Genomic DNA, 41,782 nt, shown 5'->3' on the forward strand with positions numbered 1-41,782 from the left:
CCAGCCGGTCGCGCTCGGCGGCCGCCGCCGCAGCGTCCGCGCGGGCGCGCGCGGCGTCCTCGGCCGCCTCGGCGGCGGCCGCCGCCCGCTCCTCGGCGCGGCGGCGCAGGGCGTCGTGCTCCGCGGCGGCCTCGGCGCGGGCCGCGTCGAGAGCGGCGCGGGTGCGTTCGGCCTCCTCCTCCGCCCGTTCCGCGCGTTCGCGGGCCGCGTCGAGTTCGGCGAGGGCGGTCTCGCGGCGGTGCAGGGCCGCGTCGGCCATGCGTTCGGCGGCGCCGGTCGCGGCGACGGCCGAGGCCGCCGCCTCGTCGGCGTGCGCCCGCGCCCGCTCGGCGTCGCGGCGCCGGTTCTCGGCCTCCAGGCGGGCGGCGTCGGCCTCGGCGACGCGCCGGGCGGCGTCGAGCCGGGCGGCCTCGACCTGGGCCTCGGCGCTCGCGGGGTCGGTCATGGTGGCGAACGCGTCGGTCGCCGCGCTCAGCGTGGCCGTGAGCTGCTCGGCCTGCACGGCGAACCGGGTCAGCAGGTCGTCGGCGCGCAGCCGGGCGGTGGTGACGGGCGCGGCGTCGGCGGGGGAGGGGGCGGCGGCCGGGGCCGACCCCGCGGCGCGCGGCGCGGCCGGGTCCGCGGCGGCGTCCTCGACGGCGCGCTGGCGGTCGTCGGCCTCCTGCTGGAGCCGCTGGCGCTCCCGCCACGCCCGCCAGCGCGTGTGCTCGGGGAGGTCGCAGTACTCCGGCGGGCGGCCCGGCGACGACGCCCGTGGAACGGGTCGGGCGCAGCCGGGGAAGTTGCAGGTGTTGGCGTCGCGGTCGGGCACGGCACGAGCGTAGCCACTCCGGCCTCCGCCCGGAGCCACCCCGCCCCGCCTGCCCCGCGCCCGGGCGGCGGCCGCGCCCGCCCGTACGTGCGGCGGCCGGGCCCGGGCGGCGCGTCCGCGCGATGGCGCGCCGCCGGTCGCCCGCCCGGAGGGGGAGGGGCGCGGGCGCGCCGGGCGCCTGGCCTGCGGTGGTCCGCGTGCCGGCGGGCCTCCGGCCGTGGGCCGGGCCCCCGCCGTCCCTCCCTGGTCGGGGCGGCAGGGCGGATTTAGTTGAACGATGGTTCTATTTGTACTAACGTTCAAGAAATCCGACGAAGGGAACGCGATGGAGAACGCGGATGCCCGGCGCGCCGGAGGGCGCGCCTGGGCGGGGCTGGGGCTGCTGGCCCTGCCGACGCTGCTGCTGGGGCTCGACGTGACGGTGATGTACCTGGTGCTGCCGAGCATGGCCGCCGACCTCGCGCCCTCGGCGGTGCAGACGCTGTGGATCATGGACGCCTACGGCTTCCTGATCGCCGGGTTCCTCGTCACCATGGGCACGCTGGGCGACCGGATCGGGCGCCGCCGGCTGCTGATGATCGGCATGGCCGCCTTCGCCGCCGCGTCGGTCCTCGCGGCCTACGCGCCCACCGCCGGGCTGCTCCTCCTCGCCCGCGCGCTGCTGGGCGTCGCCGGGGCCACGCTCATGCCCTCGACGCTGTCGCTCATCTCCACCATGTTCACCGACGCGCGGCAGCGCGCCCTCGCCATCGGGGTGTGGGCGACGATGTTCGCCCTCGGCATGGCCGTGGGGCCGGTGGTGGGCGGCGCGCTGGTCGGCGCCTTGTGGTGGGGCGCGGCCTTCCTGCTCGCCGTCCCCATCGCGGCCGTCGTCCTGGTCGGCGCGCCGCTGCTGCTCCCCGAGCACGCCGACCCGCGCGCCGGCCGGCTCGACCCGGCCAGCATCGCCCTGTCCCTCCTGGCGATCCTGCCGGTGGTCTACGCGGTCAAGGACGCCGCCACCCACGGGCCCGGCGCCGCAACAGCGGCCCTGCTGGCGGTCGGCGCGGCCGCGGGCACGGTGTTCGTGCGGCGCCAGGGCCGCATCCCCGCCCCGCTGCTCGACGTGCGCCTGTTCGCCGACCGGGCCTTCTCCGCAGCGCTGGCCGTCCTGCTCGTCGGCCTGGTCGGGGTGGGCGGGACGATGTACCTGGTCACCCAGTACCTCCAGCTGGTCGAGCGGATGTCGCCCGCGGAGGCCGGGCTGTGGATGGGACCGGCCGCGCTGGCCATGCTCGTCGCCGCCGTCGGCGCCCCGTTCGTCGCCGCACGGGTGCGCCCCGGCCTGGTCATGGCCGCCGCGCTGGGCCTGTCCGTCCTCGGCTACGCCCTGCTGGCGGTCAGCGGCACGGACGCCACAGCGGCCGTCGTGTCGGGGTTCGCGCTGGTCTACCTCGGCCTGGGGGTGCTGGCCGCCCTGGGCACCGACATGGTGGTCGGCGCGGCCCCGCCGGGGCGGTCGGGCTCCGCGGCCGCCCTGTCCGAGACCGTGCAGGAACTCGGCCTCGCCGTGGGGGTCGCCGTCCTGGGCAGTGTGGCCGCCGCCGTCTACCGCGCCCGGACGCCCGTGGTGGAGGGGGTGCCCCCGGAGGCGGCGGCCGGCCTCGCCGACAGCCTCAACGGGGCCGTCGCGGTCGCCGACCGCCTGCCGCCGCACGCCGTCGAGGCGGCCGAGGCCGCCTTCACCGCGGGCGTGAACGCCGCCGCGGTCGTCGCGGGCACCGCCACCGCGGCCGCCGTCCTGGTCTGCCTGGTCGCCCTGCGCCACGTGCGCCCGCTCGGCGCTGAGGAGGAGCCGACCGCGCCCGCACCGGAGGCCGCTCCACTACCCTGAGGGGGCGAAGGGGGAGCCATGGGCGACGAGGACGGCCGGGTCGACGGGCGCACGGAGCGGGGGCGCCGGCGCCGCGCCGAGATCATCGAGGCCACGCTCGCCGTCGTCACGCGCGACGGGGCCGGCGGCGTCACCCACCGCACGGTCGCCAAGGAGGCCGGCATCCCCACCAGCTTGAGCGTCTACTACTTCGCCACCCTGGACGACCTGCTCGTGGCCGCCCTCTCCAGCGTCGCCGACGTCTACACCGCCCGCGTCCGCGAGATCATCGACCACCGCGACGACAAGCTCCGGGGCCTGGCCGAACTCCTCCACGAGTCGGCCGGGCCCGGCCGCGAGCGCGCCCTGGCCGAACGCGAGCTGTCCACCCTCGCCGCCCGCAGGCCCGCGCTGCGGCCGGTGGCGCGCGGCTGGCGCGAGAGCGTGGCCGAACTCGCCGCCGCCGTCACCGACGAACCCGAGGCCGTCGCCGCCGTCGTCGCCGCCTCCGAGGGCCTGTGCACGGCCCTGCTCCTCGACGCCGAGCCCGCGCCGGTCGAGCACGTGCACGGTGTCCTCGCGCGGGCGGCCGGCCTGCGCGCGGCCCCGACCGAGGGGGCCGGGCGGGGCCGCTAGGCCGCGTTGCGGACCGTTCCGGCCCGCGTCCCCGCCGTCCGCTCCACGGGCCGGCGCGGCGGGGCCGGCCCGTGGGCCCCGGGCTCAGGGGGCCGTGAGATAGGGCGGCAGCGGGGCGGCCGGGTCCTGGTCGGCGGCGGGGACCGGGGTGCCGAGGGAGCGGGTCATCGGGATGACGCCGGCCCAGTGGGGGAGCCCCACGTCGCCCGGCTCGTCGATGACGCCGCCATCCCGGACCTTGGCCGCGACCTCGTCCAGGTCGAGCCGGACGATGGCCGTCTGCGCCAGCTCCTTGGCGTCCGGCGGGCGGCAGTCGCCGGACCGGCCCGGCACCGCCGCGTCGAGCAGGGCGTCCATGGCCAGCGCGCGCTCCCCGGGGTCGGTGACCAGGCGGGCGGTCCCGTGGGCCGCCACCGAGCGGTAGTTGACCGAGTGGTTGACCGCCGACCGGGCGAGCACGATGCCCTCGGCGCGGGTGACGGTGACGCAGACCCGCAGGCCGTCCGCCGCCGCCCGCATCGGCCGGCTCCCCGTCGACCCGTGCAGGTACAGGCGCTCGCCCACGCGGGCGTACATGGTGGGCAGGACCACCGGGGCGCCGTCGACCACGAACCCCAGGTGGCAGATCCACTCGGAGTCCAGGATCGCGTGGACCGTCGCGCGGTCGTAGCGGGCCCGGTCGCGCTTGCGCGCCGGGGTGGTGCGGGGCGTCGCGGTGTAGGCCGCGCCGGGGCTGCTCTGCATGCTCGCCACCTTTGTACTAGTTGGAAAAAGACTTTGTCTTCATCCAATGGTACGACGCGCGGTGCCGGGCAGCCGGACGCGGGCGGACCCCGCGGAGCCGTGCTCCGCGGGGCCCGCCCCCACCGTCCGCCCCCACCGCCCGCCCCGGGGCGGGCGGCCCGTCCGCGGCGCCTACGGGCGGCGGTCGCCGTAGCGGGCGCCCACCGCCTCCGGCAGCGCGTCCAGCTCGGCCAGCTCGGCCGCGCCCAGCTTGATGTCGGCCGCGCCGGCGTTGGCGTCGAGGTAGCGCGGCGTCTTGGTGCCCGGGATCGGGATGACGTAGCGCCCCTGCGCCCGCAGCCACGCCAGCGACACCTGCGCGGCCGTGCCGCCCACGCGCTCGCCGATGCGGGTGATGGCCTCGGTGATGGCCTGGTTGGCGTCGATCGCGTCCGCCTGGAAGCGCGGGGTGGTGGAGCGCCAGTCGTCCGCCGGCAGGTCGTCGGCGCTGCGGAACCGGCCCGCCAGGAAGCCCCGCCCCAGCGGCGAGAACGGCAGGAACGCGATGCCGTTGGCCTCGCAGAACGGCACCACGTCGGCCAGCGCCTCGCGGCTCCACAGCGACAGCTCCGACTGCACGCTGGCGACCGGGTGGACCGCCATGGCGCGCTCGATGTCGCCGATCCCGGCCTCCGACAGGCCGAGCGCCCGCGCCTTGCCCGCCGCGACGGCCTCGGCCATGGCGCCCCAGGTCTCCTCCAGCGGCACGTCCGGGTCGACCCGGTGCAGCTGGTAGAGGTCGACGTGGTCGGTGCGGAGCCGCCGCAGGCTGGCGTCGATGCTCGCGCGCACGTGCTCGGGCCGCCCGTTGCGGACCATGCCGCCGGACCCGTCCTGCTCCAGGCCGACCTTGGTGGCCAGCACCGCGCGCTCGCGGCGGTCGGCCAGCGCCCGGCCGACCAGCTCCTCGTTGGTGTAGGGCCCGTACACGTCCGCGGTGTCGAGCAGGTTCACCCCGATGTCCAGGGCCCGGTGGATGACGGACACCGACACGTCGTCGTCGCGGCCGTGCGGGTCGTACCCGTGGGTCATGCCCATGCAGCCCAGGCCGATGACGCCGACCTCGGGTCCGGAATCCCCCAGCGTGGTGGTGAGCATGGTGCGTCCTTCCCGTGGCGTTCCGGCGGCCCCCTGGCCGCCCGCACCGACTCTGCACCCTGGAGTGGACTCAAAGGCAAGTCCGGCACCGGCGTACATTCGGCGTATGACAGCTACGAACCGCCGCGGTCTGACCATCGCCGCGGCCGCCGAACGCACCGGCCTGTCGCCCGACACGCTGCGCTACTACGAGCGCATCGGCCTCATCTCCCCGGTGCCGCGCACGGCCGCCGGTCACCGCGTCTACCAGGACGAGGACATCGCCCGGGTGGAGTTCGTGCTGCTCCTGCGCGCCACCGGCATGCCGGTCCGCGAGATGCGCACCTACTTCCGGCTGCTCCGTGATGGAGATCACACGATCCTGCGGCGCCGGGAGATGCTCGCCGCCCAGCGCCACCGCCTGGGGGAGCAGGAGCGGCGGCTGCGGGCCACCATCGACCACCTGGACCGCAAGATCAGGGTGTACGACGCGCGCCTGGTCGCCGCCGCGGAGCGGCCCGCGCCCGCGCCCGCCCCCGCGTGACGCGCGGCGGCCCGGCACCCCCGTGGGTGCCGGGCCGCCGTGCGCGGTGGGGGCGGCGCGCCGCGGGAGGAGGAGGGCGCCGCCGGACCGCGCGGCCGTGCCGCCGCGTAGGCCGCTAGTCGTGCGCGCCGACCCCGCCGATGCGGCACACCATCGTCGTGACGAAGGGCCGGAAGCCCTCCTGCTCGAAGAAGCGGATGTCGTCGGAGCTGCCCGCCAGCGCGGTCAGCTCGATGTCGCGGACGCCCAGCGCGCCCACCTGCCGGCGGACCTCCTCCAGCAGGCCCGAGCCCACGCCGGCGCCCGTGTGCTCGCGGCGGACGGCGAGGGTCTGCACCACGGCCACCCGGTCGCCGCGGTCCCACGACCCGTGCTGGTTCTCGCGGACGGTCACCATGGCGTAGCCCACGGGCTCGCCGTTGCGCTCGGCCAGGACGGCCAGGGTCTCGGGGTCGGCGAGCCACGCCAGGTACTGGCCGCGGCGGCGGCGCCAGGACTCGGCGCCGTCAACGGACGTGATGACGTCCTCCAGGTGCGGGGCCGTGGCCGTGTGCTGCTCGTGGAGCTCCCCCCACAGCTCGGCCAGCTCCTCGACCTCGTGCGCGCCGAGGTAGCGGAAGCGCAGCACGTCCGGTTTGGTCGCCAACGAAGTTTCCATGTTCTTCCCACCCGTTCCACCCGCGTCGATACGGCTCACATCGGCTTCGGTACACACCAGGCAAAGGTGTGAGCTGTGCTTCCGACAGTACGTGCGGCTCTCCGGTGCGCGTCGGGAATCACGGAGAAAAGGAGAGATCGACGTACCGGTACGGAAATTTCTTTGGTTTTTATGGAAGATGGGTCTCCGGTGCGCGCCCCCGCCGCCCCGCGCGCCACCCCCGCCCCGTCCGCCCCCGGACGCACGGGGGCAGGATGGGAGGCGCACCTCCGCCGCGCCCCGACGCCGTCCCCGAAGGAGCCCGCCGATGCCCGCCCACCCCGACGCCGCCCCCGCACCCGACCCCCGGGACCCCGGCCGGATCACCGTCCTGGCCCCCGGCGGCGTCGGCGGACTGCTCGCCGGCCTGCTCGCGCGGGCCGGGCGCACCGTCGACGTCGTGGCCACCCCGGACACCGCGGCCCGGATCGCGGCCGACGGCCTGCGCGTCGACTCCGCCGCCTACGGCGACTTCACCGCCGCCGTCGAGGCCGCCCCGCGGGCCCGCCACCGCCCCGGCGTGCTCGTCGTCGCCCCCAAGGCCACCGCCCTGGACGCGGCGCTGGACCGGGTGCCCGCCGACCTCGTCGGCGACGCCCTCGTGGTCCCGCTGCTCAACGGCTTCGAGCACATGGCGGCGCTGCGCGCCCGCTACCCCGACGCCCACGTGCTCTCCGCCGCCATCCGCGTGGAGTCGACCCGCGTCGCCCCCGGCCACATCGTGCACTCCAGTCCCTTCGCCGGCCTCGACGTCGCCTACTCCGGCGCACCCGCCGCCCGCGTGGAGGCGTTCGCCGCCGCCGTGCGCGCCGCCGGGCTCCCGGTCGAACTGCGCACCGACGAGGACGCGGTGCTCTGGCGCAAGCTGCACTTCCTGCTGCCCATGGCGCTGGTGTGCACACATGCCGAAGCCGATGTCGGCGCCACCCGCGCCGGCCGGCGCGCCGACCTCCTCGCCGTGGCCGGCGAGGTCGCCGCCGTCGCCGCCGCCCGGGGCGTGCGCCTGGACGCCGACCGGTTCGCGGCCGCGATCGACTCCGTCCCCGCCGCCACCAAGCCGTCGATGCTGCGCGACCGCGAGGCCGGCCGCCCCATGGAGGTCGACGCGCTCGGCGGCGCCCTGCTGCGGGCCGGCCGCGCCGCCGGGGTGCCCACCCCCGCCACGGCGCGCATCGTCGCCGACCTGGAGCGCGTGCGCCCCGCCGGGTGACCCGGGCCGTCCGGCCCGGCCCCGCCCGGCGGCCGGGCCGGACGGCCGCGACCGCCCCCCCGGCACAAACCCCCGCACGGCCCCGGACGTGCAGCGGATCACGTCCGGCACGCGGCCGCCGACGGCGCGTGCGCCCGCGCGCCTCCCCTACATTGGCACCATGATCGATGTGCGGCGGCTGCAGCTCCTGCAGGCGCTCGACCAGCACCACACGGTGGCCGGCACCGCGGAGGCCCTCAACGTCACCCCGTCGGCGGTCTCCCAGCAACTCGCGGCGCTCGCCCGCGAGACCGGGGTCACCCTCGTGGAGCGCAGCGGGCGCCGGTTCCTCCTCACCGGGGCGGCGCGCGTCCTGCTGGAGCACGCCGGGGTCATCTTCGCCGAGATGGAGCGCGCCGAGGCCGACCTCGCCCACTACGCCGAGGGCGGCGTGGGCGTGGTGCGCGTCGGCTCGTTCGCCACCGGCATCTCCGACCTGCTCGCCCCGGCCGTCGCCGCGCTGCGCGCCAGCCACCCCGGGTGGCGGTTCGAGATCGTGCAGGCCGAACCCGAGGAGAGCACCGAGATGCTGCGCACCGGTGCCATCGACCTCGCCGTCACCATGTCCTCGCCGCACCTGCCGCCCAGCGGCACCCGCGAGTTCCGGTTCGACCCCGTCATGGTCGAGCCGTTCGACGCGGTGCTGCCCTACCACCACCCGCTGGCCGCCTGCACCGACCTCGAACTGGGCGCCGACCTCGCCGACGCCGACTGGATCATGTCCGGCCCCGGGTCGGCCTGGTACGACTGCGTCACCGCCGCCTGCAACCAGGCCGGGTTCCAGCCGCGCATCGTGCACACCGTCGACGAGTTCAGCGCCGTGTTCGCGCTCGTCCAGGCCGGCCTGGGCGTGGCGCTGATGCCGCGCCTGGGCTGGACCGGGCTGCCCGCCCCGCACGTGGTCATCCGCACCGTCCGCAACACCGCCCGGCGGCACATCATCGCGCTCAGCCGGGCCGGCGCCGACCCCGAACCCCTGCTCACCGCGGTGCGCGAGGCGGCCGGCAAGGTCCCCGTGCCGTCGGTGGCCCCGCTGCTGGTCCCCGGCTCCGCCGGCACCGGCTGATCCCGCCGCCGGGGCGCCGCCTCACCCCTCGGGCAGCGGCGGCACGTCCCCGGTGCCGTCGAGCACGTCGCGCGCCGCGTCGCGCAGGTAGGCCGCCACCAGGCGGATCGGCCGCCACGCCCACCCGCCCCGGCGCCCCGCCAGCGACACCCGGCGCACCCCGCCCAGGTCGCCCAGCGGGGAGTGCACGACGCCGCGCCGGGTGGCCGCCGCCAGCTTCGGCATGACCCCCACCCCCAGCCCGGCCGCCACCACCTGCTCCACCACGTCCAGGTTGTCGATGCGGTGCCGGATGCGCGGCGCGAACCCGGCGCTGGCGCACAGCCGCCGTACCAGCTCGTCCTCGTCGCTGCCCCGCGAGTTGGCGATCCACGACGCGTCGGCCAGCGCCCGCAGCCGGCGCCGCGTCATCGGCCGGCTGCCGCCGGAGGAGGACCCCGAGGGCTGCGACAGCAGCAGCGGCTCGGTGCCCACCGGGTGCAGCGCCAGCGTGTCGGGGAACCGGCGCGGCACCAGGCTGTACTCGTACACCAGGCCCACGTCCGCGCCGCCCGTCTGCAGCAGCTCCAGCGCCTCGTCCGGCTCGTGCTCGATCAGCCGCACCTCGATGCCGGGGTGGTCGGCGCGCAGCCGGCGCAGCGCGGGCAGCACGATCGGCGGGCCCACGCTGATGAACGTCACCAGGTCGACCCGGCCCGCCGCCTCGCCCCCGCCCGCCAGCTCGTACTCGGCCGCCTCGACCCGGGCGAGGATGTCCACCGCCAGCTCCGCCAGCCGGTGCCCGGCCGGGGTCAGCCGCACCCTGCGGCCGTCGGGCGCCAGCAGCGGGACGCCCACCTCGCGCTCCAGCACCGCGAAGTGCTTGGACACCGCCGAGGTGCCCATGCCCGCGACCTCGCCGACCGCCGCCATCGTGCCCAGCCGGTCCAGCTCCACCAGCAGGCGCAACCGAGTCAGGTCCATCCACCGAAACTACACGGTCCGTCCACCAACGCTCCGTGGACAGAAACAAACGTCGCGGCTGCAATGGGCGGGTGATCATCTCCCTTCCCTTCAGCCCCCTGCGGCGTGTCCGCGTCCCGGCCCCGCTGCTGCTGCTCGCCGGGATGTTCGCCCTGCACGCCGGCAGCGCCCTGGCCGTGCGCGCGTTCGGCGACGTCGGCTCGTTCGGCGTCACCTGGCTCCGCCTGACGTGGGCCGCGCTGCTCCTGCTCGCCCTCAGCGGCCGGTCGCTGTGGACGGCGGTCCGCCGCGCCACCCGCCGTGAGCTGGGCGCCGTGGTGATCCTGGGCACAGTGAGCGCGGGGATGATGGCCCTCTACTCCGAGGCGACGGCGCGCATCGACCTCGGCACCGCCACCGCCCTGGAGTTCCTCGGCCCGCTCGCGGTCGCCGTCATCGCCATGCGCCGCCGCCGCGAACTGGTGTGGATCGGCGCGGCCCTCGCCGGGGTGCTGCTGCTGACCCGCCCGTGGGCGGGGCTGGTCGACCCGGTCGGCATCGCCCTGGGCGCCGCCGGTGCGGTGTGCGTCGCGCTCTACATCGTGCTCACCCAGCGGGTCGGCACGAGCTTCCGCGCCGTCCACGGGCTGGCCCTCGCGCTCACCGTGTCGGCCGTCCTCATGGCCCCGCTGGGCGCCCCGCGCGTGGCCGCCGACGGCGACGCCCGCCTGCTGCTGGTCACCCTCGGCATCGCGCTGCTCTACCCGCTGGTGCCGTTCCTGCTGGAGATGATGGTCCTCCAGCACATGAGCCGGACCGCCTACAGCACCTTCGTCAGCATGGAGCCCGCGATCAGCCTGGTCATGGGCCTGCTCCTCATCGGCCAGACCCCCGCCGCCGTCCAGGTCGCCGGGATGGCGCTGGTGGTGGTGGCCGGCCTCGGCGCGGCGCGCGGCGACCGCGGCGCCTACCCGCAGACGGCCGCCCCGCCCGCCCCGCCCGAGGCGGAGCCCCGGGCGGCAGCCGGGCCCGCCGACCCCGGCCCCGGACCGGCGGCCGCGCGCGAACCGGAGCCGGTGTGCTGAAGAACACGCGGGGGCCGGGGCGCCGCCCCGCCCCCGCTGTTCACCGCTCTCCCCGCCGCCCCCCGTACTTCTTGTGCACCGCCTGCTTGCTGATGCCGAGCACGGTCGCGATCTCACTCCAGGTGAACCCCTGCAGGCGGGCGCGCCGGACGTGCACCGCCTCCAGCCGCTCGACCTCGGCCTTCAGCCGCACGGTGGCGGCGAGCGCCTCGATCGGCGCGGCGTCGTCACGCACCGACGCGGCCAGCGGGGTGATCCGGTCGTCCTCCATACCCCGCAACCTATGCCGTGGACGGCACGCGCGCCACGGCGCCGCCCCGCCCGCCGGGCGCGGCGCGGTGGGACGGGCGGCCCCGCGCCATCCACTAGGGTCGGCTCAGACATGAGCGAGCACACAGATCTGGACCTGCTCCGCGCTTACGAGCCCGTTCTCGCCTACACCCGCGGAGAGCTGTTCTTCCCCTCAGATGTCGAGGCCTACATCCGCTGCTGCAGCCTGTGGGTGGAGGAGGCCGGCGGGGAACGCGAGGCCGTACCGGCGGGGGAGCTGACCGTCGAGCGCCTGGGGCGCGCCGAGGCGGAGTGGCCCGACCGGCACAAGCACCTGCGGTTCGTCCAGGAGTCCTCGCTGCGCGCCGAGGCCCGCCGGTTCCGCCGCACCGCCCGCCCGGTCATCCCCAAGAGCGGCCGGCTGGCCGCGGTCGGCGTGCTCGGCCGGGTCGTCGACGTGCTGGTCAAGCTCTCCCTGCTCATCCGCGGCGCCGTGCCCGGCGGGGTCGCGGCGGCCGCCGCCACCCGCTACCGCGACCGGGTCGCCGCAGCGGGCGCCACCTACTACGGGCGGGTCATCCGCGAGGGCGGCTACGTCGCGCTCCAGTACTGGTTCTTCTACGCCATGAACGACTGGCGCTCCACCTACGGCGGCGTCAACGACCACGAGGCCGACTGGGAGAAGGTCACCGTCTACCTGGCCGAGGACGCCGACGGCGGCCTGCGGCCCGTGTGGGTGGGCGCGTCCTCCCACGAGTACCGGGGGGACGACCTGCGCCGCCACTGGGACGACCCCGCCCTGGTGCGCGAGGGCGACCACCCCGTGGTGTTCGTCGGCGCCGGGTCGCACTCCCACCAGATGCTGCCCGGCGACTACCTCATCCAGGTCGACCCGGCCGTGCTGCGCGGCGTGGTGCGGTTCTGGCGCCGGCTGTCCAAGCGGCTGCTGCCCCGCGACAGCGCCATCGTCCGGCACGGCATCGGCGTGCCGTTCGTCGACTACGCCCGCGGCGACGGCACCCGGGTCGGCCCCGGCGCCGAGCACGCGTGGACGCCCGTCCTCATCGACGACACCACCCCGTGGGTGCGCGGGTTCCGCGGCCTGTGGGGCCGCGACACCCGCGACTGGTTCGACGGCGAGCGCGCCCCCAGCGGCCCCCGCTACGAGCGCGACGGCACCGTGCGCCGCTCCTGGGCCGACCCGCTGGCCTGGGTCGGCCTGCAGAAGGAGCCGCCCACCGAGGAGGCGGCCCGCGCCGGCCTCGCCGAGCACCTGCGCACCCTGGAGGAGGAGATCTCCGCCGCGGACGCCGAGATCGCCGCCGGCCGCGCCGAACTCCGCCGGCTGGCGTCGGCCCGCTCCGTGCTCTCGCGCGAGGCGGGCACCGGCCGCCAGGCCCGCGAGTACGGCGAGAAGGTCGACCGCGCCGAGGCCGACCTTGCCGCCGCCTACCGCACCCGGTCGCTGCTCGCCGACGAGTGCGACGTGCTGCGCGCCGCCCTCGCCGGCGACGCCCCGGTCCTCGCCGGACCCACCGCGCACCTCAAGTCCCCGCACCTGCCCTACGCCTCCGGCGAGCAGCGGCCCACCCGGTTCCTGCACGTGTGGGCCACCCTGAGCACCCCGCTGCTCATCATCGCCCTGGGTGCCATGCTCTTCCTGCACGGCCCGTTCACCGTCCCCGCGATGATCGGCGTGGTCCTGGTGTTCGCGATGGTGGACGCGTTCGCCCGCAGCAAGCTGATGTCCTTCCTCACCGGCCTGGCCGTGCTCATCGTGGTGGTGGCCGTCATCGCGGCGATCATCGCGGCGTTCCTCGCCAACTGGCGGGTCGCCCTGCTGGTGCCGCTGGCGGCCGTCGTCGTGGTGCTGCTCGTCGTCAACGTCCGCGACCTGCTGCGCCGCTGACCCGGCGCCGCCGCCCGGCCGCCCCCGTGTCAACGCCCCGGTGAACGGCCGCGTCCCAGCGGGCGGCCGGTCGCGGCCCCCGCACCGCCGCCGCGACGGTCCCGTCGCGTCCGGCCAGACTTTCCGCTCTGTCCGGAGAGTGGGAGGCCACCCCCCGCGCGGGGTATCAATAGGGCTCCACATCCGCGCGCGAGGGGCCGCCACATGACCGAACCCGGAACCGCCGGCCGTGCGGGGGCGCACGGACCGGCACCGCGCCCCGGCGGCACCGCGGGCACCGCGGCCGCCTCCGGGCCCGGCACGGTCCCCGCCCCCACCGTCGGCGCCGAGGAGGAGTTCTTCGTCGTCGACCCGGGCACCCGGGTGGCCACCGCCCGCGCCCCCGAGGTCCTCGCGGCCGCCGCCCGGCCCGGCGGGGCCGCCGGGCGCACCCGCGCCGAGCTGTGCGCCGAGATGACCCGCTACCAGGTCGAGGCCGCCGGGCCGGTCAGCCGCAACGCCGCCGAACTGCGCGGCCACCTCCTCACCGGGCGGGCGGCGCTGGTCGAGGCCGCCGCCCAGCGCGGCCTGGCGATCGCCGCCACCGGCACCGCCGTCCTCGGCGACGTCGCGTGCGCCCCGCTCAGCACCGGCGACCGCTACCGGGCCATCGCCGACGCCTTCGGGGCGCTGCGCGACGCCCACGCGGTCTGCGGCCAGCACGTGCACGTCGGCGTCGCCGACCCCGACACCGCCGTCGCGGCGGCCAACCACCTGCGCCCCTGGCTGCCGACGCTGCTCGCGCTGACCGCCAACTCCCCGTTCCACCGCGGCCGCGACACCGGCCACGCCAGTTGGCGGTGGTCCACCTGGTCCCGGCTGCCGTCGGCGGGCCCGCCCCCGCTGCTCGCGTCGGCGGCCGCCCACGACGAGGCGGTCGAGGACCTGCTGCGGTCCGGCGCCGCGCTCGACCGGCGGATGGTCTACTGGGACGTCCGCCCCTCGGCCCACCTGCCGACCCTGGAGATCCGCGTCGGCGACACCGCCGCCACCGTCGAAGAGGCGCTGCTGGTGGCGGTGGTCGTGCGCGGCCTGGTCGCCACCGCGCTCGCCGCGGTCGCCGACGGCCACCCGCCGCCCGCCCCCGACGACCGCGTCCTGCGGCTGGCGATGTGGCGGGCCGCCCGCGACGGCCTCGAAGGGTGCGCGCTCGACCCCGTCACCCGCGCCGTGCTGCCCGCCCGGCGGCAGGCCGAGGCGATGCTCGCGGCCGCGGCGCCCGGGCTGCGCGCGTGCGGCGAGGAGGACACCGCCCACGCCCTGCTGGGGCGGGTCGTCGCCGCCGGGTCGGGCGCCCGCCGCCAGCGCGCCGCCTACGAGCGGCGCGGCCGCATGGCCGACGTCGTCGACCTGCTCGTCCGCCAGACCCGGTTCGGCCTGGCCGCCGCCGACCGGTGAGCCCCGCCCGTGCGGGCCGGCCGCGGCTCAGTCGAGCCCGGTCGCCCGCACGGTGATGTTCAGCCGCCCGGCGTCCAGCCCGATCCCGGCGGGCCCGGTGCCCGGGCGCACGCGCGGCACCCCGTGGTAGGCGGCGCGCGCCGGGCCGCCGAACACGAACAGGTCGCCGCTGCGCAGCTCCACGTCGGTGTAGGGGCGGGTGCGGGTCTCGGTGTTGCCGAACCGGAACACGCAGGTGTCGCCGAGGCTGAGCGAGACCACCGGGACGTCGGCGCGCTCGTCGGCGTCGCGGTGCATGCCCATGCGCGCCTCGGCGTCGTAGAAGTTGACCAGCGCCACGTCGTAGGGCGGGTCGGCGGGGTCCGGCGGCGCCCCGTACGCGGCCTCGACGGCGCGCCGGGCCAGGCGCCCCAGCTCCGCCGGGAACGGGGTGACCGGGGTGCCGTCGGGCAGCGTCCGGGTATAGCGGTAGGGCTCCCAGTACCGGCCCAGCGCGGCCATCCGCACGCTCATCGTCCCGCCGCGCGGCATCCGGTGGCGGCGCATCCCGGCCGGGCCCGACGCCCACTCCCGGCACCGCCGCACGAGATCGCGCTGGGCGGCGGTGTCCAGCCACCCCGGCACGTGCACCGCGCCGGGGGCGACGGCGACCGGCCGGGCCGGGAACAGCGGTTCCTCCTCCATGCCCCCAGTCTCCCCGCAGCGGGGCGCGGCCGCACACGCGAGGGGCGGGACGCGCGTGCGCGCCCCGCCCCGGGCCGGCCGCGGCACGCCGCGGCCGGGGTGCTACGCGTCGGCCTCGACCGCTCCGGTGAAGCACAGGAGCAGGCTCAGGTAACTGGCCGAGTACGCGTTCTCGGCGCTCTCCTCGGCGGCCGGGGTCTCCAGCCCTTGCAGGTCCAGGATGAACGTCATGGCGCTTCCTTCGTTCGGGGGATGGCGGCCGGACGGGTCGCCGGCCGCGGCGGGCACGGGCCGCCCGGGGGGCGCGGGCCGCCCCGGGCGGCCGGGCGGCCTAGGACTCGTCGGCCTCGGCGATGCCGGTGAAGCAGAGCAGGGCGCTGAGGTAGCTCGCGCCGAGCTCGGCGCTCTCGGCGGCGGGGGTGTCCAGCGACTGCAGGTCCAGGATGAACGACATGGTGCTCTCTCTTTCTGTCGGGGTCTCCGACGGCGCGGAGATGATGCCCGGGCGGAACGTCCGCGGTCCGGGCGGAGATGGACGTCTGTCGTCTGCCAAAAGGCGCAGTGAGGAGTTGCGGGGTCCTTTCTGTCGGGCGGGACGGTGCGGGCCGGTCCGCCGGTCAGCCGCCGCTCGGGGGCGGCGGGGGCGGGGTCAGGAAGGGCAGCAGCGGGGGTCCGCCGCCGCGCGCGGCGGCGAGGGCGAGCAGCACCCCGGCGCCGCCGGTGGCGAGGTCCATGGAGACGCGCATCAGCTGGTCGCCGGGCAGCGCGACCTCGCCGCGCACGCCGACCATGTACCAGCGCAGCCGGTCGCGGGTGTGCGCGATGGCGTCCTCCAGCCGGTCGTCGGGGGCGGCCGGGTCGCGCAGGTGCGCGAGGGTGCCCATCAGCCCGGCCGTGCCCTGGAAGAGCATCGGGAAGACGCCGAACGCGGGCTCGGCGGCGCGGCGGATGCGCGCGAGGGCGGCGGCGAAGGCGTCGTCGTCGCGGTGGCGCAGGTACTCGCGCAGCACCAGGCCGATGCCGGCCGAACCGTCGGCCACGTAGGGCAGGGTGCGGCGGCCGTCGTCGACGTGCAGGGTGTCGTCGTCGGCGCGGTGGGCGCACCGCCCCAGGTCGTCGGTGAGTTCGCGGCGGGCGGTGTCGAGGTGGGCGGGGTCGCCGGTGGCCTCGTAGAGCCGCACGGCCAGCAGCGCCACCCCGCTGCGCCCGTGCAGCAGCCCGGTACGCGGCCGGCCGGCGGCGCCCGCGGCGGGCCGCGGCCGGGCGTGGAGGCGTTCGGCGGTGCGCAGGGCGGCGTCGCGCAGCCCGCTGTCGCCGAGCAGGTCGGCGAAGTGCAGCCGGTTGAGCGCGATGCCGCTGAGGCCGGCGAACAGGTCGTCGCCGAGGGCGGTGTCGTCGTCGCCGGCGGCGCGGTCGAGCACCTCCAGGGCGTCGTCGCGGCGGCCGGCCTGCTCCAGGGCGTGGGCGATGCCGTGCAGCCCGTCGTAGAACCCGAGCCGGTGCGGTGACGCCTGGGTGCGCACCCGGTGCAGCAGCCAGTCGATCCACCCGTCCTCGACGCCGTGCCCGGCGGCGGACAGGGCGTGTACGACGCCCGCCGCGCCGTGCGCCAGGCCCAGGGCGGAGATGCGGAACTGGTCGACGTCGCCGGGGAACAGCCGGTCGGTGCGCTCGGGGGTGGCGCTGAGGGCGATCGCGCGGGCGATCGACGCCTCGATGGCGGGCCAGTCGGGGGTGCGCCGGGTGCCGCCCGCGATCAGCGCGGCGGAGCGGGCCATCTCGGCGTCGGTGCCGGCCCAGGGGGAGCCGTCCAGGGCGAGGTCGGCCAGCACGGACTCGGCCCAGCCGTCGGGGACGGGGAAGACGTCGCGCACCGCGTCGACCAGGGTTCGGGCGGTCCCGGTGTCGAGGGTGAACAGCACGGTCAGCGGGAGGAACACCGACACCCGCAGGCACGCCAGCGCGTAGCGGTCGGCGGCCAGGGGGCCGCGCCGGTCGGGCGGGACGAACCCGGGCGCGCCCATGCCGGAGCGCGTCGTGTCGTCGGCGTCGGCGGCGATCTCGAAGTCGACCAGGGCGACCCGGCCGTCGGGCCGGACGAGCACGTTGTTGGGGTGCAGGTCGCCGAACGCCACGCCGCGGGCGTGCAGCCGGTCGAGGACCCGGGCGACGGCGTCGGTGGTGTCGAGCGCCCAGCGGGTGAACTCGGCGACGGCCGCGGGGTCGGGCTCGGGGTGGACCAGCGGGTGGCGGGCGACGGTCTCGGCGCTGAGCGTGGCGCCCTCGACGTACTCCTCGACCAGGAAGTGGTGCTCCCACGCCTCCAGGTGGCCGCGCAGCCCGACGACCCCCTCGACGCCGGACAGCCGGGTGAGGATGTCGCGCTCGTGCAGCAGGCGGGTGACCGCGTCGCGCCCGGTGTGCTCCAGGCCGGCGTGGGGGCGGGCCTCCTTGAGGACCACGGTCGCGCCGGTGCGGAGCTCCTCGGCGAGGTAGATGCCGCCGCCGTTGGAGAAGTGCAGGGCGGAGCGGATGCGGTAGGGGAAGTCGGCCGGGGTCTCGGCCGCGCGCCGGCGTTCCAGGTGCGGCCGGAGGAACTCGGGCGGCGTCACCCATTCGGGGTGGCGGAACACGGGTTCGCGGCGGTCGGGGACGAGGCGGCCCTCGGGGTCGGCCATGGCGGGTACCGGTACCCCGTATTCGTCGCGGACGTAGCGCATGGCGAAGGCGCCGTAGCGAATGTAGAGGGGGCCGTCGCCCCACCGCAGATCGCTGAGGATGTAGGGGCCGCCGAGTCCGCGCAGGCTCTCGGAGAGATCGTCGAGTGTGGCGCGCAACACATCGTCGTCGGTCGGGTAAACGGTGATGAATTTGCCGCTTCCGGAGCGGTCGGCGTACTTGAGATTGCGCGAAATCAACGCGGACTCGCTCAGCAGGAACTTGAATGCGATCCCGTGGGCGACGCAATACGCCGATGTGATGTCGAGGACCTTCTGGGCGGTTTCCCTATTGGCCGATACGTGGACCTTCCAGCCCTGCGCGGGAAGGCGCGCCCCCTGCGGGACGCAGTGGAACCACGTGCCGTCCTCCCTGGTCACCCAGTTCTCATGCGGCGGGTCGTCGGCCTGCCGGTAGCGCTCGCGGGTGGCCGTCCACTGCTGCGGATCATCGTAGAAGAGTCGGTCTGCCAGGCAATAGGGAAAGTAATTGAGCTTCATGCCCACTTCGCCGGGTCGTCGCTGTTCCTCGTCGTGCCGTCACTTAGGAGTATTCGGTGGGGATGCGGCGTGTCAAGCTCGGGTGACCCGGTTTGGTCGGGTGCGGACGGGTGGTTACCGAAGAGTATGCGGAAATGATCTTCCGGCATATTCCAGATGTATCGCGTGCTGAGCTGGTGAATTGCCTACTAAAGGAATTCGTATCCCCGATCCGGGTGCCGCGCGCGGAGTCGCCCGGAAGTCGGGGGAACGGTTATGTGGCCTTCGGGATGTAGACCCCGATTTCATGTCTGATTTCGCCCGTTATACGCATGTGATGGTCCATTGCGGACGCGGGATTGCAGAAGGGCGTGCATGCGGAGGTGCATCCGGGGGCGCATCCGGTCGCGCGCGGCGCCCACCGCCGCCCCGCACGCGGCGCGGGAGGCGGCGCAGCGCTCCCGGGGACCGGTATCGTGGAGCCGCGTCGAGAGCCGTTGCGGACGAACCGGGGAGGTGGGGCCGATCATGAGCCAACCTCCCAGTACCGGATAGCGCACGCGCCCCGCCCGCCGCGCGCGTGCCCTCAGGCCGTCCTCCGCAACGACCACGCCCAGGGGTTCCCCATGCCGCAGCGCCGCACCCTCGCCTGGCTGCCCGGCCTCCGCGCCGCCCAGCAGGTACGCCGCACCACCGACCGCCGCCGCCCCGCCACCGACGGCGCGCCGGCCCCCGAACTCTCCCTGGACCCGCGCCGCGAGACCCACCCCTCGCGCCCGGTCGAGGACAGCGTCATCGACGCCGCCGTGTACGTCGACGGCCACCGCCGCACCGCACCCGACGACCTCGGCGAACTGCACCGCTCCACCCCCGACGACCCCGGCGCCCTGGCCTGGATCGGTCTGCTCAAGCCCTCCAGCACCCAGCTCCTCGCCGCCGCCGACGAGTTCGGCCTGCACGAACTCGCGGTCGAGGACGCCATCGTCGCCCACCAGCGCCCCAAGCTCGAACGCTACGACGACACCCTCTTCGTCGTCCTCAAGGCGGCCCGCTACGTCGACGCCGACGAGACCGTGGAGTTCGGCGAGATCCACGTCTTCACCGGCCCCAACTTCGTGCTCACCGTCCGGCACGGCGACGCCCCCGACCTGTCCACCGTCCGCCGCCGCCTGGAGGGCGACCCCCGCCTCCTCGCCCTCGGCCCCGAGGCGGTCCTCTACGCCATCCTCGACGCGGTCGTCGACGGCTACGCCCCCGTCGTCGCCGGCCTGCAGAACGACATCGACGAGATCGAGACCCAGGTCTTCGACGGCGACCCCAAGGTCTCCCGGCGCATCTACGAACTGTCGCGCGAGGTCATCGAGTTCCAGCGCGCCACCCACCCGCTGCTGGGCGTCCTGCGCTCCCTCACCGGCGACGTCGAGCGGGCCGACTCCCACGACGAACTCCGCCGCCACCTGCGCGACGTCCACGACCACGCCACCACCGTCGCCGAGCGCGTCGACGGCTTCCGGCAGATGCTCCAGGACATCCTCGCGGTCAACGCCACCCTGGTCACCCAGGCCCAGAACGAGGAGATGCGCCACCTCACCGAGGCCAGCTACCAGCAGGGCGAGGTCACCAAGAAGATCTCGGCGTGGGCGGCCATCCTCTTCGCCCCCACCCTGGTCGCGGGCGTGTACGGGATGAACTTCACGCACATGCCCGAGACCCACTGGGCGTTCGGGTACCCCTTCGCCATCAGCCTCATGGTCATCGGCTGCCTCGTCCTCTACGCCGCCTTCAAACGCCGCAACTGGATGTAGGACCCGCGCGGGCGCCCGTCCGCACGGGCGCCCGGGTGCCGGTTCATCCCCGATGAGCCATAGCGCCTCCGGCCGCGCACCCACGCGCCGGGGCACCGGGGGTCAGCGCGCCGACCGCTCGCCCTCGGTCCACGCCGTCAGCGACCGCCCCTCCAGCGCGGCCGCCATCAGCTCGGGGAACCGGTCGGGCGTACACGCGAACGCCGGCACCCCCAGCGCGGCCAGCGCCGCCGCCCCGCTCCGGTCGTAGGACGGCGCCCCGTCGTCGGACAGCGCCAGCAGCACCACCACCCGCACCCCCGCTGCGGTCATCGCGGCGATCCGGCGCAGCGCGTCGTCGCGCACACCCCCGTCGTGCAGGTCGCTGACCAGCACGAACACCGAGTCACGCGGGCGCGTGATCAGGCCCTGGCAGTAGGCCACCGCGCGCGCCACGTCGGTCCCCCCGCCCAACCGGGTGCCGAACAGCACCTCCACCGGATCGGCGAGCCGGCCGGTCAGGTCCACCACCGAGGTGTCGAACACGACCAGCGACGTGCGCAGCGCCGGCATCGACGCCAGCACCGACCCGAACACCCCGGCGTAGACCACGGACGACGCCATCGACCCGCTCTGGTCCACGGCCAGCACCACGTCGCGGCGCACCCCGCGCGACCGCCGACCGTACCCCACCAGCGTCTCCGGCACGACCGTGCCCCGCTCCGGCAGGTAGTGGCGCAGGTTGCGGCGCAGGGTGCGGTCCCAGTCGACGTCGGCGGCCCGTCGCGGCCGCCGGGTGCGCGCCGACCGGTCCAGCGCGCCGCGCACCACCGAACGGGTCCGCCCCGCGAGCCGCCGCTCGACGTCGGCCACCACCCGGCGCACCACGGCGCGCGCCGACTCCCGGGTCTGCTCCGGCAGCACGCGGCTCAACTCCACCAGCGTGCCCACCAGGCGCACATCGGGCTCCACGGCCTCCATCAGCTCCGGCTCCAGCAGCAGCCGCTCCAGGCGCAGCCGCTCCACGGCGTCGGCCTGGAGCACGCGCACCACCTCGGCCGGGAAGAACGACCGGATGTCGCCCAGCCACCGCGCCACCGCCGGCGCCGACGCCCCCAACCCGCCGCGTCGGGGCCCGCCGCCGTCGCCGCGGTCGTACAGCGCCGCCAGTGCGCCGTCCATCCGCGCGTCGGCGCCCGACGGCTCCCCGCACGCGTCACCGGCCGCCGCCCCGAGGACCAGCCGCCACCGCCGCAGCCGCTCGGCCGCCGTCCCGCCGTCGCCGTCCACGGCACTCGCGTCGTCCACTCCGCCACCGCCCTTCGTCCCACACCGCTTCCCGCCATCCCCGCCCGCGATCCCGCCGGGACGGGTCACGCGTCTCCCTGCGCCGTTCCCCCCTTCCTGGAAGGCGGCACCTCCCGGCGCCGCCCGCCCGAGAACCCGCCCGCGCACCTCGGCACCCCCGCCGACCTCAAGGCCTCGGAGGCGGACACGCGTCCGTCCCGCCTCCCGCGCCGACCCGTGTACCACCCGCACCCGCGGTCTTGCCCGTGCGGGAGGACGCCCTCGTCCGCCCGCCGCCTCTTCCGCCGATGTCGGCGGGCCTGCGGTCGCTCCGTACCGGCGGGTTCGCGTCGCCCCGGCGCCCGCTCGGGGGAGCGGCGCGCCATCGTGCGCCGTGGAGGGGTGCCGGGCGCGGGGCGCTCGGGCTCTGGGGGCGTCGCTGAGCGTCCGCCCGCTGTGCGGTGGTCTCCCCTCCTTCTTCATCCCGGCGCGGGCGGTGCTCGTCGCCATCGCGCGGCCGCCTCACGGCGTCGCCTCCGGGCGCGGGTGCGGGCGGCCGTCCGGCCCCGCGACACTGTTCGGCGGGGGTGCGCCCAGCAGGGCCGCCGCCGCGGCCAGGGCCGGGGCGGCCCGGTCCGCGTCGAACGCGGTGGCAGTCCCCGTCCGCTCCGGCGCGGCACCGGACCGCCGCACCCGCTCCCCGATGGCCCGCCGCTCCGGGGCGGCGAAGCCGCCGAACGCCCGGCGCAGCAGCGGCAGCACCGAGGTGAACGCCTCGGGCGCCAACCCCGCCAGCCAGCCGTCGACCAGCGACAGCAGCGTCTCGTCGTGCACGAGCAGCAGGCCGCTGCCCGACAGGAACCCCTCGATCCACGCCGCCGCCCGCTCCGGCGGCACCGCCCGCGAGGTGGCGCGGCCCATCCGCGCGGCCGCCGCCCCCGCCGCCGTCCGCCCGCAGTCGAGCAGGATGCGCTCGGCCCGCCCGGCCACCCGGCCCGGCACGTCCGCCCGGTCGGCCACCGCCGCCAGCGCCGCCAACCAGTCCGCCACCGCGTCGCCGCCCAGCAGCACCGCCGCCCCGTGCACGCCGTCGACGGCCCGCACCATCGGGGCGGCCGCGTCGTCGCCCAGCCCCGACAGCGCCGGACCCAGCCCCGCGCACACCCGCGCCAGCAGGTCGACCGCGACCCGCCGCAGCGCACCCGCGTCCAGGCCCCGCACGTCGCCGTAGCGCGCCGACCGCGCCAGCGGCGGCAGCGCCGCCATCAGGTGCTCGATGTCGCCGTCCTCGGCCGCCCGGGCGGCCAGTTCCGCCAGCGCCGCGGCGACCGCGTCGGGCAGGTCGGCCTTCAGGCACTCCTCGGTCAACCGGGTCAACCGGGGCAGGCCGGACCGGCGGGCGAGGTCGGCGGCGCGCGCGCCCGCCGCGGCGGCCACGGTGCCGCCCCAGCGGCTCGCCTCGATCAGCGCCAGGTCCAGCTCCGGCGCCCACACCAGCGTCCACGCCTCGCGGAACGTCCCCCGCGCCCGCGCCCCGCCGTCGCGCGGCACCCCCCACTCGACGCCGAGCAGCCGCAACCGGTGCAGCAGCGCGCTGCGCCGGCGCGCGGTCTCCTCGCGCAGGTCGAGATCGAGGTCGCGCGGCACCGCCTCGGGCCGCAGCCGCAGCCGCCGCCGCTCCGCCGCGAGATCCCGCTGCAGCGGCACCATGGGCGTGTCGGCGGGCACCGACCCCAGCCGCTCGCCGACCGCCATCGCGTCGTGCACCAGGCCGGCGCGCAGCTCCGACCCCTCGCACAGCACCGCCGACACCGCCTCGGACAGCTCCGCCAGCCCCGCAAGCGGCCGGCCGCGCAGTGCCGCCAGCGCCTCGCACAGCCGCACCGCCTCGATCACGTGCGCCGACGACACCGGCTGGTCCTCCGCGCGCAGCCGGCGGGCGGCCTCGGTCAGCCACCGCTCGACCGGGCGGTCGGGCACCGTGAACAGGTGGTGGTACCAGCCGGGGGAGCGCACCCCCGCCAGATAACCCGACGCCGCCGCCAGCCGGCCGTGCGTCCACGGCACCCACGTCGCGGCGGTCCGCGCCCTCGGCAGGCCGCGCAGCAGCGCGTCGTCGTCGGCCACGCGCGGGTGCTCCAGCAGAGCGGGGACATGCCAGGCGCCGCACACCACCGCGATCCGGCGGCGGCCCGCCCGCAGCGCCGCCCGCAGCACCCGGCGCATGTGCGCCTCGCGCCGCGCCTCCCGGGCGTCCTCGGGCTCCGGCGCCAACTCGGCGCGCACCGCCGACATGGCCTCGGCGATCGCCGGGAACGGCGACGGCTGCCCCGGGGCGGGGTCGCCCCGCTGCTCCACGACGTCGTCCCACCAGCGCTCCGGGTCGTCGTAGCCGGCGGCCTCGGCGAGCACGCCCAGCGGGTCGACGCGGGTGCGCTCGCGCGCGGCGCCGTCGGCGTCGGGATCGGGAGCGGGTGCAGCGGGCTCGGCGGCCGCGGCCAGGCCGACCGCGGCGGGCAGGTCGCAGAACCGCACCTCGACACCGTGCTCGACGGCGTAGCGCAGCGCCTGCCACTCCGGGGAGAACACCGCGTACGGCCAGAACGACGCGCGGCCCGGGTCGCCCGGCACGTAGGCCAGCAGCGCCACCGGTGGCTCCAGCCCCGGCACCAGGTGCACGAGCCCGTCCGCCTCGGGCGGCCCCTCGATCAGGACCGCGTCGGGCCGCAGCTCGGCCAGCGCCGCCCGCACCGCCCGCGCCGACCCCGGGCCGTGGTGGCGCACGCCCAGGACGTGCACGCGGTCGGTGTCGACCCGGCGCATCAGCGGTCCACCTCGCGGCAGGCGCGGTAGAAGTCGGCCCAGCCGTCGCGCCCGCGCACCACCGTCTCCAGGTACTCGCGCCACACCACCCCGTCGGAGACCGGGTCCTGCACCACGGCGCCGTGCACCCCGGCGGCGACGTCGGCCGCGCGCAGGGTGCCGTCGCCGAAGTGCGCCGCCAGCGCCATGCCCTGGGTCACCACCGAGATCGCCTCGGCGGTGCCGAGCGTGGCGCTGGGCGACTTCACCCGCGCCCGGCCGTCCTCGGTGGCCCCCTGCCGCAGCTCCCGGAACACGGTGACCACCCGCCGGATCTCCGCCAGGCTGGTCGGCACCTCGGGCAGCTCCAGCGACCGGCCCAGCTCGCCGACCCGGCGCGCCACGATCCCCACCTCCTCCTCCGCCGTACGCGGTACCGGCAGCACCACCGTGTTGAAGCGGCGGCGCAGCGCGCTCGACAGGTCGTTGACGCCGCGGTCGCGGTCGTTGGCGGTGGCGATGACGTTGAACCCGCGCCGCGCCTGCACCTCGGTGCCCAGCTCCGGCACCGGCAGGGTCTTCTCCGACAGCACGGTGATCAGCGCGTCCTGCACGTCGGAGGGGATGCGGGTCAGCTCCTCGACGCGCGCGATGCGGCCCTCGGCCATGGCGGTCATGACGGGGCTGGGCACCAGCGCGGCGCGCGACGGCCCCTCGGCCAGCAGCCGGGCGTAGTTCCACCCGTAGCGCACCGCCTCCTCCGGGGTGCCGGCGGTGCCCTGCACCAGCAGGGTGGAGTCGCCCGACACCGCGGCGGCCAGGTGCTCGGCCAGCCACGTCTTCGCGGTCCCGGGCACGCCGAGCAGCAGCAGCGCGCGGTCGGTCGCCAGGGTGGCGACGGCGACCTCCACCACCCGGCGCGCCCCCACGTACTTGGGGGTGATCTCGGTGCCCCCGGGCAGGGTGCCGCCCAGCACGTAGGTGGTGACCGCCCACGGCGACAGCCGCCAGCCCGGCGGGCGGGGGCGGTCGTCGGCGGCGGCGAGGGCGGCGAGTTCCGCGGCGAAGTCCTGCTCGGCGTGCGGGCGCAGGACGGCCGCGGGCACGTCAGGGGTCACAGCAGCTCCTCGTACATGTCGGAACGGAATCGCAGGACGCGGACGAGCCGCGCCCGGGGGTCGCGGTCGGCGGCCCCGGCGAACGGGGCGAACAGCGGGTGCAGCTGCGGCGGCATCCACGCCTCGGCGCGCTCGCACACCCCGTGCAGCGCCGACCCCGCGCCGCCGGGGTCGGCCGCCCGCATGATGCGCGCGGCGGCCGCGCCCAACTCCCGGGTCCACGGGCACTCCAGGTGCTCGACGGCGGCCAGCAGGGCGCGCGGGGAGTCGGCGGCGCGGGCGCGGCGCAGCGCCCAGGCGCACCGCTGCGCGGCGGGCAGCAGGGCGAGCAGCGCCGGGCCCCGGCTGCCGCGCATGTCGTGGCCGCGGGTGAGCCGGCCCAGGACGGTCGGGACCAGGGCGCGCGCCCACGCGGCGTCGCGCTGCACCACGGCGGCGTTGGCCAGGGCGTCGACCAGGTCCCAGTCGCCCGACTCGGCGGCCAGCCGCACCACGCGGGCGCGGTCGCCGCCGAGGTGGTCGGTCCACACGTCGAGCGGGGCGTGGGTGACCAGGGTCCACAGCCACTCGCGGCGGACCTCGCCCGGCGGGACGCCCGCGGGTGCGCTGAGGTCGAGGTCGCGGGCGAGCGCGGTGTCGCCCAGGTCGGGCAGGCGCACCCGGGGCCGGCCGTCGGGGCCGGGGCGGATGTGGCGGCGGGCATGGGCGGCGAGGCGCGCGCCGTGCGCGGTCCCGGGCAGCCGGGCCAGCAGCGCCCGCGCGGCGGCGCGCACCCGGGGTACCGGGTCGGCCAGCGCCTCCACCAGCAGCGGCTCGTGGCCGGGGGAGAGGCGGTCGTCGAGGGATTCCAGCATCACCCGGCGCCGCCCGGGGTCGGCCGCCCGCCACTGCTCGGCGGTGAAGGGGCCGACGGGGCGGAGCCGGGCGGCGAACGACCAGCGCGGGTCGAGGTCGGCCAGCCACGCGGCCCGCGCGCCGCCGGCCCGCAGCACCGCCCGCCCCAGGGCGTGGTCGCGGGCGCCCCGGTCGAGCAGGTCGGGCAGCAGCTCCGGGGGGACGCGCAGGCCCCTGTCGCCCGCCAGCGCCAGCCACTCGGCCAGCAGGCGCCCGGCGGCAGCGGCGCGGCGGCGCTCCTCCGTGCCGGACCGGGGGCCGGGCTCGGCGGCGGCGCGGCCGACCGGCGGACCGGCGGCGGCGGGGGAGGCACGGCGGTGCCGCAGCGGGCGGCCGATGGTCGGCGGCGCCCCGCCGGGGGCGTCGCCGGCGGCGCGCGGGTCGCCGGCGGTCGCGGCGTCGGTGGTGGCGGACGGCGGGCCGGCCACGGGGGCGTCGCCGGCGGCGGACGCGCCGCCGCCGGCCGTGCCGCCGCGCACCGGGGTGGGGCGGCCGCCGGCCGGGGCGGCGCGGCCGGACGCCGGGCCCCCGCCGGTGGAGGGGGCGGTATCGGCCGCGAGCAGGGCGCGCAGCCGGCGGGCGGCGGCCGGGCCGACGACCGGGGTGGTCTCGGCGGGGGCGGGCGGTAGCGGGACGGCCCGGCCGGGCAGCCGCCCGGCGCGGTCGCGCACCACCACCAGCGCGGCGCGGTCGAGCAGCGCCAGGGCGGGGTCCTCCTCGGCGGTCGCGGGCACGCCGGGCGGCGCGGGCGCGGCTCGGCGCGCGGTCCCGATGAGCGCGGCCGACACCAGATCGGGCCACGTACTGGTCTCCGGCACGGGCGGGCGGTCCTCTCCACGGGGGTGCGGTCGGACACGGTCGTGTCGGGCCCCGGAGCGGGGCCGCCGGTGGGCGGCGGCCGGGGCGGCGCAGGTCAGCCCGCGCGGCCGGCCCCGTTCCGGCGGGGACGGGCGAGGGGGGCGCGGCCGGAGTCGGAGCCGGTTCGGCGCCGGGACGGCGGCGCTCCACCGGGTTGCACCGGGGCGGGGGGAAGGGGTGCGGTCATGGGCTCCTCACGTCGATCGTGTCGGGGGTATCGCTGCGGCCGGCCACCGGTGCGGAGCCGCCCGGGGCGGCGGTGCCGCCGAGCGGTGCGCGCACGAAGGTCCGGTACGCCCACCGGGCCGGGACCGCGACGCGGGGGTGGCCGCTCGGCGGCCCGATGGATCAGCGGGCGGAGCCGCCGCGGCGCTTCCCGTGCGTGCGCGGGGTTCGCGGAACCCGGTCGGCCCCGCCGCCGGTCGGTGGTGGTCGGGGTGGGCTCCTGCGGACGACGGCCATCGCGGCGCGGGTGCGGCCAGGCGCTCCTCCTCGTCGCAAGGTCCGGGCCTCCGTTCGGTGGTGTGGCGGGACGAACCGGGCGCGGCACCGCCTCCCGGGCGGTCGCGGTCGGTGCGCCGTGCGGGCAGGGTCAGGTGGCGGACGAAGAGAGGACGCCGTCGTGGGCGTTCTTCGAGCGTTCGCCGCGCGCGGGGTGGCGGACCCGGATCACCTCCCGTCGGCGGACCCGCGTCGACCGGGGCGCGACCGGGGCGGGCCGACGGTGACGGCCGCACCGGGACCGCCGCCCCGGGGCCGGGGGCGGGGGATGCGCACGACGGAGAGGGGGGCGCGGACGCCGGGGGCGTCGTCCTGCCGCGCCGCCGTGACGGTGCCGTGGCGGGGCGAACCCTCCTGCCGCCGGACCGAGGACGCGTCGGCGCGGGCGGTGGCCCGGGCGTGGGGGACGGGGGCGGCGGACGGCTGTCCGGATGTCGCGGTGGTCATGCGGCTCCCTGCGGTCGGAGGGTTCGGCGGTCACGGTCGAGGATGTGCGCGGTTGCGTGTTCTGCGAGGTCCGTGCGGCGCGGGCAGGCCCGGCGCACGCGCCTTGGGTCGGCGGTCACGGCGGTGGGGAGTCGGGAGCGAGGTGGACGGGGTCGGCGCCGTCGGGCCAGACGGTGAGCGGACGCAGGCCGTGCGGGGTCCACTCGGCGGCGACGGTCGCGGGCGCGCCGCCGCTCGCGGCCGCCCACCGCCACGGCGGGGCGGCGTCGGCGTGCAGCGGCAGCGCCGCGCCCGAGGGGTCGGCCAGCCACCAGCCGTCGGCGCGGCCGACAACGGCGTCGCGCACGACCACCGGCCAGGCGTCGAGCCAGGGGTCGGCCGCCACGGCCGGGGACCAGGAGGCGAGGGCGTCGGCCACCGTCCCGCCGGGCGGGGGGCCGCAGGGGCGTTCGGCGTCGCGTCGGACGACGGCCGCCCGCCACTCGGCGGGGTGGAACGCGAGGTCGGCGTCGATCTCGGTGCCGACCTCGGCGGGGGAGTCGGGGGTGCGGCCGTGCGGGGCGAACGCGGTCAGCATCGCGACGCGGCCGGTGGCCGCGCCGCGCAGCCACACCCGCCGCCCGCGTACCTGGTCGGCCGGGAAGTCGCACCGGCCCAGCACCCGCCAGGTGTCGCGGACGGGCGCGGCGGTGTCGGCCGCCGACGGCAGGCCGACGCGGGCGCGCACGGCGGCGCGCAGGTGCGGGGGGAGGGCGTCGCCCCGGCGGTGACCGACGGCGAGCAGGCGCAGCAGCGCGAGTTCCTCCAGGAGCCGTCCGGGCCAGTCGGGGGCGGTGCCGATCCGGCCGAGGGCGCGCACGCGCTCGGCGGCGCGGCCGGCCTGGGCGTCGACCAGTCGGGCGGCCATGTCCTCCCAGGCACCGGGGCCCGCGCCGTGCGCGGCGGCCAGCCCGGACTCGACCTGGTCGCGCAGCCACAACTCCAACTCGGCCAACCCGGCGGCCACCCGCTCCGCACGCCGCCGCGCCCGCCGCCCGGCGGGACTCTCATCCCCCTCGGCGCCCGCCGGCCCGGCCGCCCTGGACCGACCGGACCCCGGCCCGTCCACCGGAGCAGGGGAACCGGCCCCGCGAACGGCGCCGCCGGGACTCACGGGCACCGGTGCGGACGAGCCGGTCCGCCGAGCGGACGTCGGCGCGAAGGAGCCGGTCGGCGGTGCGGCCACCAGGTCGGTGGAATCAGCCCGGCGGTCGGACGCCGGGCCACGGGAATCGGTCCCCTGCGTGGCGCTCTGCTGACGAGCGCGAGGGGCCTGCCGGGAATCGCCTCCCGCGGCCACGGGCGCGGGGGTACGGGGCGGGACGCCCTCGACACCGCCCTGCCCCGGCCGGGATCGGCCATCCGCGGGGCGGTCCCCACCGGCCTTCCAACGTTCGCTCACACCCCGAAACTACGCCCCGGGTACGACATTTTCCGACCCCGGGCGGGCACCTCGCCCCCCTCACTGACCGGCCCCAACGCCTCAGTCCGGACGCCGAGAGGGAGCAGGATCGGGACGCGCGGGGGCGTGCGGGCGACGCGGCTCCCCGGGGTGGCGCACCGGCGCCGCCGCCGCTGCGATGCGGCTGTCGACCGGCTCCCAGATCTGCGGGGAGGTAGCACCGCAGTGCCTCGGTATGACACCGGCGACCCGTCGTTCCCGGAAGAGGCGCGCGCCGGCGTGCGCGGCCTGCCGCCCTTCCTGGAGCATCGAGCACCAGGCCGCGCAGACCGGGCTGCCGAGCACGGTGCTCCCGACCGCGTTGCGCCGTCGTCCGCATCGCCGTGGCGTCCTCGCCCGCCCGGTGTCGGGTATCCGGCCTGCGGCCGCTCGGATCGCCACCCCCATCGGCGATGCCATGATGGTCGCCATCGGCGCCTTCCCTCTGGTGCACGGCCTGGCCGGCTGAGGCCCCGTCCCGCTCCACCGACACGCATTCGAAGGAGAGCACGCGCGTGGAAGACCTGATGCAGCAGGAACAGGCGAGCCCGGCGGTGCAAGCGCGCGTCCAGGACAGCTTCGATCTGCAGGGCCTGATGTCGCACCTCGGCGCCCGCCTCACCCACATCGGCCCCGGCCGGGTCCACATCGTCCTTCCGGCCCGCCCTGAGGTGACGCAGCAGCATGGCTACGTCCACGCCGGTGCCACCAGCGCCATCGCCGACAGCGCAGGTGGGTATGCCGCGCTCACCCTGTTCGACGAGGACTCCGACGTCCTCACCGTCGAGTACAAGATCAACCTCCTCGCGCCCGCCGCCGGCGATCACCTCGAAGCGGTCGGCACCGTCGTGAAGTCCGGACGCACCCTGACCGTCTGCCGGCTGGAGGTCTACGGCATCCAGGCCGACGGCGCCCGGAAGCTCGTCGCCAACGGCCAGCAGACCTTGATCCGTGTGAGCAGGACCGCCGAATAGTCCGCAGCCGGCAGGAGGTGGGAAAACCAATGGCGGGGAGGTAGGGGATCGGGCGTAGGGTGCTTTGTCGTGGTTGATATCTCCCTGTATGCGGCGTTCTTGGTTGCCGCCTTCGCGCTGTGCGTGGCTCCCGGGCCCGACATGATGTTCATCATCGCCATGGGTGGGCGGGGTGGGCCGCTGAACGGGGTGTTGGCCGCCTCCGGGGTTGCCACGGGGGCGTTCGTCCACGCCGTTGCGGCGGCCGCCGGGCTGTCCGCGCTGTTCGCGGCGCTGCCCGCGCTCTACCACGTGCTGCGGTGGGTGGGCGCCGGCTACCTGCTCTACCTGGCGTTCAAGGCGTTCCGCGACCGGTCCGGCTTCACCCCCGCCGCCGACGGCGCGGCCACCGCCGAGGGCGTCGCCCGCACCCGGCGGCGCGCCTTCGTGCAGGGCATGGTCACCAACCTGCTCAACCCCAAGGTCATCCTGTTCAACATCGCGTTCCTGCCGCAGTTCGTCGACCCCGCGCTGGGCCACGTCCCCGGCCAACTGCTCATCCTCGGCACGACCCTGACGCTCATGGGGCTGGCCGTCGACGCCTCCGTCGGGCTGGCGTCCGGGCGCCTGTCCGACCTGCTCCGCCGCAGCCGCCGCGTCGCCCGCGCCCTCGACGTCTTCAGCGGGATCGTCTTCACCGGTCTCGCCATCCGCCTCGTCGCCAACCCGAAGTGAACTGAATGGGGAGGATGGGCTGAACCGCGCCCTAGTGGTGCGGCGCCGGGGCCGCCCCCTCCGGTCGGCCTCGAAAACCGCGAAACCGCGCGAACAGGGCGTCACGCCGCGTTACGGTGGAGGGAACGCCGCAGTGCTGACGTGGGGAGGCGCATGGGGACCGTCGAGCCCGGTGACGACGACCGCAGCAGGAGGCTCCTCCGCCTGTTCATGGGCCCCTGGCTGGCCCGGGCCGCCGCCGCGGCCTGCGAACTCGGGGTCGTCGACCGGATCGGCGCCGGCTCCGCCTCCTGCGCCGAGATCGCCGCCGACCTCGACCTCCACCCCGACCACCTGCTCCGGCTGCTCCGCCTGCTCGCCGGGCTCGACCTGGTCCGCGAGGAGCGCGACCGCTTCGAACTGACCCCCACCGGCCGCCTGCTCCGCACCGAGGACCCCTCGTCGCTGCGCGACCTCGGCCTGCTCTACACCAGCGACCTGTTCCTCGGCGCCTGGGGCGGGCTCGCCGCCGCCGTCCGCACCGGCGACCAGGCGTTCCGCGCCGTCCACGGCCGCGACGTGTTCTCCCACCTCGCCGACCACCCCGACGACGCCGCCCTCTTCCACGCCGGGATGTCGGTCGGCAGCTCCTTCGCCGCCGGGCTGCCCGACGCCGTCGACCTCTCCGCCGCGCGCCGCGTGGTCGACGTCGGCGGCGGCGACGGCTCCCGGCTGGCCGAGGTGCTGCGCGCCCACCCGCACCTGCACGGCGTGCTCTTCGAACGCCCCGACGTGCTGCCCGCCGCCGAGCGCCGCCTGGCCCCCTACGTCGCCGAAGGGCGCTGCACCGCCATCGGCGGCGACTTCCTGCGCGAGGTCCCCGCCGGGGGCGACGTCTACGTGCTCTGCCGGGTCCTGCACAACTGGGACGACGCCTCCTGCCGCGCCCTGCTCGCCAACTGCCGTGCCGCCATGCGCCCCGACGGCCGGCTGCTCGTGGTCGAACGCGTCATCCCCGACGGCGCCCACCCGTGGTTGTCGCTCGCCTTCGACGTGCAGATGATGGTCATGACCGCCGGCCGCGAGCGCACCGCCGCCGAGTACGACGCCCTGCTGCGCCCGGCCGGCCTGCACACCCGCGAGATCCGCGACCTGGCCGCCGAGATGCGGGTGCTCGTCGCCGCCCCCGCTTGACCGGGCGCCCCCCGTTCCCCCCGCTCCCGACACGCCCCGCGCGTCCCGGCCCGACCGTGCCCGCCGCACCCCGCCGGGCGTTTCGGACGGGCCGCATCCGGCCCCACGGGGTTTCGATTCATGATTATCCCGAAACCACCCATGCGCCGGACGCATGCTCGATACGATCACCCGCACGGGAGGCGGCGCAGGTGCGCGGAACGGCTCTAGAGAGGCGGCGCGACGTGTCCGGACGAGAGCAGGAGCGGTTCCCCTGTACGGAGGCGACCGTTGTCGCCGTGTACGGCGAGATCGACATCGCCACGGCCGACGCCATGCGCGAGCGTCTCCTGCGGGCCGCCGCGCGGTCCGGGCGCGCCTGCGTGGTGGTCGACCTGTCGCGGGCGGACTTCTTCGACGCCAGCGCGGTCCGCGCCCTCATGGAGGTCTACCGCCGGCTCACCGGCGACGGCCGCCACATGGTGGTGGCCGAACCCGCCCCGCTGCCCGCGCGGGTCCTCACCGCGCTCCGGCTGCACGAGATCATCGAGGTGTACCCGCTGGTCGAGATGGCCCTGGCGCACATCCAGCGCCCCGCCCGGCGCTAGCGCCCACCCGCTGTCCGCCCGCCGCCCACCCGGCGGCGCGAGCGGCGGGGGACGCCGCCGGGCGTTCAGGCCGCCTCCACGAACGGGTCGAGCAGCCCCGGCACCGCGTCGGCGGCCAGGGCCACCCCCGAGGCCAGGTCGACGTCGACCGCCGCGTACAGGCCCGCGCCCGCCGCGGTGGTCGCCCCGACGGTCGCCAGGCCGACCCGGCGCTGGAACGGCGACCGGCGGACACGCCACCCGATGATGCCCTCGCGCTGCAGCGCGACGGTCCGCCGGGCCGCCATGCCGCGCCGCAGCACCAGGTGGCCGGGGAGCAGCGCGTGGCCGAGACCGCGGTAGGCGCCCACGGCGTAACCGACCAGACCCGGGAGCGCCACGGCCGCGACCACCGCCGCCGACCACCCCGGCACCGCCGGCACCGCCCACGCCAGCGCCACCGCGCCCGCCGTGAGCGCGGCCGCCGCCCACACGCCCCGCAGCACCCGGCGCCGCAGCGCCGCCCGCGGGTGGGCGGCCAGGTGGCCGGTGAACAGGTCCGCCGGTGCGGCGAGCACGTCCGCCGCCAACCGGTGCGCCACCCCGGCGGGCAGGTCGGGGGAGAGCACGCTCTTGGCCGCCGTCGACCCGGAGTCCTCCCCGACCATCCCGGTGGCCACCGCGGCCACCCGGGCGGAACCGAACCAGCGCAGCGGCAGGTAGGCGCGCAGCTCGGCGCCGCGCAGCCGGGTCTCCTGAACCGACAGCGACTTCGCGGTGAGCAGGCCGCGGCGCACCCGCAGGGTGCCGTCGTCCTCCCGGCTCAGCCGGTAGTTCCACCACGCCTCGACCTGCAGCGCGGTGGCGGCCACGGCGCCGGAGACCAGGACGACCAGGGCCGCGCCGGGCAGTACGAGCGCCAGCCGGGGCAGCGCGTACTCGTAGACGGCCACGGCGACCCCCGCCGCCCACTGGTCGCCGAACCAGGTCAGCAACGAGTAGGCGCCGCCGATGGCGCCCACCCCCAGGACGGGCACGAGGTGGCTGAGCGGGGCGTAGCGGAACCACGCGGGGTCGAGCGCGGCGAGTTCGCCGCCGCCCTCGGTGGCCGGTCCGCCCGACCGGGCGTCGGCGCGGTCCAGCAGCCGGACGCGCAACCGCTCGCCCTCGTCGGCGGTGACGTAGGACAGCTGGACCAGGTCGCCGGCCGCCCCGCCGCCGCTCCCGGTGGCGGCGGTGACCGAGCACAGGCCCAGCACGCGCGCCCAGATCGGGGCGGTGACGTCCACCGTGCGGACGCGCTCCAGCGGAACGGACCGCGCGGAGCGGGCCAGGACGCCGGACTCCATCTCCAGGCGCTCGGCGGTCACCCGGTAGCGGGTCGCGCGGTACCGCAGCACCTCGGTCGCCATGATCAGCCCGATGAGGACCACGGCGGCGGGCAGCGGCAGGAGGCCCCACGGCAGGGCGCCGACGAACGCCAGCACGCCGGTCAGCAGCACCGCCGGGACGGCGATCACCGCGGTGAGGACGATCAGGTCGGCCCAGACGGTCAGCGGGCTGATGCGCCGCCACGCCTCGGGCGCGGTGGCGGCACCGGCCGGGGCCGGGCCGCGCAGCGGGTGGGCGGGGGCGGGACGGGCGCTCATGCGGGGTCCTCCTTCGGCGGTTCGGTGGGGCTGGGGGCGGGTGCCCGGCCGGCGCCGCCGGCGCGGGCGCGGGCGGCGAGGGCGATGAGGTCCGCCCACAGCGCCGGGGGTTCGAGCGCGCGCCACGCCTCGGTGGCGGCGAGCGGGTGCGCGGTCACGTGGCGTCCCCCTTCGCGGCCTCGGTACTGGCGGTGAGCCGGTCGGCGAGCGCGGTGGCGCGGCGGTGGTCCAGGCCGTCGATGCTGAGCGGCCCGGCCGCCGAGGCGGTGGTCACGGTGACGCTGGACAGGCCGAACAGGCGCTGGAGCGGGCCGCGCCCGGTGTCCACGGTCTGGATGCGCGACATCGGGGCCACCCGCCACTCCTGCCACAGCCAGCCGGAGGAGGTGTAGACGGCCGCCTCGGTGACCTCCCACCGGTGGACCCGGTAGCGCCAGACGGGCACGACGGCGGCGATCAGCAGGCCGACGCCGCCCAGGACCCCGGCCGCCGCCCACAGCCAGACCCGGGCGGGGTCGAGAACGGGCCCGGCGGCCGACGGCAGGGCGGCGGCGACGGCGGGCAGGCCGGCGGCGGCCGGCAGCGCGGCGGCCGGGACCGCCAGGAGCAGGGTGCGGGCCGTCCACCAGGTGATGGCGCGGCGGGCGACGCGGTGGCGGGGCGGTCGAAGGCGCAGGGGGCGGGACACGGTTCCTCCCGATGTCGGGGGCGGGCTTCGATAAAGTGATATCACAATGCTAGAATCACGTCATCTTATGACCGAAGGAGGACACCCCATGAGCCCCACCACCCCGGCCGGCGTCGACATGCCCGCCCCCAAGGTCGGCGAGTACACCGCCTCGGGCGCCCCCGGAATCCCCCTCGCCCTGCTCGCGCTGCTGCTGCTCCTGGGCGGCGCCGGCGTCGGGCTGTTCGGCGCCATCGCGCTCAGCGGCTCCGGCGCGCTCGCCGTCACGGCCGCCATCGCGGCCGGCGTCCTGCTCCTCCTCGCGGGGGTGCTGGTCGCCGCCGGGCTGACCATCGTCGCCCCCAACGAGGCCCGCGTCCTGCAGTTCCTCGGGCGCTACGTGGGCACCGTGCGCGAGGACGGCCTGCGCTGGGTCAACCCGCTCACCACCCGCCGCGCCGTCTCCACCCGCATCCGCAACCACGAGACCTCCGTCATGAAGGTCAACGACCTCGACGGCAACCCCATCGAGATCTCGGCGGTGGTCGTCTGGCAGGTCGAGGACACCGCCCGCGCCGTGTTCGAGGTCGATGACTTCGTCCGGTTCGTCTCCATCCAGGCCGAGACCGCCGTCCGCCACATCGCCACCAACTACCCCTACGACGCGCACGTCGAGGGCAGCCTGTCGCTGCGCGACAACGCCGACGAGATCACCGAGAAGCTGTCCCGCGAGATCTCGGCGCGGGTGGAGTCCGCGGGCGTCCGGGTGATCGAGTCCCGGTTCACCCACCTCGCCTACGCCCAGGAGATCGCCCAGGCCATGCTCCAGCGCCAGCAGGCGGGCGCGGTCGTCGCCGCCCGCCAGCTCATCGTGGAGGGCGCGGTCGGTATGGTCGACCTGGCGCTGCAGCGCCTGTCGGAGCAGGACGTGGTCGAGTTGGACGAGGAGCGCAAGGCGTCGATGGTCAGCAACCTGCTCGTCGTCCTGTGCTCCGACCGGCCCACCGCCCCGGTCGTCAACACCGGCTCGCTGTACCAGTAGCGGACGGGCTGATCACCGTGGCCGAGCGGAAGAAGATCCTGCTGCGTCTGGACCCCGCTGTGCACGACGCGCTCGTCCGGTGGGCGGGCGACGAACTGCGCAGCACCAACGCGCAGATCGAGTTCCTCCTCCGCCGCGCGCTGTCCGACGCGGGCCGGATGCCCAAGAACAGCGGCGGCCTCCCGCGCCGCGGGCGCCCGCCCAAACGCGCCGCGTCCGCCGACGGCGCGGAGGGGGGCGACGAGGACGACGCCGACGGCGCGTGACCGGGGCGGGCCCGCGCGGCCCGGCCCCGCTCACGCGATCGCCCGCCGCGCCCGACCGCGGCGGGCGTCGCCACGTGCCGTCACGACGGCGGTGCGGCCTGTCAAGATGCGCGCTTAGTCCAAAATGCCCTGTTATTTCGACAAGATATGACTATGTTCCTGCGGTGGGTCGCTGTGCTTACCTGATCCGGCTGGTGCCAAAAGCATCCAAATCCAAGGATGGGTCCCATGTCAGGACAAAGACGGACGATGACCTCCGACGGCACGCCCGGCGACCTGAGCCGGCGCAACCTCCTCCGCGGCACGGCCCTCATCGCCGGAGGCGCCCTCATCGGCGGAGCCCACGTCGCCACCGCCGGAGCCGCCCTGGCCGCCCCGCAGCCCACCATCTACGCGCGCAGCGCGTGGTCCGCCCGACCGCCGACGAGCGCCGCGACGGTCCTCGCCACCCCGCCGACCTACATCGTGGTCCACCACACGGCCACCGCGAACAGCACCAACTACACGCAGGCGCACGCGTTCTCGCTGTCCCGGTCGATCCAGAACTACCACATGGACAGCAACGGCTGGGCGGACACCGGCCAGCAGCTCACCATCAGCCGCGGCGGCTACATCATGGAGGGCCGCAACCGGTCGCTGCCGGCCATCCGCGCCGGCGACCAGGTGGTGGGCGCGCACGTCGCCAACTACAACAACGTCGCGGTCGGCATCGAGAACGAAGGCCTCTACACCTCCGCCACGCCGACCACCGCCCTCTACAACTCGCTGGTCGCCACCTGCGCCTGGCTGTGCACCGTGTACAACCGGCCCACGTCGGCCATCATCGGCCACCGCGACCTCAACGCCACCGCCTGCCCCGGCGACCGGCTCTACGCCATGCTGCCCCAGCTGCGCCGCGACGTCGGCGCCCGCCTGGCCGCCACCGGCCTCGCCGCCCTGCGCGGCGCCGACCTGGCCGCCCACGAGCTGCCCCCCTACCCGGCCACCCCCCGCGCCGGCCGCACCACCCCGTTCGAGCACGGCCCCGCGCTGGGCTCCCGCGACCCCAACCACGCGACCGGCTGACCGACCCCCCGCGGCGGCCCCGTCCGCCGCGCCGCCCCGCTCGGCGGCACCGCGGCGTCCCGCGCCCCCGCCGCCCTCCCGACCGGCCCTCTGACGCGTCCGGTCGCCATCCCCCCGCCAACGCCGGCCCGCCCGCCGCACCGCCCGCCCGCCGCGTCCGCGCGGCGCGCCCGCGCCCGGCGGCCCCGGGCCGCCTGCTCTCCGCGCCACCGGCGCGGCCCCGCCGTGCCGCGGCGTCGCGGACCTCCCCGCACCGGCATCCCGCGACGCCCCGGCCGGCCTGTGGTTCACCCCGCCCAGCCGTGCCGCTCCCGCACCCGCTTCTTCAGCAGCTTCCCGGCGGCGTTGCGCGGCAGCTCCTCCTCGGTGATGCGGATGTGCGCCGGGATCTTGAACGCCGCCAACCGCCCGTCCAGGTGGGCGCGCAGCGCCGCCTCGTCCAAGGGGCGCCCCGGGATCGCCCGCACCACGGCGGCGACCTCCTCGCCCAGCACGTCGTGCGGCACCCCCACCACCGCGACCTCGGCCACCGCCGGGTGCTCGTGGACGGCGGCCTCGACCTCGGCGCAGTACACGTTCTCGCCGGCGCGGATGATCATGTCCTTGGCGCGGTCCACGACGTAGAGGAACCCCTCCTCGTCCAGCCGGCCGAGGTCGCCCGTGCGCAGCCAGCCCTCCGTGAACGTCTCGGCCGTGGCGTCCGGCCGCCCCCAGTACCCCTGGACCACCCCCGGCCCGCGGATCCACACCTCGCCCACCTCGCCGGGCGCCAGCTCGGTGCCCGCCGGATCGACCACCTTGACGTCGACCGTGGCCACCGGCAGTCCCGCGCTCTCGGGGCGCAGCAGGTAGTCGCTGCCCCCGTTGATGGTGGCCGTCGCCGAGCACTCCGTCAGCCCGTACCCCTGCCCCAGCATGAGGTCGTGCAGGCTGCCGCGCGCCCGCTGCACCAGCGCCGGCGCGGCCGGCGCCCCGCCCGACCCCAGAACCAGCAGGCTCGACAGGTCGTGCTCGGCCAGCCGCGGCGACGCCAGCATCTGGGTGATCATCGCGGGCACCGCCGTGATCGCCGACACCTTCTCCGCCTCGATGTGCCGCAGCGCCGCGTCGACGTCCCACCGGTACATCAGCACCAGCGTGCCCCCGTTGTACAGGGTCGGCAGCATGACCGTCTGCGCCCCCGTCGCGTGGAACAGCGGCAGCACGCACAGCACCACCGCGGGCGGCAGCGCGTCGAGGAACGCGGTCACCTCGTCCAGCTCCAGGCCGAGCCGCATCAGCGACCGGTACCGGGAGAACGAGCCCGCCACGATGTTGGACGCCAGGTTGCGGTGCGAGCCCACCGCGCCCTTGGGCACCCCCGTGGTGCCCGACGTGTAGAAGATCGCCACCGGGTCGTCCGGCGCGAGGTCGGCCGGCGGCAGCTCCGGGCCGTTCGGCGCCCCCTCCAGCGCCTCGGCCCAGTGCCGCACCCCCGCCGGCAGCGGGCCGTCGACGCGCACGGCGACGACGGCGACGCCCAGCCGGGGCAGCGCACCGGCCAGGCGCTCGATCCGCTCGGCGTCGGCCACCAGCACCTTCGCCCCGCTGTCGGAGAGCCCGAACTCCAGCTCGCCGCCGGTCCACCAGGAGTTCAGCGGCACCACGATCGCCCCGAGGCTCGCCGCCGCGAAGAACGCCACCACCCACTCCGGGTAGTTGCGCATGGCGATCGCCACCCGGTCGCCCTTGGCCACCCCGTAGTCCCCGGCGAGCCGGTGCGCCAGCGCCGCCGCCCGCGCGAAGTACTCCGCGTGGGTCCACCGCTCGTCCCCGTACACCAGCGCCGTGCCGGCACCCCCGCGGCTGCCCTCCAGCACCGTGCGCAGCGTGTCCGGGGCGTGCCGCCACACCCGCGTCGGCACGCCGCCCACGGCCGCGACCTCCATCTCGAACGGGCTCCCCGCCACCAGCATCCGGGCGGTCACCGCCGCCACGGAACGCAGCGGGCGGGCGATCTCCGATTCCGTCATGTCCACTCCCGTCGGTCGGCCCCCGGAGGGGCCGGGGGCGGGTGCAGGAACGCGGAGGGCGGCCCCTCGGGACCGCCCGGGGCCTCAGCCGAACCGGATGAGGGAGCGCCCGCCGCGGCCCTCCCGCATCCGCTCGAACGCGGCCGGGACGTCGTCCAGGCCGATCTCGTCGGTGACCATGGACGACAGGTCGATGCGGCCGTCGCGCACGTGCCCGGCCAGCACCGGGACGTCGCGGGCCGGGTCGGCCGCGCCGTACACGCAGCCGCGCAGCGTGCGCGCGAAATGGAACAGCTCCAGCGCGCTGAACCCGACGACGTCGTCCTTGGCGCCGACCCCGACCACCGTGGTGGTGCCGCCGCGGCGGGTGGCGTCCCAGGCGGTGCGCACCGCCGCCGACGCGCCCACCACCTCGAACGCGTGGTCGGCGCCCCGCCCCCCGGTCAGCTCGCGCACCCGCTTGGCGGCGGCGCGGCCGTCGCCGCCGGAGGCGACGAAGTGGGTGGCGCCCGAGGCCAGCGCCAGCCCCTCCTTCGCGGGGGAGACGTCGATCGCGACGATCGGGTCCGCCCCCGCCAGGCGGGCGCCCTGGAGGGTGGCCAGGCCGACCCCGCCCAGACCCACCACGGCGACGGACTCGCCCGTGCGCACCCCGGCGGAGTTGACCACCGCCCCCCACCCCGTGAGGACCGCGCAGCCGAGCAGCGCGGCCGCCGCCGGGTCGACCCCGTCGGGCAGCGGCACCAGCGCGCCGACCGGGACCACGGTGGCCTCGGCGAACGCGGCCGTACCCAGCCCCGCGTGCACGGGGGTGCCGTCGGCGAGCGCGGCGTAGGGGCGCAGCGCGCCGTCCATCGCGTGCTCGCACAGCCACGGTTCGCCGTTGGCGCAGAACCAGCAGGACCGGCATGGCGGCGCCCAGTTGAGGACCACGCGGTCGCCGGGCGCCACGCCGGTCACCCCGGGGCCCACCTCCTCGACGGTGCCGGCGCCCTCGTGGCCGAGGACGGCGGGCATCGCCTGCGGCAGCGTGCCGTTGGCCAGCGACAGATCGGAGTGGCACACCCCGGCGGCGGCCAGCCGGACGCGCACGTGGCCCGCGCCAGGGTCGGGCAGCGCCACCTCCTCGATGCGCGGCGGCGCGCCGACCCCGGTGAAGACGGCGGCCCGGACACTGGTGCTCATCGATCACTCCCGCGGTGGGCTGAGACGTGTGCGAAGTGTTCGCGACCCTATAAGACCGACCGGTCGGTTGGCCAGGCGGGGGCGGGGTCCGCCGACCTCCCCCGCCGCGCCCCGCTCAGGCGGTGGCCAGCGTCAACCCCCACTGCGACAGCATCGGGTTGACGGGCGCGAGGAACGTCGTGCCGCCCGTGGCGCACGACCCGGAACCGCCCACCGCGACGCCCTGCGCCTGGCCGCCGCTGAGGAACGGGCCGTCCGCCCGGCCGGGCTCGGCGCACACGCTGGTGCGGACCAGGCCGTGCAGGGCGCCGCCGGGGAACACGACGGTCTGGTTCCGGGCCTGCACGACGCCGCAGTGCACGCCGGTGGCCGGCCCGTAGCGGCAGACCGACGCGCCCACCGGGGCCTCGCGCGAACCCCGCACCGGGACGAGCCCGCTGCCCGACCGCACGTACGGCGTGGGCTCCCAGTCGTCCTCGGCGGTCACCAGCGCGCCGCCGGACGAGGGCGCCACGGCCGTGAACACGCCGGTGCCGCCGGACAGGCCGGTGGCGGTGTCGCCGGGCTCGCCGCAGTGCGCGGCGGTCAAGAAGCCCGTGGTCACCGCGAACCCGATCGCGCACCGCACCACCCCGTTGGTGGCGAACGGGTCCCCGCCGACGATCTGCGCGGCGGCCGAACCGGCGGCGGGGCCCGCGTCGGCCGACCACGGGGGCGCCGCCTCGGCGACCCGCACCGCCCCGGGGTCGACCCCCGCCGCCGCCACGAGCGCGTCCGCGTCGGCCGTGCCGCCCTCGGCGACCGTCACCACCACCGCGTCGGCGGCGAGGTCGGGGTACCACCCGGTCACGGCGCCCGCGTCGGCCGGGAGCGCGTCGGCCAGCGCGGCCGCGACACCGTCGAGGACGTCCTCGCCGCGCTCCACCACGCGGACGTCGGCCCCCGTTGCCCGGACCGCGCCGACCGCCGACGCGCCGGTCACCCCGACGGTGAGGCGGCCGGTGCCCGGATCGACGGCGGCGCCGCCGTACAGCGCACCCGCCGCGGCGCGGGCCGCCT

At 76.9% G+C, this 41,782-nt stretch carries 37 protein-coding genes and 1 pseudogene; 16 read left to right on the top strand and 22 right to left on the bottom strand.

Going from position 1 to position 41,782, the window contains the following annotated elements:
- A pseudogene (locus NT8_RS08705) lies at nt 1–811 on the bottom strand (hypothetical protein); the annotation flags it as partial.
- Nucleotides 812–1,136: 325 nt separating this feature from the next.
- Here NT8_RS08705 and NT8_RS08710 point away from each other — a divergent pair.
- Both NT8_RS08710 and NT8_RS08715 read left to right on the top strand, forming a co-directional pair.
- Complete coding sequence (locus NT8_RS08710; protein WP_067966123.1) at nt 1,137–2,684, top strand: MFS transporter; 1,548 nt, start codon at nt 1,137–1,139, stop codon at nt 2,682–2,684.
- A gap of 18 nt (nt 2,685–2,702) precedes the next feature.
- Nucleotides 2,703–3,299: a TetR/AcrR family transcriptional regulator gene (locus tag NT8_RS08715; RefSeq protein ID WP_067966125.1), complete on the top strand. Its 597-nt coding sequence runs from the start codon at nt 2,703–2,705 to the stop codon at nt 3,297–3,299.
- Between the two features lie 84 nt (nt 3,300–3,383).
- On the opposite strand, the gene NT8_RS08720 is transcribed toward NT8_RS08715, so the two are convergent.
- Entirely contained in the window at nt 3,384–4,043 is a 660-nt protein-coding gene (locus tag NT8_RS08720) for a pyridoxamine 5'-phosphate oxidase family protein (protein WP_084468759.1), read from the bottom strand.
- A 171-nt stretch (nt 4,044–4,214) separates the two neighbouring features.
- A complete protein-coding gene (locus NT8_RS08725; RefSeq protein ID WP_067966129.1) occupies nt 4,215–5,180 on the bottom strand; it encodes an aldo/keto reductase in 966 nt (321 codons plus the stop codon).
- A gap of 106 nt (nt 5,181–5,286) precedes the next feature.
- Between NT8_RS08725 and NT8_RS08730 the strand changes: the two genes are divergently transcribed.
- Complete coding sequence (locus NT8_RS08730; RefSeq protein WP_067966131.1) at nt 5,287–5,703, top strand: MerR family transcriptional regulator; 417 nt, start codon at nt 5,287–5,289, stop codon at nt 5,701–5,703.
- A gap of 115 nt (nt 5,704–5,818) precedes the next feature.
- Here NT8_RS08730 and NT8_RS08735 read toward each other — a convergent pair whose 3' ends face one another.
- On the bottom strand, nt 5,819–6,361 hold the full coding sequence (locus NT8_RS08735) for a GNAT family N-acetyltransferase (protein ID WP_067966134.1): 543 nt from the start codon (nt 6,359–6,361) through the stop codon (nt 5,819–5,821).
- A gap of 307 nt (nt 6,362–6,668) precedes the next feature.
- On the opposite strand from NT8_RS08735, the gene NT8_RS08740 reads away from it, so the two are divergent.
- Nucleotides 6,669–7,610: a ketopantoate reductase family protein gene (locus tag NT8_RS08740; protein WP_067966136.1), complete on the top strand. Its 942-nt coding sequence runs from the start codon at nt 6,669–6,671 to the stop codon at nt 7,608–7,610.
- A 160-nt stretch (nt 7,611–7,770) separates the two neighbouring features.
- On the top strand, nt 7,771–8,715 hold the full coding sequence (locus tag NT8_RS08745; RefSeq protein ID WP_067966137.1) for a LysR family transcriptional regulator: 945 nt from the start codon (nt 7,771–7,773) through the stop codon (nt 8,713–8,715).
- A gap of 21 nt (nt 8,716–8,736) precedes the next feature.
- Here the strand turns inward: NT8_RS08745 and NT8_RS08750 are convergent, their stop codons facing one another.
- A complete protein-coding gene (locus NT8_RS08750) occupies nt 8,737–9,678 on the bottom strand; it encodes a LysR family transcriptional regulator (RefSeq protein ID WP_067966139.1) in 942 nt (313 codons plus the stop codon).
- A 71-nt stretch (nt 9,679–9,749) separates the two neighbouring features.
- Here NT8_RS08750 and NT8_RS08755 point away from each other — a divergent pair, with 71 nt between their 5' ends.
- The gene (locus NT8_RS08755) at nt 9,750–10,742 is read left to right on the top strand and encodes an EamA family transporter (protein WP_067966141.1); all 993 of its coding nucleotides are present in this window, start codon (nt 9,750–9,752) and stop codon (nt 10,740–10,742) included.
- A 40-nt stretch (nt 10,743–10,782) separates the two neighbouring features.
- On the opposite strand, the gene NT8_RS08760 is transcribed toward NT8_RS08755, so the two are convergent.
- Entirely contained in the window at nt 10,783–11,013 is a 231-nt protein-coding gene (locus NT8_RS08760; protein WP_067966142.1) for an ECF-type sigma factor, read from the bottom strand.
- A 111-nt stretch (nt 11,014–11,124) separates the two neighbouring features.
- Between NT8_RS08760 and NT8_RS08765 the strand changes: the two genes are divergently transcribed.
- Complete coding sequence (locus tag NT8_RS08765) at nt 11,125–12,921, top strand: hypothetical protein (protein WP_067966145.1); 1,797 nt, start codon at nt 11,125–11,127, stop codon at nt 12,919–12,921.
- Nucleotides 12,922–13,125: 204 nt separating this feature from the next.
- Nucleotides 13,126–14,358, top strand: coding sequence for a carboxylate-amine ligase (locus NT8_RS08770; RefSeq protein ID WP_067966146.1), 1,233 nt, complete (start codon nt 13,126–13,128; stop codon nt 14,356–14,358).
- Nucleotides 14,359–14,385: 27 nt separating this feature from the next.
- Here NT8_RS08770 and NT8_RS08775 read toward each other — a convergent pair whose 3' ends face one another.
- From NT8_RS08775 to lanKC, 4 genes are all read right to left on the bottom strand, one after another.
- Nucleotides 14,386–15,042: an alpha-ketoglutarate-dependent dioxygenase AlkB family protein gene (locus NT8_RS08775; RefSeq protein ID WP_067966149.1), complete on the bottom strand. Its 657-nt coding sequence runs from the start codon at nt 15,040–15,042 to the stop codon at nt 14,386–14,388.
- A gap of 102 nt (nt 15,043–15,144) precedes the next feature.
- Nucleotides 15,145–15,273: a SapB/AmfS family lanthipeptide gene (locus NT8_RS29240; RefSeq protein WP_157515621.1), complete on the bottom strand. Its 129-nt coding sequence runs from the start codon at nt 15,271–15,273 to the stop codon at nt 15,145–15,147.
- 100 nt (nt 15,274–15,373) lie between these two features.
- Nucleotides 15,374–15,496 carry a SapB/AmfS family lanthipeptide gene (locus NT8_RS29245; RefSeq protein ID WP_157515623.1) on the bottom strand — a complete coding sequence of 41 codons (123 nt, stop codon included), beginning with the start codon at nt 15,494–15,496 and terminating at the stop codon, nt 15,374–15,376.
- Between the two features lie 163 nt (nt 15,497–15,659).
- Nucleotides 15,660–18,260: a class III lanthionine synthetase LanKC gene (gene lanKC / locus NT8_RS08780; RefSeq protein WP_084468760.1), complete on the bottom strand. Its 2,601-nt coding sequence runs from the start codon at nt 18,258–18,260 to the stop codon at nt 15,660–15,662.
- A gap of 605 nt (nt 18,261–18,865) precedes the next feature.
- On the opposite strand from lanKC, the gene NT8_RS08785 reads away from it, so the two are divergent.
- A complete protein-coding gene (locus NT8_RS08785; protein WP_067966150.1) occupies nt 18,866–20,044 on the top strand; it encodes a magnesium and cobalt transport protein CorA in 1,179 nt (392 codons plus the stop codon).
- Nucleotides 20,045–20,146: 102 nt separating this feature from the next.
- Here the strand turns inward: NT8_RS08785 and NT8_RS30395 are convergent, their stop codons facing one another.
- From NT8_RS30395 to NT8_RS08815, 6 genes are all read right to left on the bottom strand, one after another.
- Nucleotides 20,147–21,331, bottom strand: a complete 1,185-nt coding sequence (locus NT8_RS30395) for a VWA domain-containing protein (RefSeq protein WP_394326570.1) — start codon at nt 21,329–21,331, stop codon at nt 20,147–20,149.
- Between the two features lie 501 nt (nt 21,332–21,832).
- Nucleotides 21,833–24,133 (bottom strand): DUF5682 family protein, encoded by a 2,301-nt coding sequence (locus NT8_RS08795; protein WP_245646091.1) that lies wholly within the window; start codon nt 24,131–24,133, stop codon nt 21,833–21,835.
- Nucleotides 24,133–25,230 carry an ATP-binding protein gene (locus NT8_RS08800; protein WP_067966152.1) on the bottom strand — a complete coding sequence of 366 codons (1,098 nt, stop codon included), beginning with the start codon at nt 25,228–25,230 and terminating at the stop codon, nt 24,133–24,135. Before NT8_RS08800 ends, NT8_RS08795 begins: the two co-directional genes overlap by 1 nt.
- Nucleotides 25,227–26,942, bottom strand: coding sequence for a DUF5691 domain-containing protein (locus NT8_RS08805; protein WP_067966153.1), 1,716 nt, complete (start codon nt 26,940–26,942; stop codon nt 25,227–25,229). Before NT8_RS08805 ends, NT8_RS08800 begins: the two co-directional genes overlap by 4 nt.
- 709 nt (nt 26,943–27,651) lie before the next feature.
- Nucleotides 27,652–27,930, bottom strand: coding sequence for a hypothetical protein (locus NT8_RS08810; protein ID WP_067966155.1), 279 nt, complete (start codon nt 27,928–27,930; stop codon nt 27,652–27,654).
- 115 nt (nt 27,931–28,045) lie between these two features.
- Entirely contained in the window at nt 28,046–28,936 is an 891-nt protein-coding gene (locus NT8_RS08815) for a hypothetical protein (protein ID WP_067966156.1), read from the bottom strand.
- A gap of 989 nt (nt 28,937–29,925) precedes the next feature.
- Between NT8_RS08815 and NT8_RS08825 the strand changes: the two genes are divergently transcribed.
- The 4 genes from NT8_RS08825 (at nt 29,926) to NT8_RS08840 (ending at nt 32,858) form a co-directional block, all read left to right on the top strand.
- On the top strand, nt 29,926–30,384 hold the full coding sequence (locus NT8_RS08825) for a PaaI family thioesterase (RefSeq protein WP_067966160.1): 459 nt from the start codon (nt 29,926–29,928) through the stop codon (nt 30,382–30,384).
- A 69-nt stretch (nt 30,385–30,453) separates the two neighbouring features.
- Nucleotides 30,454–31,098: a LysE family translocator gene (locus NT8_RS08830; protein WP_067966161.1), complete on the top strand. Its 645-nt coding sequence runs from the start codon at nt 30,454–30,456 to the stop codon at nt 31,096–31,098.
- A gap of 153 nt (nt 31,099–31,251) precedes the next feature.
- Nucleotides 31,252–32,271, top strand: a complete 1,020-nt coding sequence (locus NT8_RS08835; RefSeq protein ID WP_067966163.1) for a methyltransferase — start codon at nt 31,252–31,254, stop codon at nt 32,269–32,271.
- Between the two features lie 224 nt (nt 32,272–32,495).
- A complete protein-coding gene (locus NT8_RS08840) occupies nt 32,496–32,858 on the top strand; it encodes an STAS domain-containing protein (protein WP_067966166.1) in 363 nt (120 codons plus the stop codon).
- Between the two features lie 65 nt (nt 32,859–32,923).
- Here the strand turns inward: NT8_RS08840 and NT8_RS08845 are convergent, their stop codons facing one another.
- The 3 genes from NT8_RS08845 to NT8_RS08850 are packed head-to-tail and all read right to left on the bottom strand — an operon-like array spanning nt 32,924 to nt 35,174.
- Nucleotides 32,924–34,486, bottom strand: a complete 1,563-nt coding sequence (locus NT8_RS08845) for a PH domain-containing protein (protein ID WP_067966168.1) — start codon at nt 34,484–34,486, stop codon at nt 32,924–32,926.
- Nucleotides 34,483–34,644: a hypothetical protein gene (locus NT8_RS29255; protein WP_157515625.1), complete on the bottom strand. Its 162-nt coding sequence runs from the start codon at nt 34,642–34,644 to the stop codon at nt 34,483–34,485. The genes NT8_RS08845 and NT8_RS29255 overlap by 4 nt, the downstream gene beginning before the upstream one ends.
- Nucleotides 34,641–35,174, bottom strand: a complete 534-nt coding sequence (locus NT8_RS08850; RefSeq protein WP_067966170.1) for a PH domain-containing protein — start codon at nt 35,172–35,174, stop codon at nt 34,641–34,643. The genes NT8_RS29255 and NT8_RS08850 overlap by 4 nt, the downstream gene beginning before the upstream one ends.
- A gap of 88 nt (nt 35,175–35,262) precedes the next feature.
- Here NT8_RS08850 and NT8_RS08855 point away from each other — a divergent pair, with 88 nt between their 5' ends.
- The 3 genes from NT8_RS08855 (at nt 35,263) to NT8_RS08865 (ending at nt 37,526) form a co-directional block, all read left to right on the top strand.
- Nucleotides 35,263–36,195, top strand: a complete 933-nt coding sequence (locus tag NT8_RS08855) for an SPFH domain-containing protein (RefSeq protein ID WP_067966172.1) — start codon at nt 35,263–35,265, stop codon at nt 36,193–36,195.
- A gap of 17 nt (nt 36,196–36,212) precedes the next feature.
- The gene (locus NT8_RS08860) at nt 36,213–36,461 is read left to right on the top strand and encodes a hypothetical protein (RefSeq protein WP_067966174.1); all 249 of its coding nucleotides are present in this window, start codon (nt 36,213–36,215) and stop codon (nt 36,459–36,461) included.
- A 228-nt stretch (nt 36,462–36,689) separates the two neighbouring features.
- Nucleotides 36,690–37,526: a peptidoglycan recognition protein family protein gene (locus NT8_RS08865; protein WP_157515627.1), complete on the top strand. Its 837-nt coding sequence runs from the start codon at nt 36,690–36,692 to the stop codon at nt 37,524–37,526.
- 287 nt (nt 37,527–37,813) lie between these two features.
- On the opposite strand, the gene NT8_RS08870 is transcribed toward NT8_RS08865, so the two are convergent.
- The 3 genes from NT8_RS08870 to NT8_RS08880 all read right to left on the bottom strand — a co-directional run.
- Nucleotides 37,814–39,538 carry a class I adenylate-forming enzyme family protein gene (locus tag NT8_RS08870; protein ID WP_067966178.1) on the bottom strand — a complete coding sequence of 575 codons (1,725 nt, stop codon included), beginning with the start codon at nt 39,536–39,538 and terminating at the stop codon, nt 37,814–37,816.
- 84 nt (nt 39,539–39,622) lie between these two features.
- Nucleotides 39,623–40,723, bottom strand: coding sequence for an alcohol dehydrogenase catalytic domain-containing protein (locus NT8_RS08875; protein WP_067966180.1), 1,101 nt, complete (start codon nt 40,721–40,723; stop codon nt 39,623–39,625).
- A 115-nt stretch (nt 40,724–40,838) separates the two neighbouring features.
- Nucleotides 40,839–41,782: S1 family peptidase (locus NT8_RS08880; protein WP_067966182.1), on the bottom strand; the 944-nt coding region annotated here is incomplete at its 5' end.

Source organism: Nocardiopsis trehalosi NBRC 14201, assembly GCF_001552555.1.
Lineage (GTDB): Bacteria > Actinomycetota > Actinomycetes > Streptosporangiales > Streptosporangiaceae > Nocardiopsis_B > Nocardiopsis_B trehalosi.

Bases quoted from the DNA above. Each gene is read 5' to 3' on its own strand.
- NT8_RS08710 (WP_067966123.1), top strand. From the start codon at position 1,137: ATGGAGAACGCGGATGCCCGGCGCGCCGGAGGGCGCGCCTGGGCGGGG.
- NT8_RS08715 (WP_067966125.1), top strand. From the start codon at position 2,703: ATGGGCGACGAGGACGGCCGGGTCGACGGGCGCACGGAGCGGGGGCGC.
- NT8_RS08720 (WP_084468759.1), bottom strand. From the start codon at position 4,043: ATGCAGAGCAGCCCCGGCGCGGCCTACACCGCGACGCCCCGCACCACC.
- NT8_RS08725 (WP_067966129.1), bottom strand. From the start codon at position 5,180: ATGCTCACCACCACGCTGGGGGATTCCGGACCCGAGGTCGGCGTCATC.
- NT8_RS08730 (WP_067966131.1), top strand. From the start codon at position 5,287: ATGACAGCTACGAACCGCCGCGGTCTGACCATCGCCGCGGCCGCCGAA.
- NT8_RS08735 (WP_067966134.1), bottom strand. From the start codon at position 6,361: ATGGAAACTTCGTTGGCGACCAAACCGGACGTGCTGCGCTTCCGCTAC.
- NT8_RS08740 (WP_067966136.1), top strand. From the start codon at position 6,669: ATGCCCGCCCACCCCGACGCCGCCCCCGCACCCGACCCCCGGGACCCC.
- NT8_RS08745 (WP_067966137.1), top strand. From the start codon at position 7,771: ATGATCGATGTGCGGCGGCTGCAGCTCCTGCAGGCGCTCGACCAGCAC.
- NT8_RS08750 (WP_067966139.1), bottom strand. From the start codon at position 9,678: ATGGACCTGACTCGGTTGCGCCTGCTGGTGGAGCTGGACCGGCTGGGC.
- NT8_RS08760 (WP_067966142.1), bottom strand. From the start codon at position 11,013: ATGGAGGACGACCGGATCACCCCGCTGGCCGCGTCGGTGCGTGACGAC.
- NT8_RS08765 (WP_067966145.1), top strand. From the start codon at position 11,125: ATGAGCGAGCACACAGATCTGGACCTGCTCCGCGCTTACGAGCCCGTT.
- NT8_RS08770 (WP_067966146.1), top strand. From the start codon at position 13,126: ATGACCGAACCCGGAACCGCCGGCCGTGCGGGGGCGCACGGACCGGCA.
- NT8_RS08775 (WP_067966149.1), bottom strand. From the start codon at position 15,042: ATGGAGGAGGAACCGCTGTTCCCGGCCCGGCCGGTCGCCGTCGCCCCC.
- NT8_RS29240 (WP_157515621.1), bottom strand. From the start codon at position 15,273: ATGACGTTCATCCTGGACCTGCAAGGGCTGGAGACCCCGGCCGCCGAG.
- NT8_RS29245 (WP_157515623.1), bottom strand. From the start codon at position 15,496: ATGTCGTTCATCCTGGACCTGCAGTCGCTGGACACCCCCGCCGCCGAG.
- lanKC (WP_084468760.1), bottom strand. From the start codon at position 18,260: ATGAAGCTCAATTACTTTCCCTATTGCCTGGCAGACCGACTCTTCTAC.
- NT8_RS08785 (WP_067966150.1), top strand. From the start codon at position 18,866: ATGCCGCAGCGCCGCACCCTCGCCTGGCTGCCCGGCCTCCGCGCCGCC.
- NT8_RS08795 (WP_245646091.1), bottom strand. From the start codon at position 24,133: ATGCGCCGGGTCGACACCGACCGCGTGCACGTCCTGGGCGTGCGCCAC.
- NT8_RS08810 (WP_067966155.1), bottom strand. From the start codon at position 27,930: ATGACCACCGCGACATCCGGACAGCCGTCCGCCGCCCCCGTCCCCCAC.
- NT8_RS08835 (WP_067966163.1), top strand. From the start codon at position 31,252: ATGGGGACCGTCGAGCCCGGTGACGACGACCGCAGCAGGAGGCTCCTC.
- NT8_RS08845 (WP_067966168.1), bottom strand. From the start codon at position 34,486: ATGAGCGCCCGTCCCGCCCCCGCCCACCCGCTGCGCGGCCCGGCCCCG.
- NT8_RS08855 (WP_067966172.1), top strand. From the start codon at position 35,263: ATGAGCCCCACCACCCCGGCCGGCGTCGACATGCCCGCCCCCAAGGTC.
- NT8_RS08865 (WP_157515627.1), top strand. From the start codon at position 36,690: ATGTCAGGACAAAGACGGACGATGACCTCCGACGGCACGCCCGGCGAC.
- NT8_RS08870 (WP_067966178.1), bottom strand. From the start codon at position 39,538: ATGACGGAATCGGAGATCGCCCGCCCGCTGCGTTCCGTGGCGGCGGTG.
- NT8_RS08875 (WP_067966180.1), bottom strand. From the start codon at position 40,723: ATGAGCACCAGTGTCCGGGCCGCCGTCTTCACCGGGGTCGGCGCGCCG.